Source organism: Prochlorococcus sp. MIT2304 (assembly GCF_059772405.1).
The window spans coordinates 343479-398462 of sequence record NZ_CM186286.1 but is presented as its reverse complement, the minus strand read 5'-3'; the positions used below and the strand labels follow the sequence as shown (position 1 = coordinate 398462).

The window sequence follows — 54984 nt, the reverse complement described above, 5'->3', positions numbered from 1 at the left end:
AAAAGAAGGTTATGAACAAATTAAAAATAATTTAGACAAAGTTGAACTACAAAAAGAGTTGTCAGAAAAATCTATAAAAATGAAATATGAGATTCAGCTAAAAGAACGTGATGATGTGATTCAGAGACTTCGAGATTTGAAAATTAAATTGTCTACAAAAATGGTCGGGGAGTCATTGGAAAAACATTGTGAAAATGAGTTTAATAGATTACGGTCAACAGCCTTCCCTAATTCTTATTTTGAAAAAGATAATGATACTAGTTTCGGTAGTAAAGGTGATTATATTTTTCGAGATTTTGATAATGAAGGAAACGAAATAGTCTCTATTATGTTTGAAATGAAAAATGAATCTGATAATACTTCTTACAAGAAGAAAAATGAGGACTTCCTTAAAGAGCTAAATAAAGATCGCCTTGAAAAAAATTGTGAATACGCTGTATTAGTTTCTCTATTAGAGTCAGATAATGACTTGTTTAATTCTGGAATTGTTGATTTTTCATATCGATTTCCCAAGATGTATGTTGTCAGACCTCAATGCTTTTTATCTATTATTTCGTTATTAAGAAACGCTTCCCTTAAGGCACTTCAGTACAAATCCGAATTAGCAGCTATAAAAGAACAGAATATTGATATTACCAATTTTGAAAATAGCCTTGAGACATTCAAGGCTGCTTTTGGTAAAAACTATGCACTAGCTTCAAAACGTTTTGAGTCTGCAATTATGGAGATTGATAAATCTATTAATCATTTGCAAAAAACCAAAGATGCCTTACTTGGTGCTGATAGAAATCTGAGGTTGGCTAACGATAAAGCGCAAGAAGTTTCTGTTAAAAGGTTGACTAGAAATAATCCCACAATGCGTGATAAATTTCACTTAATAAGAAACTCTAAGGCAGCATAAAATGTTTAAAAACAATAATATTAGAAATTAATGAGTGGATGGCTATATTTAATTAGAAATAAAGATATTTATAAGATTGGAATAACTAAAAATTTTAGCAATAGGATGCGACAACTTAAGCCTGATAATGTAATTGTTAAATTGTATACAAGTGATTATATAAAATTAGAAAAAGAGTTACACAATCGCTATAAGGAGTACAGGATTCCTCAAACGGAATATTTTCGTTTGGAAAAATCACATCTTAGAGAGATAAAAAAAAGAATTTCTAAACTTGATTACAGAATGATTGTTAATGTAATGATTTTCATAAGATCATTGTTAATTTTATCTATTATATTTTTTCTCAATTTCTTACTTCTATCTTTAAATATTAATGATCCAAAAATAATAATCATAAATTCATTTTTATTTAGCGAGAAAATTACATTACTCTTTTCAATTTTTTCATTGATCATTCCTTCAGGTAAAAATTTTATATTTTTAAATGAATTAAAATACAGATCTATAAGATCTATTGTATATTTATTTTTTGCAATCTTTATTCGAATAACTTATCTACAGTTAACTTGAAAGATTAATATATTATAATGTTAAGTATTTACTTAAAAAATTAAACATTATATTTAATCTTCCCACATGTCATTACTTGGTTTCTCATCCTGCTGTTGTTTTAACAGACCAAGTCTTCTTTTGAATTCGATCTCTTCTTGACTTTGTAATTCTATCGGACGATTTTTACTGAATTTATGTTTTACTTCCAGAATCTTTGTACTTAAGTCCTCTGAAAAATGATCTTTAATTTCATCCCAAACCTCTTTTTCTTCTGCATTACCTACAGTTCCTTTTACTTGATCGATGATGATTTCCGTCACAAATTTCCTTAAATCGCTTTCAGTCATTGAATCAACCTTGCTTGATATATAAATATCTTTGAGATTATCTAACTCAGTTTTACTTAGATCCTTATAAGTTAATTCTTCCATTGTTAGTTGTTATTAGAGGAAACTATTTTTATACCAAATTATTTTCTATAAACTTGAACAAGTATAAATTAATTTTGCATTCCTTTTTGCTTCGCTTTCAATATTAGCAATAACTGTCTCTTCGTGTAAGTTGCCAAGATCATTAATCATGAAATCTATTAATCTCTTTTTATTTATACTATACTCTATCTTATTTGTGTTCAATGTTTAACATTTTATTTATCTAAAATCTTGAAAGCTTAACTTTGAATGATTTTACTTATTATCTCTATCAATTAGATTATTCAAAATTGCTTCAATCAATATTGCAGTAAAGAAGAGACTTAAAGAGGGAATAAATACTGGGTACCATAGCTTTTGAAATAAACTATATAAATATGGGTTACCATTAACACTTATCAAAAAACTTATCGCCAGGAATATAGAACCTATTATCAATACATAAAGATTGTAGATTAATATATTATCTAAAGCTTTCTTCCATTTGCTTTCATTTTCTTTTTCCATATTATTCTTTATTATATGATATGTTAAGTTCTTTTTAAAAAATTAAGAGGCACCTCTGAATGAGTATAAATCAATTCCATTTGACTTAAGGTAAAAAGCCCCTCCGATAGCAACAATATTAAGACACAAAACAATAATCCATAACTTCATGGTTAAATTTAAGAATCAATAATTTTAATTTATATTTATGTATAAGGGCTTTTGATATCTATTCATAAATTTTATCTTTTGATAAATAAAATTTGTTTCAACTCAATGCGTCAAGATCTCTCCTGTAATGTTTTGAGCAACTGAAGTCTACGTTATTTGACTTCCAGTCTGTGTCTTCTAACAGATCCGAATAATTATTATTGTTTGAAGGAAATTTCTTTTCTAATCTCCAACCAGCTTCGTTTAAGAAATCTACGTAGTCTTTAGTGAAAATGCTCCCATTAATATTTGTTGGAACAAATTTATGTCTTTTGTCTTCAACGTTGCTTTCCTTTGTTTGTAATTTCATCCGTTAAAATCGAATATAAAAGTTCTAATGTAAAATTTACGAAGCTGTAGTGTACCCCTTGTAGTGTTTCCCCCTCGCATCCACAAATATATTAGTACCGTTTATGTTGTTTTTACTAGAACGTCCTTCAATTGAACTCTAACTCTGTCCAATTGCTCTTTACTTCCAAGAAATATCATAATCATACCTGCTGTGATTGAAAACTTGTCTATCGGATTACCAGTTAATTTTCCAGATACTTTAGTTGCTAGAAGTAAAGCCTCTCCTTGTTTTGAGAAATTAAAAAGTTTATTTGTTTTGCTTGTAAAATTGTTAATTACATCTATATTTTCTGTAACTTTGAATTCTTCTATTTCGCAATCTGAACCTGCTAGTAAATCTATAAAGTCTACAGCGATAGGTCTTAATGCAGAGGCGGCCATGGTCCTTCCTGCTGCTACATATGGACTTACTACTGCATTAGCACCTGCTAGTTTTAATTTATTTGCTGCTTCTTCGTTGGCAGCTCTCGCGATTAATCGACAGTTATCATTAAGTGCTTTTGCACTTAGTACAACATATAAATTAGCTGCATCACTTGGAAGAGTAACAACTAAACTTCGACAATTTTTGATTCCAGCAAGTAAAAGTGATTCGTCCATAGTAGCGTCAGCTAATAAGACATTGAAACCTTTATCCTCCGCCTGGCTCTTGCTTGTAGGGTCGACTTCTATTATTAAAGTTGATATTTTTTCAGCCTCTAATTGATCAGCGATTTCTTTGCCTGTTCGCCCATACCCGCAAATGATTACATGATTCTTCATCCTTCTAATAAACCTCTTTAGTCTAATCTCCTTTAACTTTATAAAATAGCCTATTTCAGACAATTGTATAAACCTTTGCAGTGTTAATTGAATTACAAATAGTCCTCCTCCGATTATTAAAAAAGTTATTATCCGGCCAGCAGAACTTAAAACTTCAACCTCACCAAAACCTATTGTAGTAACTGTTATCAGTACCATCCATAGACAATCCCCCCAATCCCATCCTTCTGTAATTCGATAACCCAATGCTCCAAATAAAAATAAAAATGTGAGTAATATTATTGGCCCCGCCCATAACTTAAAATAGTTTTTAAATTTATTTGAGTTGATAAGATTCAAATTAATCCATAAGTCTTATTTTTAATTCTATAGTGACGAATGAATAAAATATTTATTCGTTTTTATTTCTATACGTTAAGTCGACTTTCTTGATTAATCATTAGTTTCTATATTTATCGATTGTATGATTAAACTAGTACAGATTGTAATTATCAAATATGGATGATCTTACATCGGAAGACAAAAAAGAATTATGTAAGGATGCTTTCCAAGACATATCAGCAATTTTAGCCAACTTGCGCGATCAAGGTTTATCTGATATGGAAATTTTTGAATTTGGTAAGTCATTAATAGATCATTTTGATCCGATCAAGATGGAAAATTTAAAAAAAGATTCCGATTATCAAGACGCATTGTTCAGAGAAGCTAATGATTTGTAGTTTACTTCTAAATTATTCTTTATGAATAAATAATATATTTATAATTTATTCATTCTTTTTCTTTTTTTCCTCTATGGGAGTTTGGCTTTTATATTTTAGATATTTTCACACTTAATTATCACTCATCAAAAATTCAATTCTTGTATTTTTCAATATGATTAATTATTTTTTTGCATTGCTCAATTGAAAGTGATGATAGAGGTGAGGATGCTGGGATTTCTAGAAGAGCACAGGATGCAATTATCTCAGAAGAATCAATGCTTAAGGCCTCTGCGAGTTCCTTTACTCTCAACTTAGCCACATTAAAATTTACGTTTTTATGATCCTATAACGATTTATGTTTTTATTTCTTTTTTTTATTGCTAAGTCTATGGGAATTAGATTTGTAATTGATTAAATGAATGTTGATAAGGATTTGAAATCAACCCTCCATAATGTTGTTTCATATGTTGTGCGGCGAATAGAGTCTGAATCTGATACCAATATCAGAAAATGTCTATTTCAAGAATACAGAGAGTGGCTAGGAACTTCCATTGATGTTTGGGTTTTGGCTTTGCCTAATGATTGGGGAAAGTCTGACTAGGGTTTTATTAGTTTTCTTTAAAAAAAGGAGGAAGTCGATATTTTTTATTTTTATCTGGATTCATTAAAGTTTTTTAGTGCACACGAATAGCCTGACTCTTTAATGTCTTTATTTTCATCAATGATTGCTTTAAGTGCACAATCGCAATAATTTGTTATTGCGAGTTTTGATATGTTTTTAGTTGCTGGATTACTTAAAGCGCTTGAAATACAGTCATCCATTTGACTCTCCGGATATGAGTATGCTGGATTAATGTTAAAAAGAACTATAATTGATATTATTATGAAACCTTTCATATTTATATAACATTTTTTTAACTATACATCTTGCAGTGATTTATTTTGAACTCGGTATTAAATATTTAATTTTTGTAGTTATTTTTTTTCATACTGTCCAGAATTGATCTATGTTAAAATAATAATATCAAATGCATTCTATTTTCTTAAATGTCATTAGAACAAATAAGAAAATTCTTGAAGGAAATGCAGAATGACGACTCACTAAAAGAGGAAGTCCTGTCTTCCTCTACCGCAGATGATGTTGCCATTATTGCATTAAGAAAGGGTTATGAATTTTCTGGTGATGAATTGCTAAGATTTTCTGGTAAAAAGGTTGGAAGAATTACAGTACAAAAAAATGATGTGCCAGGAGAATATAACTAAAAATCTATTTTCTTTTTCTTAGCTCTTTAACTATACCATCCCATTTTTTACCAGCTCTAATATAATAATCTCTTCTTTGCCTGTTAATTAAATAATTAAAAATACTGATAATTAATAAAAGTATAATTAATATTAAAATAATAAAATACATTTTTACTTAATTGTTCTTTCTCATTTATTATATAGATTTTTATATATTGTGTATAGCTTTCAGCTAACTTTTATTATGAATTAAGTTACGATACTCATTTTAGCAATAATATCTTCCATTTTTAATCATTTTCATCTATTATGTAATCTACTTCTTACTAAATTCATGGATATTACATTTATAGCTATAGCTATTTTTTTATTTGCTGCAATCGCATTTCTTACCCTTTTTTTGTTTAAAAGTATTAATAAAAAATCTTTTAGAGCGAAAGATGGTTCTGTTTTTGATAACCAGTCAGATTTAGATCTCTATCAGAGGTTATATGAAAAGACAAATTCTTTATTTAACCTTGATGCCGAAAATGGATCTACTCAGCAAATATTAGGCTTTGAGAAATCATTCATATCTAAACTAACAAAAGAAGGTTTTCCAGATTTACAAACCCTAATTAAATATCGTAAACAAATCAAGTCATTATCCGATTTAGTTAATACTTAGACTGTTTTTTTTATAAGGTTTTAGTATACTATTATCAAAAAAGTATTTTATAAGTCACAATGAGTAAAGCTGAGTACACTGAAGAACAGTTATCAGAAATGAGAGAAGACGCTTTTGTAAACATCAAAGAAGCCTGCATGAGACTTCAAGAAAGAACAAAGTGTGGAAACGATGTTGTTATAAAGATGTTAAACGAAGTATCACAATTTTATATTATGCAGGATGATAAAATTGACTAATACAATACTAAACTCTTTATGGCTGTTCTCTTATTTCGTATTCTTTTAAAGGTTTAGGATTAATAAAGATAGTACTTGTATCTTTAGATAAACTTATGTCCTCAACTGATCCATCGACTTTTATTAGATTATTTAATATTCCCGTAAAAGTGATATCTCCACCTGTTGTGCTAGCTAAAATTAATTTTGGGTTAAATAGCTTTAGTAATTGAGGTAATACAGTTTTACCTTTAATGAATTTACCTGCAATAGGTAAAGAAAAATCTAATACTGGTGTTATTACTAAATCTATATTTCTTGGTTTTATTTTTTTATCAAGAAAGCCATGTGGCTCAATGTAAATTGAATCTTCGCCTGAATCAATGATGTAACCATTCTCAATATTTGGCACTGAGGCTCCAGAAGTGGCAAGTATATTTAATTGTCCATCTTTAAAGTTTTCTCCGGGCCTTAGAGTATTTATTTTGGTAAAACCCACTTGGCGAACAACATTGCTTGCAGCCTGAGAGGCAACTACTGGAATACTTTTGTTTATTTTATGAAGTGTTGGAGGATGTGCGTGATCTGGTTGGCCTTGTGTTAGTAATAAATAATCAATATCTTTGGGAATATCAATTTGTTTCGATAATTTACCTTTTATTAGCCAGTCTCCAGGGGGGAAAGTCAGATCTCCATTCAACCAAGGATCTATCAAAATTCTTGTTTGATCCAATTCAATAACCCAACCATTCGCTCCGTAATAAGTTGCTGATATAGCCATTTTTTTTTATTATTAATATAACCATTTTTATTGAATATTGTGATTTTAATGTATTTATTTAATTTTTAAAATTAAAATAAATATATTAAAATTATTATGATTAGAAAAACTAGGATAATTAAAATTGCAAATTTTTTAATGTATTGCTGAAATTCGTACAACCAATCATTTTCCATTTTGTCACTACATTTATTTTATTGTATACCTTATCCATCAAATAGTGATTTAATCTAGGTACATTGAAGATTATTTATCCCGATTGACGTAATTCCTCTCTATCATTGATCTAAATTTCTTAATTAGATGAAGGTTAGAGATTGGGAGGGAGTTGCACTAATTATTGGTGCAGGTGACATTGGTAGATCTGTTTTTGATTATTTGTCGACAGTAGCTCCAAAGCTTGATGTTTTTATATGTGGTCGAAATCTAAATAATAATAAAAATGCTATTTATTTAGATTTGGAGAATGACAGTTCATTCAATTCTTTTCAAAAACAAGTTGAGATTTTTAATAAGCCCCTTCGACTTGTTATTAATACAAGTGGTTTTCTTCACTCAAACTATATAAAACCTGAAAAAAGACTATCACATATAAATCGCTCTAATATTATTAAGAATTTTTCAGTTAATGCAATTGCTCCTATCTTAATTGCCAAAAGTATTGAAAAATTTATAAGAAAAGACTGTCCTTTCTCTTTTGCAAGTTTAAGCGCAAGAGTTGGTAGTATTGGAGATAATAGGCTAGGTGGTTGGTATTCGTACAGAGCTTCTAAGGCTGCTCAAAATCAATTTTTGAAAACCCTGAGTATTGAATGGCGTCGAAAATATCCACTTGCAATTGTATCAATATTGCATCCAGGTACTTGTGATACTAAATTATCAAAACCATTTCAAACTGGTGTACCAAAGGAAAAGCTTTTTACTCCCTCTCAATCTTGTGAATATTTGATTAATGTTATTGCTGATCAAGAACCATCAGATTCTGGTAAGTTTCTGGCGTGGGACGGGAGTATTATTTCTTGGTAGAGATTAGTTTAATTTAATTAATATTCTAGTTAAATACAATTTATATGTTTTTGTCATAATTATTTTTTATAGTCTTATTATGTTAAAAGGTATACTCTAGATCATGAACAAACATATTGTCTCAATAGGTGGTGGGGGTTTTGGGAGAGGTAATTCATCTTACTTAATTGAAAAATATATCCTTAATCTTTCAGAAAAAAATTGCCCAAAAATCTGTTTTTTACCAACTGCAACTGGAGACGATGATTCATATATTGTCCGCTTTTATTCGATTTTTACACAATTAAACTGTATACCATCTCATCTTGAATTTTTTAAAAGAACTATTGATATACGTAATCATATTTTAAATCAGGATGTCGTCTTTGTTGGTGGTGGAAATACAAAAAGTATGCTTGCTGTCTGGAATGATTGGGGTATGAGTTCATTACTTAACTATGCATACAATGAAGGGGTAATAATGAGCGGAGTAAGTGCAGGTGCAATATGTTGGTTTACTAATGGAATTACAGATTCATGGGATAATGAATTAAAGACTTTGCCTTGTTTAGATTTTGTTAAAGGCACATGCTGTCCTCATTACGATGAAGAACCTGAACGCATTCCCTATGTAAAAAAAATATTACATGATGAAAAAATAAGTAATTGTATTGCTATAGAAGGTGGTTCCGCAATACATTTTATTGATGGAAAGCCTTTTAAAAATATAAGTTTTAAAAATGATAAAAATACATACAATGTATTCCTTAAAAATAAAGAGATAGTTGAGACTCCTTTCGAGAAAATTCAATTGTAAATAATTTTGTAATCATTTACAATCGTTTTTGTCATTAAGAAATCGTCTAAAATCTAAAAGTCGTTTATTTAGTATTATCAAAAATGTTTTTATTCTTATTATCATTCTCTGAAATGGGCCTTACCTTACCACTCATAATTCTATTAATAATATTTGGTGGTTTCTTTCTTATTAGCTTTTTCATAACAAGTCCTAATATGGATACCAAAGGTTTATTAAGAGTTCTATATTCAAAACCTATTAGGAAGGAGGATGGATCAGTTGAGTATCCAGAAAGCAGAAATAATATATTTTAAATATATCAGTATTTTTTATCAATCTTATAGTTATTTTTTTCTAAAGGTTTAGATTAAATAAAGACTCTTTAATAACAATTTGTTGTACTTTCAGGAACTATTTTTGTGAATATCAGAAATTGCTATAGCCTCATAGGACTAAGAAGAGTAACGTCGTATAAGAACTATTCATGTGATTAAAAAAATTGGAAAAAAGTCTGCTTACTAAATGCGAGATGAACCCAAAAAAATATAACAAAATTTCTTTCCTTCCCTCTGGGCTTAATGGGAAAGCATTAGAAATTTCACTTGAAGATATTCCATCGAGAAAAGATGTTAGAGGGGCCATCCCCAAGCATTGCTTTACTCGTCAGACGAATAGATCTCTTTTTTATCTTTCAAGGACGATAGGGATTCAGATATTTGTAGTTTTGCTTGGACTTTCAATTCCTCTTACTAAAGAAATGACTCCTATTTGGATTTTATATGCAATCCTGTCTGGAACAACATCTATGGGCCTGTGGGTCTTAGCTCATGAATGTGGACATGGTGCTTTTTCAGATAATCGTAGATTAGAAACACTTGTCGGATATTGCCTTCATTCTTTTTTACTTGTCCCTTACTTTTCATGGCAAAGATCACACGCAGTTCACCATGCGTTTACTAATCACATAACAGATGGGGAGACGCATGTTCCTGTTGTCATCTCCGGGGATGGTAAATCTGAAAAAAAGGGTGGTGAAAATGAAATGGAATCATCATTATTCCTTGGGAAAATTCTGTATGGCTTTAATCAACTATTCCTTCACTTGATTCTTGGATGGCCAGCGTACTTACTTTTTGGCAAAACAGGTGGACCTAAATATGGTACGAGCAATCATTTCTGGCCAGCTGCCCCGTTCTCTAAAAAACTATGGCCATCCATCTGGGCCAAAAAGGTATGGATCTCAGATTGGGGAATTGTTTTTATGTTGCTGTTATTAACTTCTTGGACTCTTTATTTTGGAATAAATTCAATGATTGTTCTTTACCTAGGGCCTCTAATCGTTGTTAATATTTGGCTGGTTATTTATACATGGCTTCACCACACAGACACCGATGTTCCACATCTGGGTTCAAGTCAATTTTCGTACATGAGAGGAGCATTCTTATCTATAGATAGACCATATGGACGAATTTTAGATTTTCTGCATCACTCAATAGGTTCTACTCATGCTATTCATCATATTGAACCAACCATACCTCACTATCATGCAAGACTTGCAACGAGAATTTTGAAAGAGAAATTTCCAAAAGTATATCTCTACAATCCGACCCCCATTCATAAGTCTCTTTGGCATATAGCAACAAACTGTGTTGCCGTAAAGAAGGAAACAGCAATCGATAGATATGTTTGGAAACAGCCCAATCACTCAGAATCCTAATTTTCAAATTTATAATATTATTTTTAATTTAATTACCTTCTCTTATTTAATTTATATATATTTGGATAAAATAACTATTTATTAGCTACATATAAACTTAAAAAAATGTCAAAAAAAGATTATGAAGGTTTCCTATACAAAATTGATCAACTAAATCAGTTTGTTAAAATAATTAAAAATTCTCCAGATAAATATGAATTAATTATTAGATGTCAAACACATGAAGATGTCGTGGAACTTGCCAAACAATTGGGATATGAAATTGGAAAAAGATGGGGGGAATAATAAGCTTCACATCGAATCCATGAAAGTGCACCTATAGGCCACCACCATTACAGCTCCATACCTTTGAAGGTTTTCCTTGTGTATTCTTTCCGTCGATTCGAAATGTCTTTGTTATGCATTCATTTTGTGACTCAGCCCACGTTGAAAGCGGTTCCAAATCAATAGAAATTTCGTTAACTGATTTTGATAGAGAAAAAACTGAGATTGAAGTGAATAAAAGAGATAAGGTGCTTAGACCTCCACAAATCAAGTATTTGTTATTTTCGATTAATTCTTTTAGCATTTCTAGAGGTGATTAATTACTTTAAATATTAGTTATGATTTATAGATTTATCAGAATAAGTTAACCTTTGAGAATATTAGAACTTATTCAATTTTTATTTTTTTGTAAAAGGTTAGCTTCTATAATTTCTTATTAAGGAAATTAATTCTTTTTTTCAATAAAATCTAAAATCTTTTTTAATCTGTCTGTGTTTTCAAAGTTAGGACTTGCTGTAAGAAAAATCACTAAAACTATCATTAGTAACCCTACGCTGGATACACCTAGTAATAGTTGTTGAAAAGGATCTAAGGATTCTAGCATCTATCTTGTTTTAAACTTATGGAACTTTTATCAATGATAATCTATCAAATGACTTAATATCATTTAGGAAAACTAATGTTTGAGTTCTTAGATAATTTTTTACTTTTTTTTAGTATCATTAGGCCATCTTGCCTTTAGATTAAGTGGATTTTTTAGATTTATTTCTATAGGTTTTCCTTGAGCTAATGATATCAAAGCTTTAAAAGCCCACCCACCCATAATTAATACTGCTGAGATTAAAAATAAATAACTTATATTAGTAAGCATAAATCAAAAAAATTTTGTCTATATTATAATTTTATTTGCTAGTTTAACAGAATGTTAATCTAAATTATAAACATGCGCTTATCTTTTTAATACATTCTAATTTCTATGATATATTTCAAATTTAATTTATTTATTACCTTATATACTAGAAAGAATGAGATCCTTTGCCTAGAGAACATTCTGACTAGTTATAAATACTTATCGCATGTGTCTTGAATAATGTTCTATTTTTCTATAGCCTTTATATTATTTTTTTTATAACTTTTATTGATTTTTGTACGTTTTGGTATGAATATATATATGCAATAGATTTTTTTGATGATCAACAGTACCTATTTATATTCTATTTTAACCTTATCAGTATTTATCATTATATTTTATTTTATTTTTAATTATAGACCTGGTAAAAGCGAAATAAACAATAAAATCCTTTTAAAGAAATTGTTAGAAGGTTTAGATATGGAATTGCCTGAGGAATTAAAATCATTAGACAACTCACCTAATGATGCTCAAAAATATCGTAATTTCTAATCACACATAACAAATGCCAGATTTAAACTTTGATGACACTGAAACCTCAGGTATATGGTGGTCTACTAATGTTTCTATTAGAGATTTATGCTTAGAGCTTAAGGATGATACAAGTTGTGATGATAATGAGATAGTAGAGTTACTGAGAACGATTGCAAATTCGATTGAGATTGATGGTTTATAGTTTTACTTTAACCAAAAAATCTTACGAAATTATTTATCCCATTGCAACTTCCATTGAGAAGATTTCCATTGCCTTGTCCATGAATTTCGTGCTTTATTCTGTTCTTCAAGTTTTCTTTTAAGCCAGTCCTTTAGAGAAGTTGGCATAATATTTAAATCAGTCTGAATCAGCTTAAGTTTTTTCATATCAGCTCCATAACCAGTTCTTTCAATCCAATCAGCCATAACACCTATGTCGTTTTCAAGTAACTTCATAGCTTGTCTGGGAATCATTACATAATTCGTTTGAAGTCCTTCTGCAGCAACAAGCTTTTGGAGAGTCATTGCCATTTCTAGTCCTGTTAGCTCCTCTCCTGCAATATTGATAGATTGATTCTTGTATTTCTCAGGCTTTGATAATACACCTCTTACCCATTTACCTACATCTTCAACAGCAATTGTCTGCCACTTAAAATCCTTTTTAACGATTCCTGGGAATATCTTTTTAGAAATAGTGTATCCAGGCAATTTGTTTTCAAAATTTTCAAAATAACTAACTGGCCTTAAGACTGTAGTAATTTCATTAAGATCGCATTTTTCTATATATTCTTCGATATCCCATTTACTCGTAAAATGTCCTGGCGCAGGATCATTTTTTAAAGGATCTTTTGCCTTGCTAATTGAGCTGAATATGAAATGATTTAGTTGTCCTTTTTTATAAGCAACTTTAACTTGATTAATCAAGTTAAAGCCTTGTTCCATTTCATAAGACCTTACAATACTTCCCCTGAATACTTTCCATCCTTTTGTAGGAGTCGTATTTCCAAAAATTGCGTCAACTCCATCAAAAGCTCTACTCAAGCTTTCAGGATCCATTAAATCCCCTTTGACTAGTTCTACGTTTGGAAGTCTCCCTAGCTCTAAAGCATTCTCACTTTTTATATTTCTTGTTATGGCACGAATTTGATATTTATTTGATTTGCTTAATTCTTTTACAACTCCAATACCTTGCCTACTTGTTGCCATAGTTACTGCTATGACTGGTGATCTTCTTGCACTTACATCAACATTTGACTCTTGTTCAAGCACGGTCTAAAAGTTATTAATAAGGAATGTAAAGCATAGGTGAATTTATGTAAAGTTGTAGATTCTTCTGGGTTTGATAATCTTCTGTCCTAGTCGATGAGTCCTCTTTAACTCGATTAGAAGTTTCTTCATTTTAACTGTTTGAACTTTTCGTGAAGGAATGTTTTATTTACTTTTTTAGTTTTAAAGTATTGGCTATGAATTTGTTAGTACTTAGTTTGATCACTATGGCAAATGAGGTTCTTCAGGAAATTGATCGACAAAAAATCATCTTTGATGTTGTCGACGGCATCCCCCTATCAGGCGATGAATCCGATGAAATCAGATGCTTCTATTCTCAAATTGAATCTGATAATATAATGCTTGAATATTCAGCCGAGGAGCTAGGTTTTAATAATGTTTTGTTTGAGTACCAAAGTCAAGGCTAAGATTTTATTATAGTTATAAACAAAATAATTTTAATCTAGGCCTTGGAATAATTCTTTATGGACGGCAAAAGTATGGTAAAGACAAGTACCGTTTTCTGGTGATAATCTTTCTCCGTCTTTGTCCCATGCAAGTGAACAGATAAGATCTCCATCCCATTTTACTTTATGCTCATTAATTGCTTTAGACCAAACTCTCACCTCACTAAAGTGTTCAGGCATAAATTTACCAATCTTTCTACAGATTTCGCACAGCACTGATAATATGGGAGGCTTGGAATCTAATTTAAGTTCTTTTGTTAGCGACGGTTGTGTAAATACTCCAACATACCTTATATGATCAATGATTCTTTGTTCATTATTATTTAATCTAGCTTTTCTACAAGCTTCTTCAAATTCTTCCACAGGCGTTATTGGACGTTTATGTTTAATCACTTAGACATTTTGAAATTATATTTATTATCTTATATTATGAATGTATGTTTTTGTTATTAATATTATATTCAATAATTTATAGATCATTATTAATATTTTAGTCTTTGTTATTCCATTTTTATCCTCAAATATTCCAATTATTCCTGTTGCGATGGTTTAATTACATAGAAAATTTTTAATTTACAGATCTACTTCATGATTCTCTTCATAAAGCCAGTCATAGCTTACTTTAGTTAGAGCTAAATGTTACAAAGTAAAATATCAATGGTCATATCCCCTGATGACTGGTATTTATATTGGGTCTTACTAAAGAACATGCTTCCTTTAACCTTTGCTGGACTACTAAGTACACCAGCTCCTACCGCACCAATCATAGGTATCGCTTTTATGGCCTTGTTTGGAATCATGGCTGTCGTAGTTGGCCCTAATTACGAGGGTTTTAACGATCCAAACACATCTAAATAACTAGATTATCTAGTCTGAATCAAGTGGGTTGATATGCTTTGCGTGTTTACCCACTATTTTTGTGCTCATCTAGATATAAATAATTATTGAATGTGGCTTTCAACAATTATTTTTATTCTTGTGTTGTCGATTAATTAATGATTTTGTATAGAATATTTTAAGCACTTTAAACAATCGTTTCTAATTAATGTATAAAATTTTCTATTTTATATTATTTAATTCAAAACCAGTAACTAATTAATTTATTTATTGCATTTTCTGCTATTTATAACTTGCTTTATTTAACTTACATGGGTAATTTATTGATTGCTGGTCTTACTAGTACACCAGCGCCAACAGCAGTTTTAGTTGGAGTCGCATCAATTGCATTATTTGCTATTGTTGGTCTAATGGTTGGACCTGACTATGATGGAATGAATGCTCCTGAGGTAAAAAAATAAATACTTAAATATATCTTTGAAAATTAATATTAACTAAGAAAAATATCAAATTATTTTTCTTAGTTATATATTAAATTGATGTTTTATTTTATAAATTAAATTTTTATAGTTAATTTTATCTGATGTATTTATTTTTATAACTTGATTATAATGAATATAGCTTTTTAAATTTAAATAAAACAAATTCCAAGCTCTACAAAATCTTTTCATAATTTCATCTTGAGATCTACCTCTATTTGATTTATCTCTTCTCAATCTTCTTTTTAAACAGATTGCTTTGTCTTCTTTACAAAGAATATTTACAGTATGACTATAATTTAAATCAAGTCTGTGAGCAAATATTCCCTCCAATATTAAAATTTGATTATCACCTTTATTACTAATTTTTTTTATTGAATGACTTGATTGTTTTTTAATAAAGTCATATTGGAAGCATTTAATTTCACTACTTCTCATATAAATAGCTTCTATAGTTTTTTTTAATTCATTTTTCTTGATACTCAAAGGTCTATCATAAATATCAAATAGAAATTTAGACAAAAAACGGATTAATATATTATCTCTATAATAAGAGTCTGTTTTTATTAGTATTGAATTATCAAATAGTTTTGATAATTTATTGCTTAAAAAAGACTTTCCAGAGCCTGAAGGACCTGTTATTACAATTGTTTTCACTATTTATTCAATTCGTCATTTTTTAAAGTCTAACAATAAATCTTAATTTCATATAATGTATTATAAAATTTTATTGTAATTAAGTTCTTCTTTAGTCCAGCTTCTATTATTAAATCTATTTTCAATAAATCTTAAAACTAGTATTATCAAAGGTATATGAATTAGTCCACCAATTACAACTGTAACTTGGTTATACGGCATAATCTTTTTATCTATCTTCTATTAATATACATTATTAATCTTTTGTTATCCTGATATGTATCTTTTAGTCATACAAATCTTTATTACACTAGGTATAAACTACATCAATACTGATAACTCCTTTTCGAAAAACCAATTTATTTGACCATTTTTAAGTTTAACCACTAGGCCAAATTGATTCCCATCTACCATTTTATAACCAACTAATTCTACTGTAGGCTCCTTTTTAATTAATGCTAAAATGTTCTGCGGTAAACGATCCTTGACTTCGTTTATTTCAATTCTTAGTATTTGACCTTTTTGAAGAGTTGAGGAATCTTTTATCATAATTAATCATTTATACCTAATTAATCAAGAGAATAATGCAATTATCCAATAATTGACAGCGATAACTGTTTATCTATTCCACTATATTTTATGTACTCCTGAAATTCAGATGAATTAAAGGCTTTTTGTGCAGCGGCCTTAGATTCAAATTCGACAATCACTCCTAATTGTCCACCATCCCATTCATTTAGATCTGAATTTTGGTTTACATCTTTAGCAATTATTGTTCCACCAACTGATCTAAGCCATGGAACTACGGTTTTAACGTATTCGATAAACTGTGCAGTGCTTTCAATTTTGGCCTGTTTTAACCAGTAACCTTTAGCGCCCATCTCTTACTTCCTTTATATTTTATTTAGATTCTCTCACAATTTTCTCCATTTTTGAAGGCATTTGAAAATTATTTATTGTTTTTAGTTAAAGAAAATATTTACTAAAGTTAAATGTTTTAATTATAAATTTCAGGCTTTAGCAAATTAGATATCTTTTGATAACTTAATTACTAATTAATAAATCACTTATTTAATAGTTATTGGTTCAATTGATTCTAGTTTAGACTTTAATTGCATTGCTAGATGTTGGCGTCCAACTGCTAATACTTTAAGTGTGTCTTCGTGCATTCTTAGTTGTGCATCAGCCACCTGCATTCCTTTGACAAGCTCTTGTACATCTTTAGGTAGGTTATTTAGATCATACTTTTTATCCTCAAAGGTAAGTATTGCTTCTTTTTCATTTGAGGGTAGATTTGTCATTTATTTAGTATTAGTTATTAATAATATAACATTAAATATATTATTAATAAGTCTCTATAAACTGTTTATCGCAAAATTCTTTATATCTTCCTTGTTTCTTGATTAAATCAAAATGATTACCTACTTCACAAACTCTACCCTTTTCAATTACTACTATTTTATTTGCTTTTTGTATCGTGGATAATCTATGCGCAATCACAAGTACAGTTCGATTACTCATAGCTTGTTGAAGTCCTTTTTGAACTGATTCCTCTGCTTCTGCATCTAGTGCACTTGTTGCTTCGTCAAGCAATAAAATTGTGGGATCGCCCAGTAATGCTCTTGCTATTGATATTCTCTGCAATTGACCTCCTGATAGATTGCTACCTCTTTCCTCAATATGTGTTTCGTAGCCATTGGGAAGTCTTTCAATAAAGTTATGTGCATTGGCAATTTTTGCAGCATTAATAATATCTTTTCTGGTAGTTGTTCTCCCAAATCTTATAGCTTCAGCTATTGTACCTGAAAAAATAAATGTTTTTTGTGGGACTATAGCAATCAATTTTCTCAAGTAGTCAGTGTTGATTTCATTTAATTTATAGTCATCAATAAATATTGAACCATTGCTTGGCTCAATGAATTTTAATATCAAAGAAAAAATTGTGCTTTTCCCTGCACCTGAAGGGCCAACCAAAGCCGTTATTTGACCGCAATCTAACTCTAAATTTATATCGTTTAATACATTATTTTTATCAATATATGAGAAGAATACATTTTTAAATGATAATTTACCAGTTATATCGTTTGGTCTAATACCCTTATCTGATGAAGATAATTCTAATGGGTTGGTCGTTATTTCATTTAATCTTCTTAGTGAGGCTTGACCTTGCTTTAACTCATTGTAGTTGACTGTTATGTGACTTATTGGATCTATTAGCATTATTAATGCTGTAAAATAGCTTCCAAATTCTTCATTAGAAATTTCTCCACTTTGTATTCTATAAGTTCCGATTGTAAGTATGCTCAAAATACCAATTATTTCAATTAAACCAACTATTGGGTGCTGAAGTGCAACGAGAGTAAGCATTTTATATTTAGCCTCTTTGTGTAAATTAACTTGTTTATCAAAATCTTTTTGCAACCATTCTTCAACTGCAAAAGCTTTAACCATTGGCAGACCTTGAATTGCTTCTGACAGCAAAGCAGCTAAAGAACTTATTTTCTTTTGGCTTTTCTCAGAAGCTTTTAATACTCTTCCTCCAAAATCGCTTACCAATAATGCAATCAAGGGAGCTAAAATAATAGTTGAAAGTGATAAATTCCAATCAATAAATATCATATAACCAAATACTGCTAATAATTGAAATGCAGATGGTGTAGTATCTTGAATTGTTTTGTAAATAACCTCACCAACACGATCAACATCCTCAGTAAGTCTGTAGGCGATATCTCCAGATGAGAGTTTTTCTATAAAAAGAATATTTGTTCTCTGAAGTTTTTTAAAAAGTGTCGTTCTTAGATCTTGACTTAGTGATAATGCTGGTTTAGCGAGAAGACTATCTTGGAGATATTGAGCTGTTTTTTGAATGATAAAAATAATTAATGCTTGTATTATTACAATTAAAACTTGCTTTGTATTCCCTTGACCGATAGCCGGTATTAACTTACCTGATAGCCATGCAAGAATAGGCCAGCAAAGAACATATACAAGCATGCTAATACCACCAAGTATTAATACCTGAATATGTTCTTTAAGTCTCCTTAAGAGGTAGTTAAGATCTATTTTGATTTTTTGGTTCATTACATCAAAATATCAATATTTAATTTAAAAGCACGTAAATGAAACTGGATCAATACCTAAAATTTATTGGGATCGTTCAGACTGGAGGAGAAGCGAAAATGGTTATTAGATCAGGGAGAATAAGCGTTAATGGCATAGTAGAGAATAGAAGAGGACGAAAATTGATTGATGGTGATCAAATTATTTTTGCTAATGAAACATACATAGTTCCAAATTCTGATCCTCTAGGCCGTAAGTTGGCAAGAAGCGAAAAATGAGGAGCTTGCAGAGTGCGTAAACCGGTCATTGCAGGGAATTGGAAGATGAACATGACATGTGCTGAGGCTATTGAGTACATGCGTGTGTTTATTCCATTACTGAAAGACATACCAAAGAAAGATAGGGAAGTTGTTATCGCACCTCCTTTTACAGCTCTCTACCCCTTGTCTGAGCTTATTAAAGACAAAAGCGAATATGTTTCATTATCTAGTCAAAATGTTCACTGGGAGGACAGTGGAGCCTACACAGCTGAGGTCTCCCCTCTAATGCTTAATGAACTTTCTGTTAAATGTGCAATTGTTGGACATAGTGAGCCTAGAAAATATTTTAGTGAAAGTGATGAACAGATAAATAAGAGAGCTCAATCAGCACAAGATCATCAATTAATTCCCATTGTTTGTGTTGGAGAAACTTTTCAACAAAGAGAGCTTGGTGAAGCTGAAAGGGTCATTAAAAGACAAATTGATCAGGGCCTTGAAGGGATAGATGTAAAAAGGTTAATAGTTGCTTATGAGCCAATATGGGCAATTGGAACTGGTAAAACTTGTGAATCCCAAGAAGCTAATAGGATTTGTTCACTCATTCGTAAATGGATTGGTTTCGAAGATGTCATTATTCAATATGGGGGATCAGTTAAATCAAATAACATTGATGAAATAATGTCTATGTCAGACATTGATGGTGTATTAGTTGGTGGTGCTTCTTTAGATCCTTCAAATTTTGCAAGAATTGCTAACTACGAATCAATTTAATAAATTCATGCCTAAACATGGGGAAAGAGAAACCCATTTAATGGCAATAGTAAATATCACTGAAGATTCATTTAGTGATGGAGGTCTTTATATCGATTTACCAGCTGCAATAAATCATTCATCTTTATGTGTTAAACAAGGTGCACAAATTTTAGATATTGGGGCACAGAGCACGCGACCTGGTGCATCTGAGGTTGGAGCCGAAATTGAGATTAAAAGATTGGTTCCATTAATAAAAGAATTAAAATTATTACATCCGCAATTTCCTATTTCTGTCGATACATTTCACCATTCAGTTGCAAAAAAAGTATTAGAAGCTGGAGCCGATTGGATTAATGATATCAGTGGTGGACGTCATGATCCTGAAATATTTAACGTTATTGCTGATAAAGGTTGCCCATATGTATTGACTCATAGTCGTGGTAATAGCAAGACAATGGATTCATTAGCTACATATTCAAACGTTGTTGATGATGTGAAAAATGAATTATTAAATCAAATCGATTTAGCAGTATCAAAAGGTATAAAAAATAAACAAATTATTATTGATCCCGGATTAGGTTTTGCGAAGAATGTAGATCAAAACTTAACTTTGCTTAAAAATATAGATCAATTTGTTTCTATGAAATATCCAGTATTAATAGGAGCTTCCAGAAAAAGATTTATTGGGTCAGTTATTAATGAACCTGAGGCTACTAAAAGAATATTTGGAACCTCTGCAGTTGCTTCTCGATGCGTGATTGCTGGAGTTGATATTTTAAGAGTTCATGATATTAAAGAAATTTCTCAGGTTATAAAAATGACAAAATCAATAATTTAATACTAAATTAATCCTCTGCTGTAACTCCTTCTATACGATCTTCTACTTCTTGATAAAGTTCTTTTAATTGTTCAATATTTTCATCTGATGTTTCCCAATATCCTCGACCATTAACCTCTAATAATGTACCAACTATTCTTCTGAAACTATGTGGATTCAATTCCATTAATCTTTTTCTCATCTCTGGATCGTTTATAAAAGTTTCGTTTGACTCTTCATATACGAAATTATCAACTTGGCCACTAGTTGCACTCCAACCTAATGTGTAGTTAAGTCTATTAGATACCTCTCTCACCCCTTCATATCCAGACTTGAGCATACCTTCGTACCATTTTGGGTTAAGTAATTTTGTTCTAGAGTCTAGTCTAATTGTTTCACTTAATGATCTAACCTGAGCATTTGCAGTAGTTGTGTCAGCTATATAACTACTTGGTGCTTTACCGTCATCTCTTAGGTTTTTGATTAAATTTGTTGGATCAGAATCAAAGTAATGACTTACATCAGTTAGTGATATTTCTGACGAATCAAGATTTTGGAATGTGACATCTGCAGTTTTCATAACAGATTCAAAAACATCTCTGTTCTGATTCATTTCACCTGGATTATCTGCATTGAAAGCATAAGTCTTCCTTGAAAGGTACATTTCTTGTAACTCATTTTCTTCTTCCCAAGTCGAATTCTCTACTGCCAAATTGACATTGGAGCTGTAACTTCCACTCGCATTTGAAAAAACTCTGCTTGCTGATTCTCTAATGCTTTTCCCTTCCTTTTCTGCTTGCTCGATTGTATGTTTCCTTACAAAATTTTGATCAAGTGGTTCATCTGCCTCTGCAGCCATTTTTACTGCTTGATCAATTAATGCCATTTGATTAATAAACAAATCCCTAAATACACCAGAACAGTTAACAACTACATCGATTCTTGGTCTTCCTAATTCCTCTAGAGAGAGAAGCTCTAATTTATTCACTCTACCCACTGAGTCTGGCTTTGGCTTTACACCTACAAACCAAAGTATCTGAGCTAATGATTCTCCATAAGTTTTAATGTTATCAGTACCCCAAAGAACGCAGGCAATAGTTTCAGGCCATGCGCCTTGCTCCTCTTTTTGCCTTTCTATAAGCTTGTCAACGACTCCTTTAGCTGATGCAACTGCGGCAACAGTTGGAATAGACTGTGGATCTAATGCATGAATATTTTTACCACTTGGTAATACTCCAGGATTTCTAATAGGATCTCCTCCTGGGCCAGGAATCACATAATCTCCGTCGAGAGCTTTTAAAAGGCTCTCCATTTCTTTATCAGCACATATTTGTTCTAAACAAAATCTCAGATAGTCAAATAATTTATCAAGTGAACTTGCATTTACATTCTCAAAACCTGCTTTCTTTGCTGAAGCTTGCCATGGTGATGGGATTGAGAAACCAATACCTCTTAAGAACTCAACAATTAGTGTCCAAATACTCTTCTTCATATTTACTCTCCCATCTCTTCCAGTCAGAGACTTAACCATTGAACCAACTGCCTCTCTTGATGTTTCTGTAATTAATTTATTAAGTTCAACATCCTCTAATTTGCCCTTGTTATTACCCTCATAGACCTCTTCAATTGTTTTTCCTTTTGATTCAGCTAACAAACCTGGTAAGGATCTGATTCCATCATCTTCTCTTTCTATGGATGCAATACTTACTAGGGTTGCAATCGCTTCCTCAGCAGTGGCAGGTTTTCCAATAGTGTGTAAGCCGCAAGGTAACAATCGACTTTCTATTTCCATTAATTGCTTGTAAACATTTCCAACTACCAAATCTCTTTCATCAATTTCTAATTCAGAAGCATCTTTTTCAGGTAGTTTTACATCTTCATCAAGATTACATTTTTTTGATGTTTCAACGATTGCGTTAACTATTTGAATTCCTCTTCCACTTTCTCGTAATTGCTGATAAGAACCAACTAACTCTCCAAGTTCTTTTAGACCTTTGTACAGTCCAGCATTTTCAGCTGGGGGAGTTAAATAACTAATTGTTGAAGCGTAACCTCTTCTTTTTGCGATTGTTGCTTCCGAGGGGTTATTTGCTGCGTAGTAGTAAAGATTAGGCAGACCTCCAATTAATGAATCTGGGTAACAAGTCTCACTCATCCCCATTTGTTTACCGGGCATGAATTCCAGAGATCCATGAGTTCCAAAATGAAGGACAGCATCAGCTTTCCAGACTTTTTCTAAATAAGTGTAATAGGCTGCAAAACCATGATGAGGACTCGCACTTCTGGAATAGAGCAATCTCATAGGATCACCTTCATATCCAAAAGTAGGCTGTACTCCAACAAAAACATTCCCAAATTCTTTTCCGTAGATAAGAAGATTTTGTCCATCACTATTTAAATTTCCTGGCGGTTTTCCCCAGTTATCTTCAAGGCGCTCAGAATATGGAGTTAATTTTTCATATTCTTTTACGCTCATTCGATGAGCTATTGATAGCTCAGGGGATCCTTGTAATGCCTCAGGATCATTTATCAATGACTCCATTAGTTCTTTTGGATTCTTGGGTAAATCTTTTATGTAATAGCCTTTTTCCTTCATCTCTTCTAAAACTCTATGAATAGAGCCAAAGACATCTAAATAAGCAGCGGTTCCAACATTTCCTTTATCAGGTGGAAAACTAAAGACAGTAATAGCTAATTTCTTCTGATCTCGTTTTTTAATTCTTAATGATGACCATCTAATAGCCCTTTCAGCTATTGCGTCTACTCTGTCCTGAAGTGTATGAGCTTTGCCAGTTGCATCATCTCTACCAGATAAGACTATTGGCTCGATAGCACCATCCAATTCAGGAATAGCAATCTGAAGTGCAACTTGAACTGGATGAAGACCTAAATCACTACCTTCCCACTCCTGCGTCGTTTGGAAAACGAGTGGAAGTGCAACCATATAAGGTCTGTTGAGTTTCTTTAATGCTTCTACTGCTTTTGGATGATCCTGTCTTGCAGGCCCCCCTACAAGTGCAAAACCGGTAAGAGAAACAACACCATCTACTATTGGTTGGTCTGGTTTTATTGGGTCGTAATAAAATTCGTTAACCGGCTTTGAAAAATCTAAACCACCACAAAAAATAGGTATGACTGTTGCTCCTCGATACTCCAGTTCTTGTATTACTGCAACGTAGTGCGCGTCATCTCCAGTAACAATATGACTTCTTTGTAGCACAAGACCAATTACTGGGCCTTCTTTTGCCTTATTTGATAAATCATCTCTTGATGCTATCCAATTTAAATATTCTTTTTTATCTTCAAACATGCTTGGAGCTAAAGGATGCCAAATTCCCAAATCTGGAAAAACCTCTGGTTCTGCAACTTTAATTTGTTCTTGTTCTATAGTTAATTCTGGAAATACATATTTATCTCCAAGCATTAGGAGGAAGTTCCTTAGATTGTCTGGGGTACCTCCTAACCAGTATTGAAAACTAAGCATAAAACTTCGAGCATCTTGAGCTTTGTCAACCGGTAGATACTTCAGAATTGATGGAAGAGTATTTAGAAGCTTTAACATTGAATCTTGAAAACCAGCCCCGCCTGCTTCTTTCCTCTTCTTCATAAAATCCCCAATGATGCTTTTGCTTTGACCTAACTGAGCCATTGAGAAAGTGCCCAATTTATTCAATCGCATAACCTCTGGCATGGATGGAAATACCACCGCTGCTTTTAGATTTTCCTTATGAGGTTCAACTGCTTCAACAACTTTTTGAGCCAAATCTTCAATAAAAATCAATGAAGCTACGAATAAATCTGCTTTTTCAATATCTTTTTTAAAGCTTTCATAATTATCTGTATTTCTAAGTTCTTCAATTAAATACCCATTTAGTTCTATTCCAATAGGACCATTTTGCTCGTTTAATGAGTTCGCAGCCTGTGTAAGGGCATTTTGATATTGAGGCTCAAGAACCACATAAACAGCCTTCATCACTGCTTTATGGCTGTGATTCTCAACAGGTGAAACTCTGCGATTGGCTGAGCGAACCTGTGTAAACATCTTTTCTGCTATCGGAATTCGACCAAGCCTAGTGTTCAGTGGCCCTTTAGTGTGTTATTTAGTTAATGCGTGTTACAAGCGATATCAAATATGATTGTAAAAAAAAAATCCAATGAGTTCTGCTAATCAATCAATACCAGTTTTAGTCGCAGGAGCTTTAGGTCGAATGGGATCTGAAGTTATTAAGGCAATTAATTCATCCAATGATTATCAACTTGTTGGAGCAATTGATACTCAAAAGGATAAAGAAGGTCAAGACATAGGCTCATTAATAGGTTTGGGCCCATTAGATGTTTTCCTTTCATGCGATTTAGAAGGCTCTTTATGTGCTGCAAGTCAAAACTTTCCAAACGATAATTCACATAAAGCCCCTGTTTTAGTTGATTTCACTCATCCAAAAGTTGCTTATAAGCACACCCGTACATCCATTGCTTACGGAGTCCATCCTGTAATTGGTACTACAGGAATAACACCAGATCAATTAGATGATCTTTCCAGATTTGCAGAAAAAGCATCTCTTGGTTCAGCAATTGTTCCAAACTTCTCAGTTGGTATGGTTTTACTTCAACAAGCAGCAGCAGCGGCTGCTCGTTTTTATGAGTTCGCTGAACTTACCGAAATGCATCACAACAAAAAAGCTGATGCTCCAAGCGGTACCTGTATTAAAACAGCTGAATTGATGGAGGAGCAAAGATCAACATTTAACAAATCCTTTGTAAATGAAGAAGAATCTCTCGAAGGTTCTCGAGGCGGATCCCGACCTAGTGGTTTGAGACTTCACTCGGTTCGATTACCTGGACTCGTTGCACATCAACAAGTCATGTTTGGTTCCAATGGGGAGACTTATGAGTTGGCTCACAATACTATTGATCGATCTGCATACATGCCTGGAGTGCTTTTAGTAGTTAAAAAAATCAGATCATTCAATAAATTAGTTTATGGACTTGAGAAAATCCTTTAGTTATTAATACAAATGTTATTTCCAATTAAGCAAAATGAAATAAATAAATTGATACCCTCCGTAGCAACGGGTAAACAATTTAATTCAGCCTTGGGTAATCCCCAGAAAATTTTTCAACGGATTATGGTTTCCTCCATTGGAGGTGTAATTACTTTGCTCATAAGCCAAAGTCAAGTAACTAGTCAGTTTTACTCTTTATGGTTGGTCCTTGGTGTTGTCTTTCTTTTGTATATATTGTGGGGACCAATACTTGAAGCTAGTAGAAAAAATTCTAAGTTTAAAAGTTTCTCATTCTCAGCATTAGTTGATGGTTACATTTCTGATGTTTTTGTAGAAGATAGGGTCGAAATTGAACAAGAACAAGCAAATAAGGATGGTAGGTTAGAAGTGTTAAAGAAAAAAAGAAAATGGGTTGTTTTGGATATAGAGGATGAAGATGGATTTATAGGAAACATAAGTTTTCCATTACAAAATAAGTTCAATGTACTTACTAAAGGAATGAGAATTAACTGCGTAGTTTTTAGTAATAGAAAAGATTTCGATAGGATTCAAGCAATAAGCGATGCCTGGTGCCCAGATGTTAATTTATGGGTTGGTACTTATCCATATCTTCTCAGACCTGCATTTGAGGAATTTGTTAATTTGAGAATTTTCAACTAATTATAAATTCTAATAACTGATATAATAAAGTCTATGAATATAGCAATTGTAGGTTCCGGATTAACTGGATCATTAGCAGCAATATCTTTAGCAAATGCTGGCTGTAGAGTTGATCTTTATGAAAGATTGTCTGATGATGAACTTATAAACAGAGACAGAACATACGCAATCACACATTCTTCTAGAAAAATACTATTAAGTCTTGGACTATGGAGTCATATGAAATCTCATCTAGTCCCTTTTCAATATCTAAATGTTATAGATTATGAATTAAATAAAACAGTCCAATTTCTAGTTAATGATTTAGATATATGTAATCAAAAATATTCAGCTGTAGGCTGGATTGCAGAACACAAACATTTAATGTTATCGATATTAGAATTTATATCAAAAATTGATAATATTAATAAAATTCCTACATCTGTTATACCTAACACAAATAATTACGACTTAATTGTTGCAGCAGATGGATCAAATTCAGCAATTAAAAAAAAGTTGAAAACTCCATCATTTAATCTTAATTATGATCAAATTTGTATTACTTCAAAAGTTTTATTAAGAGGTGCTAAATCTAATGAAGCTTTTGAAATATTAAACTCTGAGGGCCCCTTTGCTATTCTACCACTTGGAGGAGATTTATTTCAAATCATATGCAGTCAATCAATAGCTAAAGGTAGACTTAATAAGAGTTTATCAAAATCATTATTTTTAGATTACATATCTACAATTCTTCCATATGGTATAGAGCCTGACACAATAATTGACGAACCAAGTTATTTTCCCATTAAATTTGTTTTTAACTACTCATTTTTCTCGGGTAAATATATTTATGTTGGAGAATCTGCTCACAAAGTTCACCCTGTAGGGGGTCAAGGGTTAAATCTATGTTGGAGAGATGTTAAGTGCCTTTCAGATATTGTTTCGATACCATTTTTAAAAAATAATTATACTATTATTCCCTTTTTATACTCTATCTCTAGGTTTCTTGATGTATTCTTAATTTCTATTTTGACAGATAGTTTATTGAGATATTCAAGAAGTAATGTTAATATTTTTTTTACGGCAAGGAAAATTATTTTCTTGATTTTAAGAAAATCTAGTTTAATCAGAAAGCAAGTACTTAATTTAATGACAAATGGATTATAATTGACTTCTTATAAAATGATTAATATTAATAATGAGATAAATCCAGCTTCTGAGGAGCTTTGCAACTTTATAATTGAAAAACTTGGGATAAGCAAGAGTGCATTAGAACTAGGACTGAAAAGATCCTCTATTAATAATGCTCCACTACCTATTGTTATGTGGAGTTATGGTTTGATAACGAAATCACAACTTAAATTGATACTTTTGTGGATAAACAGTAATTAGTACCTGATTATATTTTCAACAAGCAATTAAGAATCAAAGTTACTCCTACCTGTAAGTGCGCTATGTTCAATAAGAAAGTCATATCTAATCAAATCATATACTACTTTTCTAATCAATTTACATGTTGCATTTGCAGTTGCTTCTGTCGAAACTAAATTATTAAATTACAATAGTTAAAATATCTTTTTCAAATGAATTCATCCGGATCTTTAATCTACCTTAACCATACTCAAACTGATTCTTAGCACTCTAAACCTTAACTGTTAGATTATCAGCTGTTCTTATAGGAATAACTCCAACCTTTTATTGAAAAGCTAAAGCAGCTGCTGAAATAAATCATCTAGATTCTATGCCAGCTATAAAATCTGTTTTAATAGAAGATATTAGTTTTTGTAAAGGCAACATTAATTTATACCATATGTTTGGATGTTTAATATGGGGTTTATATCTATGAATACTATTCATTCTTTTAGAAAATCTTTTATTTCTTTTATCTATACTTTCAATTCGTCCAATATTTGGAATTATTGGTGTGCGATTTTTTAAACCTAACAACAAAGCTAGCCAATCAACAATCTCCTGTCATTATTTAAAGTATGAAGAAATCCAATTTAAATTCTACACACATCAATAATGCCTCAAAGCCAAAAGATAAAACTATCAGTGACCCTTTTTTTAATTGCGTGTTATCAAGCGATGCTTCAAGAAAAGTTGATTTTTTGATTTTGGCTATTGAGACACTTCAAATCAATGCAACTGATTCCCTTTTACTTAAGGCAAAAAATATTGGCTTGTCAGATGATTTCTCAAATAGAGTTGGGTTTTGGAAAATCAGATGCTCCAATCCTCTGAGGAATACATATACATATTCTTCTCTATCTTCTGAGCAAATTGATTCACTTGTTGAACTTATTTCTTCTATGGCAGAAAATCTCTACCCTCTTATTAGGCAATTACTTTCTTCAAAAGAGCCAATAACACTTAATCAAGAGCGTTGGTCTTTATTTAATTCACGTCTTAAGTCACTTATTCGTGAAAGGATGAATGTTAAACGTAGCTATATTGCTTCATTGTTAAGTGAAGATAAAAACGACCTTTTCCGAGAGTTATTAGTCATACTCTCATTGTCCTGTGGAAAAGGAGGAGCTACTCGTTTGAAAGCCTCTTTGTATTATCAATCATAGAACTTATTAATGATTAATTTATCTTATAGATTTGATCAAAACTCTTCATCTCTTAAAATTTCGGGTATGCCCGATGTATCAAATGGTGATTCAGAAAATACAATCGGAATTTTATCTTCATGGTCATTAAAAATCATAGGATCACCTTTACTTGAGGGAGAGAAGGAACATCTTGATAACTTAATGCAAGTAATATTTCTATATTCAAGATCCTATATCTCTGGTATTAGAAAAACATTTGTATCTAACAAAAAACTTATCACAATATCTCCCTTCGGTATAAGTCATAAATTACTACTTAAAAGTACAAAAGAAGGAGTGAATCCATTAGAGATTATTTTAGATGACTCTGAATTATCTGACCTAACAAGATGCTTGGATCTTTTAAGATATGATTCTAGATTTAGTATTCAATGGAATATTGATCAAGAATTGCCCTTTAGTAAAAAATATATACTTAATAATTTATCAAATTCCAATAAAAATTTTAACTTCTTATTTTCAATCCTTATATTTTTATTTTCTTGTTCTATACTAATATTTGTCCCAACAAATGATAAGTATGAGATAATTGAAGCAACTAAAAACTCTCAATCCTTATCCAATCAAAATGAGTAATACATTTACATTTTATTTCTAATTAACCTTTATTTTTCTTTATTTTCTTTCAAGAATAAATAAATTAAAGTTCTTATTTTAAATAATCATTACATTAATATTTTTGTTAATTCTAACTGATAAATATTCCATTGCATACAAATTTCACCGATATAATAAAAGTTAGCTAGAATAATAAAAAATTTGGATTAATGCAACTTTCTTTTAATGATAGAGAGAAAATTGATAATAGTGATGATCAAATCTTTTACCAACAACCTAGATACGTACATCACCTTAGCCAATCTTTTAGAACTAGACTTACAACCATTTACTCAGAATATCTTCTTAGTCACTACGTAATTTTAGATTTAATGAGTAGTTGGGTTAGTCATTTACCATTAAAAATGAGATATAAAAAAGTTATTGGTCATGGAATGAATGAAGATGAATTGCGTTCTAATAACCGACTTGATAAGTTCTGGGTACAAAATTTTAATAAAATACAAAATATGCCAATCGAAGATTCATCTATTGATGCTGGATTAATAGTTGCGGGTTGGCAATATCTTCAATATCCTGAAAAAGTTTCATTAGAACTATCAAGAATAATTAAATCTGATTCATTATTAATAATATCATTCACCAATCGTGCTTTCTGGTCCAAAGCTCCAAATATCTGGACATATTCATCTGAGGAAAATAGGATTGGATACATAAAGAGTGTTCTTACTGATAACGGTTGGAGAATAGATAAAATATTCAATGAAAAAACCCATGAAGATAAGCTATTTGGGTTTTATTCAGCAGAAGGTGATCCTTTCTTTTCTATTATTGCAAGAAACAATAAGACTAATAACTGAAGTAGTTGTTATTAATATGTATATTTAGTATTAGATTACAATAAAATTTTGTTATGTCCTATTCTCTAATTAAATTTAGCTCTGAAGATTGTGGAACATGTCACAGAATGAGTTTCTTTGACGCTAAAGTTGCAAATGAATTAGGTCTTGAATTTATTAGTGTGAAACTACAAGATACTGTGGTTTACAGAAAATATAGGCCAATATTATTAAAGCAATATCCTACAAAAGAAGGTATGGGATGGCCAACTTATTTGCTAGTTAATGATCCTGAAGGGGAATTCGAAATCATTGGTGAGCTCAAGGGTGGAATTCCTAAGGGTGATTTTAGAGAAAAACTTTCAAACCTAATATCTAAATAAATTTTCACTAATTCACTGGTTGCATTAATCCACCCCCTCCTGAGTCGGAATCATCGTCATCATTACCTGTATCTACAGTTAAAAGCGTATATATCCCAATAGCAATGAGACTAATCATTCCGCTAAAAAAACTTAGTCCGTATTGGTTAGTACTAATATCTATTACTTCACCCAAATTAAAAATGCCCAAATTTTGGTGACTATAGCAATATTTTCTTTTTAAAGCGTTTTTATCAACCAATTGAAAGATTGACATGCCAAATAATTTAGAATTTATTAACTATTTATTTGGGAGTTCATTAATTCTAGCCATTCAATCAATTGATCTAGAAGTTTGTCACCATCCAATATACCTAGACCTCTTATAGTCACAGTCGAGCACCTATCGCCTTTTTTATAGATAAATCTTCCGTGAAGATGACTAGCTAAACCATTCCTAAGCACCTTAAAAGCTGGTTCATCCATCATTGTTTCAAGCTCAAGATTTGGTTTAGACAACTTAATTCTCGAAAAACCACACTTTTTGGCAATTATTTTTAACTTCATAACTTCAATTAATGATTCAACAGCCTTTGGTAATGCACCATATCTATCAATCAAATTGCTAGCAAATTGAAGTAAGTCCTTATTGCTTTCACACTGTGTAGCTAACCTATAAGAGTTTATCTTTTCATCTGGATCTGTTATCCAATCACCAGGGATAAAGGCCGTAACAGGTAAATCAATTTGTGTATCGTCAACTGTAGGGATATCTTGTCCTTGTATTTCGGCAATTGTTTCCTGCAATAATTCCATATACAAATCAAAACCTATTGTTTCCATTTGCCCGCTTTGCTCAATACCTAAAATATTTCCAACGCCTCTAATTTCCATATCCCTCATTGCTAACTGATAACCACTTCCTAAATCACTAAATTCTTTTATGGCCTTTAAGCGTTGTCTTGATGTTTCATTTAATTTTTCATTGCTTGGGTAAAACAACCATGCGTGTGCTTGTATACCACTACGGCCTACTCTTCCTCTTAATTGATAAAGTTGTGATAGGCCAAATTTATGTGAATCCTCAATTAAAATAGTATTGACCCTAGGAATATCCAATCCACTTTCAACAATTGTTGTACAAAGCAAAATATCAGCCTCTCCAGCATTAAAAGCTAGCATTGAATTTTCTAATGCTCCTTCCTCCATTTGACCGTGAGCTATCAATAATTTCACATTTGGAATCATATCTTTTAATTTTTCTGCTACATCATTTATCCCTTTTATTCGAGGAACTATATAAAATATCTGACCACCTCTATCAATCTCTTGTGAAATTGCGCTTCTAATTATTTCATTATCTAGTGGTGCTAAATGAGTTTTAATTGGTCTCCGTAATGGTGGCGGTGTGGTAATTAAACTCATTTCACGTACACCAGAAAGACTCATATAGAGCGTTCGTGGTATTGGAGTTGCCGATAGAGTTAATACATCAACACTTTTTTTTAACTCCTTAATTTTTTCCTTATGATTAACACCGAATCTTTGTTCTTCATCGATAACTAGAAGACCAAGGTCCTTATAAACTAATTTTTTATTTAAGAGCTGATGTGTCCCGACAACAGCATCAATTTGTCCATTTTTTAATCCATTTATTATTTGCTTTCTTTCACTGATAGTTTTAAATCTATTTAATAATGAAACTCTTATTGGATAAGGTGCAAATCTATCAGAGATAGTTCTCCAATGTTGTTGAGACAATACAGTTGTAGGTGCTAACAAAGCTATTTGTTTACCTGATGTAATAGCTTTAAATATTGCTCTTATTGCTACCTCTGTCTTTCCAAATCCAACATCTCCACAGACTAATCTATCCATTGGCTTATCAGTTTCCATGTCAGCTTTTACTTGAGCAGTTGCTTTTGCCTGATCTGGCGTTAAAGCGTATGGAAATGAATCCTCTAATTCACTTTGCCAAGGGCCATCATCTGGAAACTTGAACCCTTTTTCTTTACTCCTTTCTGCATATAACTTAATTAAATCAAGGGCAACTTTTTTTACAGATCTCTTTGCTTTTTCCTTGATTTTATTCCAATTTGCACCACCTAGTTTACTGATAGTGGGAGTCTTTGAATTAGAATTTCTATATCTACCTAAACTGCCTAGTTGATCTGCTGCTACACTTAATTTTCCATCCATATATTTTATTACTAAGTAATCTCTAGACTCACCATTAATGCTTAACTTCTGAATTTTTTGAAATAAGCCTATACCATGGTTTCTATGAACTACATAATCTCCAGGCTTCATCTTATTCGGATCGATTTTTTTACTTTGAGATTGTTTCCTTCTTCGTACATATCCTGTACTTGAAAAATTATTCTGACCAAAAAATTCCTTATCGGTTAATAAAGCGATTTTCCATGCTGGGAGATAAAAACCCTCTATTTCACCTTCATTATTATTTTTAATCGCTATGGGTATATTGTCCTTTAAAACGCTTTTAATCCCATTAATATCATTGTTATTAGCTATAAATTTTGAGATACATTCATGTTCCTCTAGAAGAGAAACTGCACGACTTGGCTGTGCTGAAATTATCCAAACTGAATATTTATTTTTGATGAAATCATTTAATGATAAACTTATTTTCCCATATTGATTTGGCAACCATTGATGGGTTTTGCTTGAAATATTAAAAACATTTGTTTTAGATTTGGTATCTTCTAAGTCTGTAATATCAATTCCTTTATAATTATTCAGAGATTCAAAGATTTGATTAAGATCATTATGAAGGTTTGGTTTAAATATATTATTTATTTGTTTTAAACTTTTTAAACCATTAACTTCTTCATTATAACTATCTTCAACTATTTTAATCCAGGCATTTCCATGAGATAAACATTGCGACCTTTCTTCAACAATAATAAATGGATTTTCATCTAAGTAATCTAGTAATGAAGATGGATTATCAAATGCTACACCTAGATATTTTCTTGCAGAAAGTAATTTATTTGAATTGACTAACTCAGAATACTCATCATCTTTAAAAAGTATTGATATGTCCTTATCTTTTATGGAAATAAGTTTTTTAATAATTAGTGGATCAAAACCTCTTGGTGTAATACAAATATTGTCAATTTTATCTAATGATCTTTGTGATATTGGGTCAAATTCTTTGATCTTATCTAATTGATCACCAAACAACTCCAATCTAATTGGTAATTCACTACTAACTGGATAAATATCAATTATATCTCCACGTCTTGTCCAAGTTCCTTCTTGATCAATATTATTAGTCTTAATATATCCAGATTCACTTAGTCTAGCAGATAAATTACTTAGATTTATTTCATCTCCTATCTTTAATTTAATACACATAGATTTAAGATAGTCATATGGAGGAAGATGTGGTTGTAACGATCTTTCTGTTGCGATTATTGCTATCTTCTCATTTTCTTTTAACTCAAATATATCGCTGATAACCTGTAATTGACCCCATATTATTTCTGATGTTACATGTATGGAATCATATGGCGAAGCTTCACTCGTCGGATATAAGCATGTTTTAGTCCAGCCACAATCTTTGACTAATGGGTACCATCTAGTTGCATCTTCTAAAGTTGGTACAATTACTAATAATACTTTTGCATTTTTTTTAGCTAGAGAACTAGTGATTAAGGCTTTTGCTGTTCTCGAGGCTCCTGTTAATATTAATCTTTCTATTCTATTTGTTCGTTCAATTAACTCATTTGTTAATGGATGACTTTCTAAAAAATTAGTAATTGACTCTAAAGACACTATTTCTCTTTTACATATCTCTTCAAGATCACCTTAACATTTTATCTGTCTTGTTGAGAAGGTCTAATGATTTTGATATTGATTTCTAATTATTTTTAGATTTTCGACAAAAGATAATAATTGTTCTTCATTTAGTTCTTTTCTAGTAGAAACATTAAATTCCCTTAGTAAATATTCTCTTCCCTGCATATGATCCCATGACAAATCACTAAGTATTTTGTCAGATTCTCTTATTAAAGTATTAATATTAGTTGCAACAAATTTTGTATGAGTGGGTTTATCTAACTTTTTTAATAGATTGAGATACTTTACAATATCATTATAATTAGTTATTTTGCTGCGATTGTTATAACCAAAGGTTTTCTCTAGAAAATTAATTTCATCATCTCTTGACCATTTTAATCGTACAATTTCTGCATCAATTGCTGTTAGTTCATCACTCCAATCACTTGGTTCTTTTGAGATATTAGTTTTTTCAATTTTATTACTTTTAGGCAATTCTACTCTCGATTGAGTGATAATTTGATCTTCATTGATACTCTTTAATCCCTGCTCATTAATTCTCTTTGTATTTAACCTCTTATGTAACCGAGAGATTGCTTTGTCTTCTGCATCCTCTACTGATAAGCCCTCAGCCAGTGCACTTCCTAGATTATGGTCGTTGAGCCAACCAGATACTTTAACAATGGCTTTATTTTCAGATACGTGACATAGTTTTGATTCAATTCTCATGTCCTTTTTGAAATAGCACTAATTAGAAACATTACAGCTAACATATATGAAAAAGACAGTGCAATAGCTCTTTTTTCGTAATTTATATGGATTCAGCATCTCTTAGATCCTTAACGCCCTTACTAGATGGTATCGATAGATGGGTTGAACTAGCTCCCCTTTTACCAATTATAATTTCTTTAGAGCTTGTGCTTTCTGCTGATAATGCAGTGGCTCTAGCCTCCATAACTAAGAATTTAAATAATATTGAACTTCAAAAAAAAGCATTGAATATCGGTATCTTTATTGCCTTATTATTAAGAATACTTGTAATCCTAACTGCACAATTCTTTTTAAATTTTTGGCCAGTTAAGTTACTAGGTGGTATATATTTAATATCACTATCATTTTCGAAATTCAGAACTATAAATAATAATTCCTCAATTAGTAATGAAATAGATAATAATCACAAATCTATAAGTTCATTATTTAGGGTTATACTTTTATTAGCAGCAACAGATTTGGCCTTTTCTATAGACAGTATTACGGCAGCTGTAGCAATAAGTGATCAATTTCTTTTGGTTATTACCGGAGCGATTATTGGGGTTATAGCACTACGATTTACTTCAGGATTGTTCATTAGGTGGCTAGAGATATATATTAATTTAGAAAAAGCTGGTTATATTGCAGTTGGCATTATTGGATTAAAGTTAATTATTCAATTGATTTTATACAAATTAGTAATTCCTGAATATTTATTCTTTTTAGTTATGTTATGCCTTTTTCTTTGGGGGTTTTCAAATAAAGAAATTAAAATCGATAATGTTTAGCTTCCTAATATATTTTTTACTCTTAGATCAGCCTGTATTGACAAAGTGCAGCTATCTGTCGCCCTCTTCCCTTCCAGTTGACCATAATTAACTTGAATTGCATAATCATTAGACATTATCTTTAAACCATTTTGTTTATTTATCGTAAGAATTTCTCCAGGTATATTATTTTCCATTGATTCATTATCTGTATTGTTATAATAAAGTTTTTTTTCATTATGTAAAACAATTTCTGCCTTTAATATTTTAATTCTTTTACCATTGTGCAGTGTATAAGCGTTAGGATATAAACCATTAATTTTCTTTATGATGGTTCTAGCTTTTTGATTCCAATCAATTATGTAATCTTCTTTCTCAATTTGTCTTGCATAAGTAGGATTTACATTTAATTTTGATTGATCAATAGGTTTTAATTCTTCTATAATTGTTGATTTCTTTAAACAATTTAAAAAAGTAAGCCTACCTAGAAATTTTACTAATAACTTTGATGAGATATCGGATAGTTTATTAGTTAGTATTTCTAGATTATCTAAATCATTTATAACCGTGTGCTGTTGTTCAACAACCGGACCTGTGTCTAACCCCTCTTCCATCAACATAATGCATATACCAGTCTTTTTATCGTCATTTAGAATACTCCACTGAATTGGAGCTGCCCCTCTCCATAAAGGTAATAAGGAGGCGTGACTATTCCAACATCCAAGTTTAGGAATATCTAAAATTTCTTTTGGAAGAATCTGACCAAAAGCTACAACAATATAAATATCAGCTTTCAAACCTATAAGTATGTCCTTCGTATTTTGATCTTTTCTTATTGATGGTGTTGCCAGGACACGTATACCTAAATCTATTGCTGTTTGTTTTACTGGAGATGGTGTTAATTTTTTCCCGCGACCTCGCTTTCTATCTGGTTGTGTAACTACAGCAATTACTTCGTATCCAGCATTTACTATTTTTACTAGATTTTCTGCAGCATATTTAGGTGTTCCCCAAAAAACTATCTTCACGCTTCGCCGGTTATTGACATGTTTTCAACCCAAACATGGGGGCTGATACCTTGATGAGTGACGATTTGTTCATTTTCAATTTTCACAATGCTCTTTAGAACTTTTAAGATATCACCTGCAATAGTTGCAGCTTCAATGGATGTCTTCATACCATCTTTAACAATCCAACCATCAAATGGTAAAGAGAATGAACCTTGACTTGATTTTACTCCAGAATGTATCGCTGATAGTTCATCAATTAATACATATTCTTTGAGTGTATTTTTAACACTTAGACTTTCATCTTTATCGATTGAATATTGACTTTTGCTTACAACTAGCCAATCGGGAGAAACCGATACCTTAGCTCCTAATCCTGCATGACCTGTGGGTTTAACACCAAATCTTCTTGCTGTTGCTTCTGAATGAAGTAAATTAGTTAGTACCCCATCAGTTACTAAGTTAATGTTTTGTGTAGGAGTTCCTTCTCCATCAAAGTTAAATGCTCCTACATTTTCAGGATGAAGGCCCTCGTCGCTTATATTTAAATTAGAAACGGAAATTTTATTACCTATTGAATCTTCACGCATTAAACTAAGTCCATCAATAATTGATCTTGCGTTAAACATTGAACTGAATGCACTGATTAATTGAAGAAATGCATCAGGGGTGAAACAAATAAGATACTTATTTGTCTCTATGGGTTTATATTTTAAATGACTTATTAACTTTTCTGATGTTTCAATAATACAAGAATCTATATCAAGCTCTTCTAAATTAGAATTAATTCTAATGCCACCAGCACTTCTTGGCTTTTTGTTTTTCTCTTGGGCCTTTGCATATAAGTATATAGAAGATTGTGTTAGTTTCATATGCCTTCTAGCACCCTCACTATTTATATATATTCTTTCCATATAAGTTTCATTTAATCCGTTATATGGAACAGAATCTATTGATTTATGAGTATCAATTAATTGTTTTTCTGCATTTTTAAGGATATTAAGTAAGTGGTCAATTGAATGAGAATTCGATACTTTTTGTTCAATTACATTTAATTCTGTTTTTGCTAGTGAAGAGAATTCTGGAGATTCTTTTTCGTTACCGAAATGGCTAGCTTCAATGGCACCTTTCATGGCTTTTTTTATGCCTTCACTCGTCAAGTCAGAAGTGCTTGTAATACCAACCTGATTATTTTTATTCCACACTCTTAATGTCATTGAGTTTCTTTGAGAGCCTTTTAGCTGTTTTGCATTACCTTGCTGAACTTGTACCGATATATCTCTACTTAATGATGCTCCCAAATCCCATTTTTTTATTACTGAGTGTTGAATATATTCTTTTAAAATATTATTTAGTAGTTGAGGGTCTAATTCAGATCCTTGTTGATTAGTAAATGTTTCAGTCATTTTAACGCCCTCCAACTGTTATTGAATCAACTTTTATGTGAGGTTGGCCTACAGTAACGTTGACACTTCCGCTTACTGATCCACAAAAACCTGCTGCCAGATCAAGATCATTAGCGCACATTGATATTCTTGGAAGTATCTCTTTTGCCTCACCAATTAAAGTGGCGCCCTTAACAGGTTGCTCAAGCTTTCCATCCTTTATTAAATAACCTTCCTCAACTGAGAAGTTGAATTGACCAGTTGGACCAACACTACCTCCACCCATAGACTTACAGTAAAGGCCATTATCAACACTTTTAATTAGTTCTTCAGGAGAATAATTACCTTCTTTAATGTAAGTATTTCTCATACGACTTGCAGCAGCAAACGAAAAATTTTGTCTCCGGCCACTACCAGTTCTAGGATGACCAGTTCGTAGACAACCTGCTCTATCAGAGAGGAATTGTTTTAATATCCCATTTTCAATTAGTAATGTATTTTGAGGTTCCATGCCTTCATCATCCATCGATAGTGAACCAAAGGCATGATTTGAAAGTCCTTCATCTACTGCACTCACAGCCTCATGAGCAATTGGTTTATTTATTGAGTCATGAAAAGGCGAGGTCCCTCTCTCAAGCTGTGTAGTTTCAAGAAGATGACCACAAGCTTCATGGAATATGACACCGCCAAATTTATTTGCAAGAACAACAGGCATTTGACCTGCTTCTACATATCCAGCATAGAGCATTTTCTGTGCACTCTCGTTTAGTTCGTAGGCACTTTGATCGATATTCCAATTTCTTAGATCATCAGGGTTACCAGAGCTTCCATACCTTCTGGCAGAGGTCGACCTATTTTTGTCTTGTTCTGCAATTACGTTCATACCAACTGTTTGATGAAGCCGAATATCCCTGGCAAAAACACCATCAGAGGCAGCAACGAGAACTTCTTGCCAATTTCTTGAATAGCTAGCTCTTCTTACCTCAAGATTTTTGTTTTTGAAAGAGAGAATTTTAGTAGCATTCAAAAGTTTGTGAGTTGATTCCTTGAGACCTGGTGAATGAGTTAACCAATCATTCTTTTTTGCCCCAAAATCCTTAAAATCTGCTAAGCCATCAAAATTACTGTTATTAATTGATCCAGAGACTAGGCCTAGCATCCCCAGAGCTTGATTTAAAGCAAAGAGAAGCCCAGCTTTGGATAAATCATTAGTGCTAACAAAACCATCTTTTTTTCCTAGAAAGACCCTAATTCCGGCTCCAATTCCAAATGATGGGCTTACATTGGAAATGTTTTCTTGTTCGGCTAGAAGCGAAAGGTTGTCTGATTTTTCAAGAAATATTTCTATCAGATCAGCTCCAGCTGATTTTCCAAGAGATAATAAATCTTCTATTTGTGGCTTTAATGTTTCGTCAAATGTATGAAATAACAAATTTGCATCTTGTTTAGTTAGTAATGAGTTAGTCAATTTTTTTTTTTCATATTATGGCATTTGATTGGCTTAACTGTGTATTTGAAGATTACTTAGAAATATTTTTTTTTATTTATTGATCGAAGCTATAAAATGGATTAAGAGTAAATAAGAATAATAAGCAAAGATTCAGTTCGCACCAATCCATTTTTGACCATTTAATCTTTGTAGTACTCTAGAAATTAATAATGCTAAAGTAGTCTTCTTTTCATCAATCAGAAAGGATTCAACAACGCTTGGAGCTGAATTAGATTCTGCTAATAATATAGTCTTATCTGAGGTTAAAATTTCTTTATTAAAACAAAGCCAGAATCTTCTTTGTTCCGATATTTCACAAAAAACCATCCAACAATTACCTCCTACGACTGGTCGGTTACCTTGTATTAGTTTAATGTCTATAACTGATACACCTTTGTTTTCAATGGATGACTTTAAATCAGGAATTAAATGACTATTTATAAACTCATCAAAGGGTTTATCTTCAAGCTTAGGAGGTTTAACTGGTTTTTTCGGAATTGATGATTCTTCTACTTTCGGTGACGATGGTGATACCGTATTAGCTACTTCTTTGATGGATTCAATTTTTTTGATTTGTTTTTTATTTTCCATAAACTCATATTAGCAAAAATCTTAAGATCATTGTTGAGTTATTATTGATTAAAAATATTTGTGTTTTTACTACCAGCTTGAAAATGAATCATCATTCCAGTCAGAAAAGTTTTGTGTTTCTGGTTTAAAAGATTCACTTTTCCTATCACTATCAAAGTTCGAATCTTCATAGTCATTACCAGTATCATATTTTTCTCGATAATCTTTATCCTCAGGATCATATCTTTCTGTTTTACCAATCACTCTGAATTGTGCATTTACAGTAGGTGATGGATCATTAATATCTCTTTCGATTAAGGTTTTTTCTTCAGAATCTCTGAAATATGAATCATTATATTGCCTTGTATCTTCATTATAATTTTTATACTTATATTCTAATGAGTTATTCTTAATAGATTTATTAATATTTGCAAGACTCGTTGTTAAGATATATGAGATTATGAATCCAATTCCTGTCGAGGCTGCGAGATATGTTCCTAAAGAGTATGATGGAGTATTCCAAATAAGTATTCTTAATTTTGTGTTTTCTTTCTGATTACTATTGTATAAAAAAAATATTAATACTAAGGTTGATATAAAGGGTATAGTTTTAGTTAAAAAGTTTAATTTCATTTGTTAGGACCATTCCATCTTTTTATGTGATTTAAATCTTCACCAAGGGAATCAAACAATCTAACTACAATAAAATCTATTAAATCATCAATAGTTTTTGGATTTGTATACCATGCTGGAATTGGTGGCACAATTAATGCACCTGCAATGGCTAAACGTTTTATGTTTTCAATATGAATTAAATTTAATGGAGATTCTCTTGGAGAAATAACTAAAGGTCTGTTTTCTTTTAAATGAACATCGGCACATCTCTCGATTAAATCTAGAGAAAAACCAGATGCAATTCTTCCCAATGTTCCCATTGAACATGGAACGATTACCATTCCCTTTGTTTTGTGGCTTCCGCTTGCAATTGGGGATGAATGATCATTCCATCTATAACATCTCAACTTTCCTGATTTAACTCTAAATAGATTTCTCCAATAATCAGTTTGAGCATTTGGTTCTACTGGGATATTAATATTACGTTCACTTTTAGCAACTTCATATGCACCTTTACTCAGTATTAAATCTACAGAGCGATTATTTTCTAACAATAATTGAATTGCCCGCTCCCCTATTTGCATAGCAGAGGCTCCTGTGATGGCAATTACAATACTATTCATTTATTTTAATTTTCAGAGTCAGAATCAATACTAATGTCATTTTTACTAATTGATTCGTTATCTTTGTCCTTCACAAGCTCTAAATCAATTTGATTTTTTAGTATATCTACTTTTAAGACCCTGATATTTACTTTTTGGCCAAGTTGATATGTCTTTTTGCTCTTCCTTCCGATTAAAAGGTTTTGTCTAGACCTATATTCATACCAATCGTCACCGAGAGTACTAACGTGAACTAAACCTTCTGCTGTTAAATCATCTATTTCAGCAAAAAAACCATAACTTTGCACACCGGTTATTATCGCTTCTACCTCATTACCAACAATTTTCTGGGCTGCTCTACCTTGGGCAATTGAAATAAGATTATTTCTAAATGTTTTAGATTTTTTTCTGGTTTCATTTAAATCATGAACCAAACGTAAATTCGAATAATTATTAATATTTTCATTAATTTTAGGTGACAAGACATCCCATTTTAAATCTTTCCAACTATCTTTTTTCCCTAATTCAATGATATCCTTACTTCTACTTGATGCTTTATTTTTACCATCATTTAAAAGTGCGGTTAATATAAATTGATTAAATATATTCCAATAATTTAAGGTTGGACAGCACCAAGGAGATTCAATATTAACTGCTGTTATCTCAGAATCTAAACCAATAGTTTCTTTATGACAATCTGGTTTATAAAGTTTTAAATGAATTCCTGGAATTATATGTTTAAGAAGCTTATGAAGAATATTCTTCTCAGAACTCTGTTCGAATGATTTTATCAATTCTGATGTTGTAACAGACCCATCAATATTAACGTTTATATTATTATCTAATGCTAGTGCAGATTTGGTTAGCTCGTTAATTGCCGATGAATCAATTTCCTCATGCTCTTTAAAAATAAATGGTAATTTATATCCTAATAGATGCTTGGCCAGAATATTGTTAGAGAGCCTAATATATACATCAATAATTGATTGGGGGTCAATGCAATTATATGTTCTAGACCATCCATGAAAGTCCCTTCCAGGAAATGCTTTATGTAATTCATTTAACCTTTCTAAATGAGGAATTTTTTCGTCTAATTTGATGGATGATTGGTTATTTGAATTAATTTGTTTTGATGTATGTAAAATTGTATAAATAACTTCTAGATTATCTTTAATATTTTTAAGTGCAATTGGAATTGACTTGGATTTCGATTTTCTATTGACAATAGTTTGTAGGTGCTTTGTCGTAATAATTTTTATTGGCTTAATAACACTGGTGCTAAATTTCCAGTCAATTACATGCCCATCACTATTAATATCCACCATTAAAGAAATAGCTTCATTTACCTCATTAATTTTGAATTTTGAAGCTAAGCTTAAAGACTCATTTAAAAAATCAAGCCAATTATTTCCTAAACAAATAATTTCCCCTTTATCTTTAAGAAATTGGTCTAATTTTCCACCTAAATTAATCCTTTCAGAAACTGTAGGAGAATGAATCCAAATTCTATTTCCCCCTTCATTTGGTTGCGCAAATATAGCTGGTAGTGATGGAGAGTTCTCAGATTCCCAACTTTTAAATAATAATGAGGGTTGAGTAGTTAAGTCTTCTCTTCCTTTTATAAGAATTTTCTTTGGAGCAACTTTTGGTGGACTTATGTTTCTAGATATGTTGTTTTTTGAAAGTAATAATTCTATGTCACCTTCTACTCCGGCATTTATCGGTAATTCTCTACTTATATATCCTTTAGCATTAAATTGAGCAATTGGATATTTAATTATATTTATTTCATAAATATAATCTTTACTTGATTCCCTTTTATCTTCTTCATTTTCTAACTCAATAATAACTGGAATCCTATCGTCCAAAGGGAATGCCCTCAAGTTCCCAGTAGATTTATCTACTTCTATCTTTGCAAGCAAAGTATCATTATATCTGTTTAATATACATTGGATAGTTCCCTCAGGTGCTCTTCTTTTTACACCTTGTTTTGTAATTGATACAATAACAGAATCACCATGCCAGGCATTATTCAAATTAGCCTCTCTGATGTAAATATCTTCACCTTGATCTTCTCTAACAACAAAACAATAGCCCTTACTGCTACAGCGGACTCTGCCTTTTATCAAACCAATATCACTATTAACCTTTAATTTATCATCACTAATAAATTGGACTATACCTAGCTTTGCAAGAGCCTTGATTGCTATTTGTAATTTATCTCTATCAATTTTTTTTGTAAGCTTTAAAGACTTTTCTAACTTAGATACTTCTAATCCACCCTCTCTATCAAGACTTTCTAATATTTGTAAAACTGATGTCATAATAGGATGGCTAATTAATAAATTTCATTTTTTTAAATCTTTAAAGTAAAAGACTTGCTTATTAAAGAAAAATGGTTTACTGGCTATCACAAGTAAACTCTTTTTTGCTTTTTGCTACAAGCTTAATACCTATAATTAAGAATACTATTCCAGATAGCAGTTTGAGAATGAATGCAGGAACGAGGTTTGCAATAGAACCTCCTGCTAAGGCTCCTAAAAGTGTAGCCAATATGAGGGCTAATGAGGATCCTATAAATACTGCTAATGGCTTATTAGTCGTACTACTTAATGTTATTGTTGTTAATTGCGTTTTGTCACCCATCTCAGCTAGAAATACAGTAATAAAAGTTGTAAAAAGAAGCGTTAGAATCATAAAAAATTTTGAACAAATCCTATTTTTGCATAAAGTCAATAAAACCTTGTGTGACCAAGTATATGCCCAAACTTAACATAATTACCCCTGAAAGAACTGTAAACCTTTGCCTAGGAAGGTTATTTGCGATCCATCTACCGATAAGAACTCCAAGAAGACTTGTTGTGATAAGTGCAAGTGCTGCACCTATGAAAATAATTAATGGTCTGCCAGACTGAGCAGATAGCATTAATGTGGCAAGTTGAGTTTTATCTGCTAACTCAGCCAGAAATATTGTACTAAAAGTGGTTATTAATATACTTAAAAAGGAAGTTGAAGCATTTGTGTCGGTCTTTTCAGGTTCTGAATTTGAATTACCCATTACTTCCAATTAAGTGATGTTATCTTTTTTTTTGCTTATCATTAATTCTATATTAGATAAATATTGAAAATGATCAAGCTAATACTAATCTCACTATGATTAATGTTTTTTTTCAGAATCATAGATTACTTTACTAAATTTATGAATACATCACTATCAATGTTTTTAGTACCTATACTTATTGTAGTCGCTGAAGAATCTCAATATCAGAAAAATACAACCTAATACTGAGTTAAGATCAATATTTTTTAATTATTGTGAAGTAAAGCCAGATAGTTTAGTAAAATATCTTCAGTTTTTAAATCATCATGGGAAACCTCTTGCCCCTAGTAGCAGTATTTCTTGCAGGACCAGCAATCATAGCATTGATCTTTTATAGAAGAGGTGTATAAAGCCCTAGGAAGCTTTACCAAGTGCAATTTCAGCAAAAGCAAGAATCTTTTTAGCAAACGCTAACTGATTTTTATCAATATTCTTAGAGTTCATAGTAAAGTCTGAACTGATGACTTCGCCTTTGGTATTAGTTATTAAGACGTCGCTATTATCGTTTAGTTGACACTTATAAATACTTTTATGTATTTTTAATTCTATAACGTTAGTGTGAGTTTTTATATCAATTATATTTAATTGTAGATTGCTAGCTTGCTTCCATTTGTTCAATTCAATATAAAAAGCTATATCTATTAAGTCATTGTTTTTTTGTATACTAGTTTCATTCCATTTAATTGCATTAATTGAACTGGTACCATCATTTAAAGTCATCTTAATATGTCCACCTTTAATTTTAGTAATATTTGTAATTTTACATTTTCTTGCCCAAAAAATCGGGGCTGGATTCATAATTCCAAAGGGACCCATCAAAGATAACTGTCTATAAAAATCATAGTTTATATCAACAAGACGTATGTAAGCGTCTGGCTTTATAGCCTTATTTATATCAATATTTTTAAATTCATTTTTAGCTATATTGTCTAGCCTTACCATCAATTTATGTATATTTTCTTCTTTTATTGAAAATCCTGCTGCATCAGAATGTCCACCATGAGCTATTAGAAGATCATTACAATCTTCTAATGCCAGATTTACTTTTAACCTGGCATTAGATCTTATAGATCCTCTATATTTTCCATCATTTGCTAATGCAAGTATTGCAGTAGGTAAATTAAACTTTTCTACAATTCGAGCAGCAACAATTCCAATAATACCTGGGTGCCATTCTTTTTTAGTGAGTACAAGAAACTTTTTACCATTAAAATATTGAGTCTTTGCAATTTCAAGAGCCTCTTCTTCTATTAGGGCAGTAAGTCTTTTTCGTTCTTTATTAATTTCAAAACACTTATTAGCAATTCTATCTATTGATTCTTTAGATTTATTTGTTAGAAGATCTATTATTATCTTTGGATCACTTATTCTACCAACGGAATTAATTAATGGAGCAATTTTATAACCTATATCCTCTGATGTTATGTCATTTTCATTAATTGAAAGTTTTTTTATAATAGATTTGACTGCTTTATTATTTGTGCTAGATATTTTGGGCAAAAAATCTTTAAGCCATTTTCTATTTGCTCCTTTGAGGGGAGCCATATCAGCAACAGTTCCAATACTGAAAAGAACATTTGCGGTTGTGTTTTTGATATCATAATTTAATTTTTTACATATGTTTTTACCTAAAAGGTATGCAATTCCAACACCCGCTAGATATTTATAGGGAGAATCATTAGGAGTATTTTCTGGGTGAATTAAAGAGTGAATATCTAATTTTTTATCAGGAATTTTATGATGATCTGTAATAATTAGATCAATACCAAACTCTTTTGCCATTTTAATTGCCTCAAAGGCTGAAACTCCATTATCTACAGTAATAACCAATTTTATTTGTTTACTATTAATATCAGAGATCATATTCACATTTAAGCCATAACCCTCTTCCTGTCTTGAAGGTATATATGGGGTTACCTTAGCGCCATGTAGAGTTAATAATTCAACTAACAGGACAGTACTTGTCATACCATCAGCATCATAATCTCCGCATATGGCGATTTGATCATTTCTAGAACAAGCATCTATTATTCTGTCTGTTGCTTTCTTTAAGTCATTGAAGTGATCTTCTGGATTAGGAAGTTCTTTAGGTGTTATGTAGTCATCCAGTTCCTTATTTAAATCAAAACCTCGTCTAATTAATACTTTCTGCAAAATGTAGTTTAAAGAGCAATTATCTTTTTCTGCTTCTTTTACTGGTTTTGGTAATATCCATGTTTTAACTTGGTTATTATCTGTTTTCAAAAGCTTAACCTAGTTTGATTCTTTGTTAGTAAGAATTATATTTGTATTATGCAAAAATAACATGCAAGAGTTAAAAGCTGTCTTTTGGGATGTAGATGGAACAATAGCCGATACTGAGTTGTGTGGGCATAGAGTTGCTTTTAATTTAGCCTTTAAAGATTATGAGTTGGATTGGAACTGGAGCGAGAAAGAATATTTGGAGCTTCTAGGAATATCAGGAGGCTTAAACAGAATAATCCACTATCGAAACAAAATACACAGCAATCTTACTGATAGCCAATGTGCAAAAATTCAATCAAGAAAGCGCATACATTACGAGAAATTAATTCGATTTGGAAAGATTAAAGTAAGAGAGGGCGTAATAAGACTAATTGATGAATTGGCAAACTTTGATGTAGAACAATTCATTGTTACGACCAGCAGTAGAAAGTCCTTGCAACCTTTTTTAGAGGCTTCGTTGAGCTCGCATTTTAAATTTTTTTCCGGAATAATTACTTACGAAGATGTTAGTAAACACAAACCCTTTCCTGATGCATATAATTTAGCAGTTCAATTGAGCAAGAAATCTGAGGTAAATTGCCTAGCGATAGAAGATTCTACAATTGGTGTAAAGGCTGCAAAGGCTGCAAATCTTTCTTGCCTATTGACACTGCCACCATGGGCAAACTCTAAACAGAAAATATCTGATAAAGCTAATGCTTGTGTCGATAGCCTTGGAAATATAGATAATCCTTCTAAATTAATTTACGGAGAAAGTTTAATTAGTAATAATGTAGATTATAAATATTTGACCGCTATTATTAATAAAAATGCAGAAAACAAAATTTAGAAAACTGATTAATTTTATTTTTACATTTGTTAATCCTCTAATATCTGATTCATGGAGTAAGAGAAGTGTTCTTCTTCTATCTTTACTCCTTGGTTTTTATTTTACTAACAGTATACTTTCTTATTTATTAGATAAATCTGTTAATACAATATTTCTTGCAATTCTAATATTAATAATTATGGAGTTATTTATAAGATCATCACTATTGTCAAAATATGGTAAATTATCCATAATTATAAATTCAATTAATAATTTCAGAATTGGCTCAACCTATGCCCTTCTTCTTGAAGCGTTTAAACTTGGTTCTTAATTAAATCAATCAGAATCCTCCTCTGATGTCTCATCCATTGGATAAACAAAGCCTTGTGCTCTTCCAGTAAGAACTGATTTTCCTATAGATAAAGCCTTTTCTGCAGCCACAGCGGCTTTTCCTTTCCAGGTTGCATGTCTTTGATTTCTCTTTCCTTTAGAGGTTTTTTTCTTTGGTACCGCCATTTCCACTCAACATTAACAATATAATATCTTATAACGTCAAGCACCAGTTTAACAAAATACCTTTAAAATAAAACTAAAGTCTTGTCTATTTTTCTTTAGAAACTCTGGTTAGTTTAAAATTTGACTATAGTTTATATAAATACTTTGGAATCTATAAATTTAATAATCAAATGAATAATAGTTATAGTAAATTATTAAAGGATATAGAAGATGGTGAGATAGTATCTATTATTTTAATCCCAAACAGAAGAGAGGTTATAGTTGAATTTAGAAATTCAGAGAAGAAGGTAATACCAATATTTTACAATGATCAGAAAATTCTCCGATTATCTGAGGAATATAGTGTTCCACTTACGGTAAAAGATATTAGATCAGAACAGCGGTTAGCTACTTTTATTACTGGGTTTGGTCTAACATTAATATTTATTTTATCGCTTTCATTTCTAATTAAAAGATCCTCCAAGTTGTTAAATAACATGCAGAGTTTTTCTCGCCGGTCTTCTCAGGTAAGTGAAGATGATATTGGAAATATCACGTTTGATGATGTAGCTGGGTTAAATGAAGAATCTGATGAGTTAAAAGAAATAGTAACCTTTTTAAAAAATCCAAATAAACTCATTGACCTTGGAGCGAAAGCTCCCAAAGGAGTCTTGTTGGTAGGACCACCCGGTAATGGTAAAACTTTATTAGCTCGCGCAATTGCAGGAGAAGCAAATGTTCCATTCTTCTCCATTTCTGCATCAGAATTTGTTGAAATGTTTGTTGGTGTTGGAGCTGGGAGAGTCAGAGATCTTTTTAAAAGTGCAAAATCAAAATCACCATGCATAATTTTCATTGATGAAATTGATTCAATTGGTCGTCAGAGAGGAGCTGGAATCGGAGGGGGAAATGATGAAAGAGAACAAACACTTAACCAATTACTTACAGAGTTGGATGGTTTCAAAACTAATAATGGTGTTATTGTCATTGCAGCAACAAATAGGCCGGATATTCTTGATCAAGCTTTAACAAGGCCTGGAAGATTTGACCGTCGTATCGACATTTCACTACCTGATAGGAAAGCTAGGCATAAAATCTTGGCTGTACATGCAAGATCAAAACCTCTATGTGATTCTGTTAATCTCATGGAATGGGCAACTAGGACTCCGGGTTTTTCAGGAGCTGACCTACAAAATCTTCTAAATGAGGCTGCAATATATGCCGCCAGAAATAATAAATTAAAAATAAGTTCTATTGATATAGACAAAGCTCTTGAAAAAGCGCGTTTCGGCTTATTAGCAAAACCACTTTCAAATAGCACGAAGAAAAGACAGATTGCATATCAAATTATTGGTAAAACATTAGTAGCTTTATTAGTTCCATCTCAGGATAAATTAGAAAAAATATCATTATTTAAGTCACTTGGTGATATGTATGGAATGACTTATTTCACACCCGATGAGGAGACTATAGATAGTGGACTTCTAACAAGGCGTTACATTTATAATAAGATTGTAACTTTACTCGGATCGAGAGCTGCCGAAATTGTTGTTTTTGGATCTAAGGAAGTTACGCAAGGTTCGCAAAAAGATCTAGAGAATGTTTACTATTGGGCTAACCAAATGGTTACGAGATTTGGTTTCTCAGACCTTGGTCCAATTGCTTATGATTCAGATAAAGATTCAATATTCTTAGGAAAAGATATCATGAAAAATATAAAAGAATATTCTCAACATACAAGTAAAGCTATTGACAGAGAAATAATATCCATATCCAAAAAAGCTCTGGAACATGCTATTGATCTATTATCAGATAAGGTAACTTTAATGGATACACTAGTTGATGAACTAATAGTTAATGAAACACTTGAATCGGAATATGTTATTAATTCACTCAACTCCTATCTTTCTGCAAAATAATCAACTACAAAATATTTATTTTAGAGTGCGGAAAAGTATTCTTTGCTTCCTTTAGGGTCTTCTTTCATAGTCTTGTCACCAGGCGTCCAGCCTGCAGGACAAACCTCGTCTGGGTGAGATTCAACATATTGGTATGCTTGTAAAATTCTTAGAGTCTCATCAATATTTCTACCAACAGGTGCTTTGTTAATGGTTGAGTGCATGATGATTCCATTTGGGTTAATTATGAATAAACCCCTGTCAGCCTCTCCATCCTCATTTAATACATTATAAGATTGGCAGATTTCACGCTTTAAGTCTGATACGAGAGGATAGTTAATATCGCCAATACCTCCTTCATTTCGTGGTGTTTGAATCCAAGCTAGATGAGTAAATTTACTATCAACAGATACACCCAAAACTTCTGTGTTCTTACTACTAAAGTCGCTGTATCTGTCGCTAAATGCTGTGATCTCAGTGGGACAGACAAAAGTGAAATCCAAAGGATAGAAAAATAAAACCACATACTTTCCTCTGTACTGAGAAAGAGTAATATCCTTAAATTCTTGATCAACGACTGCAGTAGCAGCAAAATCTGGAGCTTGCATACCTACCCTTAGGCACTCATTTGTCGTCATGGAACTTGTTGCGTATTTTGATTGGTTTGGAAGGTAGAGAACTTCCCCTTTTCCTTTTTATAATTTATCATGTTAAGACCAAAGAAACTTTGTCTCTCTAACTAAAGGAGAATATTCTATAAAAATGAATGAACCAATAAGTTGGGATCCATCCCTTGTTAAAAAATTTAGTTCATCAAATCATTTTAAGTTGTTAAATCAATTAAGAAGTGAAGTAAAAAAGTATCCCTTAAATAATAAAAAGAATTTAAAAGCGGATCAAACTAGGAAGAGTATTCAAGATCTCAAAAATAAAACAAATGTTGAGCTCTATAAAAATACATCAATGGCTAATTATTCTAATAATAACGTTGAAAACAATATCAATAACTCTAATGTTAGTTTTAATAATTCAAAGAATTTTTCTATATATAATCAAACTAATGATCAAACTAAGATTCGACAAATCGATAGCACATCAAGTGATAAATCAAATTCAAATGACGGATCCTCATCTATATCTTTTAAAGAACGTCTTAATCAGATAGACATGAAATAGTGGCTATTTTTTTAATAACTCATTGTAAAATTAATCTTAATAATAAAAACTAAAATAAGATTGTTAGACTAAAAAGAATACGTAACATCATTATTTGATATTTTCCTTAATCTAAAAATCAAATGTCAGTGGAGAGACTTGAACTCTCGACCTCAGCGTTATGAATGCTGTGCTCTAACCGGCTGAGCTACACTGACTTGATGATACACCCACAACAAATATAAGATTTACCCTAGCTTTTACAAAGAAAAAAGTCCTTGAACCAGAGTAATCAATTCTGAATGGATAAGGTATCATTCAGTATAATAATTCAGGATGGTCATCTACGGAAGAAATCTTTAGATCAAAATTTTTTTGAGGTCTATGAATAAAGAAAATCTAATGAAGCTGGCGTTATTGAATTTATTGATAATCAACGATCACTTAAGTTTTTTCCCAGTATAGTTCATTAAAAAGAGCAAACAGCCTGATAAAACTACAAATAAATTATATATAAAAAAGTTACATATAAATAAGTAATATCTTACAATATTGTATTAGGCAAAATACATCATATTACTTGTTAAGTTTGTAAAGGAAAGATATTGGAGATATTAAAAAGTTTATTCTAAGACTAGCGTGGCAACCTAAGAAAAATACATTATTCTAAGAAGAATACAAACCTGAACTTCTTAAGAATACTTTAAATAATAAACAAGAACAATTAAATTATATAATGTAAAAAATTCAAAAATTCATTTCTTATTATTACTTTCCATTTTTATTCTCTTAGTGATCTGTTAGATGTTGCAATTACTAAATAATATTGCTATGTATAAATTAAGGGTGATCGGAATTTAAAGAAGCTTCCCCAACAGCAAGCTTCGTCATCCTCAACAATTTATGGGTTTATGCGCTCCTCTATCCATTCATTCTTTCTTATCCATCTTTTCCTTATATGGACAGGTTTACGAAGAAGCAATTGATCAACTTGAATTATTTCAATTTTTAAAATTGCAAAATTATATGATATTTCTTGCTTTGCATTAAATGATATGTCATTTAATTGGTCACGGACAAATTGATCCCCAGGACATGGCCAGCTCCACATTGCCTTCGATTTGTCACTTAGTTGATCCCAATGACGCAGATTTTTACTGCTTATCTCTATTGTTGATTTTCCTCGAAACCTAAATTGAGATTGTGATTTAAAAAAAAGCCAGCATATTTCAACATTATTATTCAAAGCCAATTCATCAAATTTTTGACTTCTTTTGTCACTATATATTAACATTTCAAAGGATTTACTCCATCCTCTAAACACTACTGTTCTAACTCTTGGTGTATTATCTGTTCCTATTGTCGCTAATTGAATCCAATTTGAGGAATCAAATTTTGATTCTTTCTTCTGCGCAGAGCTTAGCAGTGATAACCATGGAGGCATAATAGAGACGTTCAACACTATATATAAATAACATTAAAATTATAGATTCAGATTAATTTTTTGATTGATACTATTTAGTTGCTTTAAATAATAATAGCGAACTATTAATTATTTATTTTTTGATAATTTATTTATTAGGAATCTTCATCTTCATTTTCAACCCTAATCTCGACACCAACAAAAGTTGCAAATAAAACTATGAATAAGCCAATAATCGATTTCCATAAAACAGTATGGCTTACTGGATCAGGAGGTTGAAAGAAATCTGGAATCATAACTCAATGATACAACTATTTCTCTTCTTCCCAATCTTCTTCAGCCTTATCGAGAAAATCTTCAACAGTATTATCAAAGGTTTCAGCTACAGACCTCAAAATTTTTGAAATAGTTACGTCTGGGCAAGCAAGATCTTTTTGGATAGCTTCAGCACAGTCTTTGATATCTTCCCATGCATCAACGAGAATTTGAGAATCTTCTGGTTTCCAATCATCTTTCATAGATTAACTCCCCATCAATTGTTGATAGTAAAATATTTCATCACAAATAAAATTTTACCTTTATGAAAGCTATTAAATGTCTTGGTTTCTACATTTAAATCCAAGATACAAGCTCAACTGTTAGCTTTTTAGCGATATGAAAAACAAATCAAGTCAGATTCTTAAGCTTCGTTCAAATGGTGACGCTTCATTTACTAATACTGCTCAAGTCCAACAAGCGTTAGCTCAACTAGAGGCGAACCTCTCCAGAGAAGAGAATCAAAAGGTTACAGACAAATCTCAAAAAAAATAGTTTCCCTTGTGTCAAGAAGTTTCAAACTTATAATTCTTATTTACGAATTTTGAAAACCACCTATAAATAAAATAGACACTAGATTTCTATCATGCTATTGCCTAAGCCAGTTAGACCAGTTGATTCCGAGAAGAAAGGGAAAGACAGTTAGACTTTATTGAATCTGTTTACTTAATTTTTTTAATTAAAGAACACAGGGATGTAAACATACTTGTGTTCTTTTTATATGTCAGAAAAAATATAATTATAAGTAATATATTATTTGAGCAAGGAGCCCAAGGATATATGAATCTACAAACATAAATCAAAGATCATGATTCCAACTATTGACATCTAGAAAATCTTTGGCAAGTTTGTTCTTGTATTCTTTCATTAATTCATTAGTTACTTAGCTAATGCTTATTAGAAAAAATTCATATTCTTACTTTGTCTATGAAAACTGCGTATATAGAAGTTCAGAAACTTAGAACCATGGCTGAGAAATCATTGAATAAAACAGCTGAACTCCAGCAGGTTTTAGCCCAAATAGAGGCTAACCTATCATTGGCTGAATGCCAAAAAGTTAAAGAAAAGAGCAATCAAACATTAAAAAGCAAAAAATTATAAAATCAATATTTAAAACATAATAATTTATATATATATAAATTCAGTTATAAATTGACTTATAAGTGTACATTGAATTGTTCTAATAATCTCAATAAACTATGGGTAAAGTTTAGATATTTTTTTTAGTTGACTGTCCCTTTGACGATTTTTGAACTTACGATTAGTTGCTGAAGTAAAAAGTATTCCAGGTATAATCCAAAAACCTGCAATTACAAAGGTCATTAGGACTTGATTTTCAAATACAGCTTTTATCATTTATTGCCAATCTAACAACATAAAAAATTATTGATAATTTTATAAGGTAGGGTTTTATCTACTTTATAGTATTTTTCTAGCAAGATAGTATACCTTAAGCATATTTTTTTTTTCGTATATTGAAATAATA

Annotated in this window: 69 protein-coding genes and 1 tRNA gene (1 of these 70 cut by a window edge); 34 read left to right on the top strand and 36 right to left on the bottom strand. The window is 31.4% G+C overall.

Features of this window, described 5'->3' with window-relative positions:
• Together AC6EIY_RS02145 and AC6EIY_RS02140 are read left to right on the top strand one after the other, a co-directional pair.
• Positions 1-901, top strand: partial view of a DUF2130 domain-containing protein gene (locus AC6EIY_RS02145; protein WP_498507336.1) — the 3' portion only. The gene continues 392 nt to the left of window position 1, outside the view; 901 of the gene's 1293 nt are visible here — the last part of the coding sequence; the start codon falls outside the window, past its left edge; it ends in the stop codon at positions 899-901.
• A gap of 30 nt (positions 902-931) precedes the next feature.
• Complete coding sequence (locus AC6EIY_RS02140; protein WP_498507335.1) at positions 932-1474, top strand: GIY-YIG nuclease family protein; 543 nt, start codon at positions 932-934, stop codon at positions 1472-1474.
• Positions 1475-1527: 53 nt separating this feature from the next.
• Here AC6EIY_RS02140 and AC6EIY_RS02135 read toward each other — a convergent pair whose 3' ends face one another.
• The 4 genes from AC6EIY_RS02135 to AC6EIY_RS02120 form a co-directional block, all read right to left on the bottom strand.
• Positions 1528-1887, bottom strand: coding sequence for a DUF7326 family protein (locus AC6EIY_RS02135; protein ID WP_498507334.1), 360 nt, complete (start codon positions 1885-1887; stop codon positions 1528-1530).
• 255 nt (positions 1888-2142) lie between these two features.
• The gene (locus AC6EIY_RS02130; RefSeq protein WP_498507332.1) at positions 2143-2394 is read right to left on the bottom strand and encodes a DUF8620 family protein; all 252 of its coding nucleotides are present in this window, start codon (positions 2392-2394) and stop codon (positions 2143-2145) included.
• Positions 2395-2641: 247 nt separating this feature from the next.
• On the bottom strand, positions 2642-2893 hold the full coding sequence (locus AC6EIY_RS02125; RefSeq protein ID WP_498507331.1) for a hypothetical protein: 252 nt from the start codon (positions 2891-2893) through the stop codon (positions 2642-2644).
• A gap of 101 nt (positions 2894-2994) precedes the next feature.
• Entirely contained in the window at positions 2995-4035 is a 1041-nt protein-coding gene (locus AC6EIY_RS02120; RefSeq protein ID WP_498507330.1) for a potassium channel family protein, read from the bottom strand.
• 158 nt (positions 4036-4193) lie between these two features.
• On the opposite strand from AC6EIY_RS02120, the gene AC6EIY_RS02115 reads away from it, so the two are divergent.
• Positions 4194-4415: a hypothetical protein gene (locus AC6EIY_RS02115; RefSeq protein WP_498507328.1), complete on the top strand. Its 222-nt coding sequence runs from the start codon at positions 4194-4196 to the stop codon at positions 4413-4415.
• A 133-nt stretch (positions 4416-4548) separates the two neighbouring features.
• Here AC6EIY_RS02115 and AC6EIY_RS02110 read toward each other — a convergent pair whose 3' ends face one another.
• Positions 4549-4716 carry a translation initiation factor IF-2 N-terminal domain-containing protein gene (locus tag AC6EIY_RS02110; protein ID WP_498507327.1) on the bottom strand — a complete coding sequence of 56 codons (168 nt, stop codon included), beginning with the start codon at positions 4714-4716 and terminating at the stop codon, positions 4549-4551.
• A 96-nt stretch (positions 4717-4812) separates the two neighbouring features.
• Here AC6EIY_RS02110 and AC6EIY_RS02105 point away from each other — a divergent pair, with 96 nt between their 5' ends.
• The gene (locus AC6EIY_RS02105; RefSeq protein ID WP_498507326.1) at positions 4813-4998 is read left to right on the top strand and encodes a hypothetical protein; all 186 of its coding nucleotides are present in this window, start codon (positions 4813-4815) and stop codon (positions 4996-4998) included.
• Between the two features lie 50 nt (positions 4999-5048).
• On the opposite strand, the gene AC6EIY_RS02100 is transcribed toward AC6EIY_RS02105, so the two are convergent.
• The gene (locus tag AC6EIY_RS02100; protein ID WP_498507324.1) at positions 5049-5294 is read right to left on the bottom strand and encodes a hypothetical protein; all 246 of its coding nucleotides are present in this window, start codon (positions 5292-5294) and stop codon (positions 5049-5051) included.
• 150 nt (positions 5295-5444) lie between these two features.
• Between AC6EIY_RS02100 and AC6EIY_RS02095 the strand changes: the two genes are divergently transcribed.
• The 3 genes from AC6EIY_RS02095 (at position 5445) to AC6EIY_RS02085 (ending at position 6548) form a co-directional block, all read left to right on the top strand.
• Entirely contained in the window at positions 5445-5660 is a 216-nt protein-coding gene (locus tag AC6EIY_RS02095) for a Nif11-like leader peptide family natural product precursor (RefSeq protein ID WP_498507323.1), read from the top strand.
• A gap of 316 nt (positions 5661-5976) precedes the next feature.
• The gene (locus AC6EIY_RS02090; protein WP_498507322.1) at positions 5977-6309 is read left to right on the top strand and encodes a hypothetical protein; all 333 of its coding nucleotides are present in this window, start codon (positions 5977-5979) and stop codon (positions 6307-6309) included.
• 59 nt (positions 6310-6368) lie between these two features.
• Positions 6369-6548 carry a hypothetical protein gene (locus tag AC6EIY_RS02085; RefSeq protein WP_498507321.1) on the top strand — a complete coding sequence of 60 codons (180 nt, stop codon included), beginning with the start codon at positions 6369-6371 and terminating at the stop codon, positions 6546-6548.
• A 16-nt stretch (positions 6549-6564) separates the two neighbouring features.
• Here AC6EIY_RS02085 and AC6EIY_RS02080 read toward each other — a convergent pair whose 3' ends face one another.
• Entirely contained in the window at positions 6565-7308 is a 744-nt protein-coding gene (locus AC6EIY_RS02080; protein ID WP_498507320.1) for an MBL fold metallo-hydrolase, read from the bottom strand.
• Between the two features lie 303 nt (positions 7309-7611).
• Between AC6EIY_RS02080 and AC6EIY_RS02075 the strand changes: the two genes are divergently transcribed.
• The 4 genes from AC6EIY_RS02075 (at position 7612) to AC6EIY_RS02060 (ending at position 11114) form a co-directional block, all read left to right on the top strand.
• Positions 7612-8334, top strand: coding sequence for an SDR family NAD(P)-dependent oxidoreductase (locus AC6EIY_RS02075; protein WP_498507319.1), 723 nt, complete (start codon positions 7612-7614; stop codon positions 8332-8334).
• A 103-nt stretch (positions 8335-8437) separates the two neighbouring features.
• A complete protein-coding gene (locus AC6EIY_RS02070) occupies positions 8438-9130 on the top strand; it encodes a Type 1 glutamine amidotransferase-like domain-containing protein (RefSeq protein ID WP_498507318.1) in 693 nt (230 codons plus the stop codon).
• Positions 9131-9641: 511 nt separating this feature from the next.
• Positions 9642-10829 carry a fatty acid desaturase gene (locus AC6EIY_RS02065; RefSeq protein ID WP_498507317.1) on the top strand — a complete coding sequence of 396 codons (1188 nt, stop codon included), beginning with the start codon at positions 9642-9644 and terminating at the stop codon, positions 10827-10829.
• A 105-nt stretch (positions 10830-10934) separates the two neighbouring features.
• Positions 10935-11114: a Nif11-like leader peptide family natural product precursor gene (locus tag AC6EIY_RS02060; protein WP_498507316.1), complete on the top strand. Its 180-nt coding sequence runs from the start codon at positions 10935-10937 to the stop codon at positions 11112-11114.
• A 31-nt stretch (positions 11115-11145) separates the two neighbouring features.
• Here the strand turns inward: AC6EIY_RS02060 and AC6EIY_RS02055 are convergent, their stop codons facing one another.
• The gene (locus AC6EIY_RS02055; RefSeq protein ID WP_498507315.1) at positions 11146-11397 is read right to left on the bottom strand and encodes a hypothetical protein; all 252 of its coding nucleotides are present in this window, start codon (positions 11395-11397) and stop codon (positions 11146-11148) included.
• Positions 11398-11796: 399 nt separating this feature from the next.
• Positions 11797-11964, bottom strand: a complete 168-nt coding sequence (locus AC6EIY_RS02050) for a hypothetical protein (RefSeq protein ID WP_498507314.1) — start codon at positions 11962-11964, stop codon at positions 11797-11799.
• Positions 11965-12508: 544 nt separating this feature from the next.
• Here AC6EIY_RS02050 and AC6EIY_RS02045 point away from each other — a divergent pair.
• Positions 12509-12679, top strand: coding sequence for a hypothetical protein (locus AC6EIY_RS02045; RefSeq protein WP_498507313.1), 171 nt, complete (start codon positions 12509-12511; stop codon positions 12677-12679).
• 29 nt (positions 12680-12708) lie between these two features.
• Here AC6EIY_RS02045 and AC6EIY_RS02040 read toward each other — a convergent pair whose 3' ends face one another.
• Positions 12709-13746, bottom strand: a complete 1038-nt coding sequence (locus AC6EIY_RS02040; protein ID WP_498507312.1) for an NmrA/HSCARG family protein — start codon at positions 13744-13746, stop codon at positions 12709-12711.
• A gap of 224 nt (positions 13747-13970) precedes the next feature.
• On the opposite strand from AC6EIY_RS02040, the gene AC6EIY_RS02035 reads away from it, so the two are divergent.
• The gene (locus tag AC6EIY_RS02035) at positions 13971-14171 is read left to right on the top strand and encodes a hypothetical protein (RefSeq protein ID WP_498507311.1); all 201 of its coding nucleotides are present in this window, start codon (positions 13971-13973) and stop codon (positions 14169-14171) included.
• Between the two features lie 30 nt (positions 14172-14201).
• On the opposite strand, the gene AC6EIY_RS02030 is transcribed toward AC6EIY_RS02035, so the two are convergent.
• The gene (locus AC6EIY_RS02030; protein WP_498507310.1) at positions 14202-14603 is read right to left on the bottom strand and encodes a hypothetical protein; all 402 of its coding nucleotides are present in this window, start codon (positions 14601-14603) and stop codon (positions 14202-14204) included.
• A gap of 243 nt (positions 14604-14846) precedes the next feature.
• On the opposite strand from AC6EIY_RS02030, the gene AC6EIY_RS02025 reads away from it, so the two are divergent.
• A complete protein-coding gene (locus tag AC6EIY_RS02025; RefSeq protein WP_498507309.1) occupies positions 14847-15068 on the top strand; it encodes a hypothetical protein in 222 nt (73 codons plus the stop codon).
• 290 nt (positions 15069-15358) lie between these two features.
• Positions 15359-15508 carry a hypothetical protein gene (locus tag AC6EIY_RS02020; RefSeq protein ID WP_269612944.1) on the top strand — a complete coding sequence of 50 codons (150 nt, stop codon included), beginning with the start codon at positions 15359-15361 and terminating at the stop codon, positions 15506-15508.
• Positions 15509-15571: 63 nt separating this feature from the next.
• Here AC6EIY_RS02020 and AC6EIY_RS02015 read toward each other — a convergent pair whose 3' ends face one another.
• The 5 genes from AC6EIY_RS02015 to AC6EIY_RS01995 all read right to left on the bottom strand — a co-directional run bounded on the left by AC6EIY_RS02015 (position 15572) and on the right by AC6EIY_RS01995 (position 19243).
• Positions 15572-16183: a uridine kinase family protein gene (locus AC6EIY_RS02015; RefSeq protein ID WP_498507308.1), complete on the bottom strand. Its 612-nt coding sequence runs from the start codon at positions 16181-16183 to the stop codon at positions 15572-15574.
• Positions 16184-16483: 300 nt separating this feature from the next.
• Positions 16484-16711, bottom strand: coding sequence for a DUF2862 domain-containing protein (locus AC6EIY_RS02010; protein WP_498507307.1), 228 nt, complete (start codon positions 16709-16711; stop codon positions 16484-16486).
• Between the two features lie 41 nt (positions 16712-16752).
• Positions 16753-17043, bottom strand: a complete 291-nt coding sequence (locus AC6EIY_RS02005; RefSeq protein WP_498507306.1) for a DUF1330 domain-containing protein — start codon at positions 17041-17043, stop codon at positions 16753-16755.
• A gap of 186 nt (positions 17044-17229) precedes the next feature.
• Positions 17230-17463: a DUF6447 family protein gene (locus tag AC6EIY_RS02000; protein ID WP_498507305.1), complete on the bottom strand. Its 234-nt coding sequence runs from the start codon at positions 17461-17463 to the stop codon at positions 17230-17232.
• Positions 17464-17506: 43 nt separating this feature from the next.
• Positions 17507-19243, bottom strand: a complete 1737-nt coding sequence (locus tag AC6EIY_RS01995) for an ABC transporter ATP-binding protein (RefSeq protein ID WP_498507304.1) — start codon at positions 19241-19243, stop codon at positions 17507-17509.
• A 38-nt stretch (positions 19244-19281) separates the two neighbouring features.
• Here AC6EIY_RS01995 and AC6EIY_RS01990 point away from each other — a divergent pair, with 38 nt between their 5' ends.
• The 3 genes from AC6EIY_RS01990 to folP are packed head-to-tail and all read left to right on the top strand — an operon-like array spanning position 19282 to position 21073.
• Entirely contained in the window at positions 19282-19500 is a 219-nt protein-coding gene (locus tag AC6EIY_RS01990; protein WP_498507303.1) for an RNA-binding S4 domain-containing protein, read from the top strand.
• Positions 19501-19512: 12 nt separating this feature from the next.
• A complete protein-coding gene (gene tpiA / locus AC6EIY_RS01985; protein WP_498507302.1) occupies positions 19513-20253 on the top strand; it encodes a triose-phosphate isomerase in 741 nt (246 codons plus the stop codon).
• Positions 20254-20293: 40 nt separating this feature from the next.
• The gene (folP, locus tag AC6EIY_RS01980) at positions 20294-21073 is read left to right on the top strand and encodes a dihydropteroate synthase (protein ID WP_498508140.1); all 780 of its coding nucleotides are present in this window, start codon (positions 20294-20296) and stop codon (positions 21071-21073) included.
• Positions 21074-21080: 7 nt separating this feature from the next.
• Here folP and AC6EIY_RS01975 read toward each other — a convergent pair whose 3' ends face one another.
• The gene (locus tag AC6EIY_RS01975; RefSeq protein ID WP_498507301.1) at positions 21081-25094 is read right to left on the bottom strand and encodes a magnesium chelatase subunit H; all 4014 of its coding nucleotides are present in this window, start codon (positions 25092-25094) and stop codon (positions 21081-21083) included.
• 112 nt (positions 25095-25206) lie between these two features.
• Between AC6EIY_RS01975 and dapB the strand changes: the two genes are divergently transcribed.
• The 8 genes from dapB (at position 25207) to AC6EIY_RS01935 (ending at position 31092) form a co-directional block, all read left to right on the top strand.
• Positions 25207-26055 carry a 4-hydroxy-tetrahydrodipicolinate reductase gene (dapB, locus tag AC6EIY_RS01970; RefSeq protein ID WP_498507300.1) on the top strand — a complete coding sequence of 283 codons (849 nt, stop codon included), beginning with the start codon at positions 25207-25209 and terminating at the stop codon, positions 26053-26055.
• Between the two features lie 12 nt (positions 26056-26067).
• Positions 26068-26715 (top strand): DUF8619 family protein, encoded by a 648-nt coding sequence (locus AC6EIY_RS01965; RefSeq protein WP_498507298.1) that lies wholly within the window; start codon positions 26068-26070, stop codon positions 26713-26715.
• 33 nt (positions 26716-26748) lie between these two features.
• Complete coding sequence (locus AC6EIY_RS01960; RefSeq protein ID WP_498507297.1) at positions 26749-27861, top strand: FAD-dependent monooxygenase; 1113 nt, start codon at positions 26749-26751, stop codon at positions 27859-27861.
• A 15-nt stretch (positions 27862-27876) separates the two neighbouring features.
• The gene (locus AC6EIY_RS01955; RefSeq protein ID WP_498507296.1) at positions 27877-28086 is read left to right on the top strand and encodes a DUF2949 domain-containing protein; all 210 of its coding nucleotides are present in this window, start codon (positions 27877-27879) and stop codon (positions 28084-28086) included.
• Between the two features lie 596 nt (positions 28087-28682).
• Positions 28683-29270, top strand: a complete 588-nt coding sequence (locus tag AC6EIY_RS01950) for a DUF3038 domain-containing protein (protein ID WP_498507295.1) — start codon at positions 28683-28685, stop codon at positions 29268-29270.
• A 9-nt stretch (positions 29271-29279) separates the two neighbouring features.
• A complete protein-coding gene (locus AC6EIY_RS01945) occupies positions 29280-29888 on the top strand; it encodes a DUF4335 domain-containing protein (RefSeq protein ID WP_498507294.1) in 609 nt (202 codons plus the stop codon).
• 191 nt (positions 29889-30079) lie between these two features.
• The gene (locus tag AC6EIY_RS01940; protein WP_498507293.1) at positions 30080-30730 is read left to right on the top strand and encodes an SAM-dependent methyltransferase; all 651 of its coding nucleotides are present in this window, start codon (positions 30080-30082) and stop codon (positions 30728-30730) included.
• A gap of 53 nt (positions 30731-30783) precedes the next feature.
• Positions 30784-31092 carry a TlpA family protein disulfide reductase gene (locus AC6EIY_RS01935; protein WP_498507292.1) on the top strand — a complete coding sequence of 103 codons (309 nt, stop codon included), beginning with the start codon at positions 30784-30786 and terminating at the stop codon, positions 31090-31092.
• A 7-nt stretch (positions 31093-31099) separates the two neighbouring features.
• Here the strand turns inward: AC6EIY_RS01935 and AC6EIY_RS01930 are convergent, their stop codons facing one another.
• The 3 genes from AC6EIY_RS01930 to AC6EIY_RS01920 form a co-directional block, all read right to left on the bottom strand.
• The gene (locus AC6EIY_RS01930) at positions 31100-31348 is read right to left on the bottom strand and encodes a hypothetical protein (protein ID WP_498507291.1); all 249 of its coding nucleotides are present in this window, start codon (positions 31346-31348) and stop codon (positions 31100-31102) included.
• A gap of 20 nt (positions 31349-31368) precedes the next feature.
• The gene (gene mfd, locus AC6EIY_RS01925; RefSeq protein ID WP_498507290.1) at positions 31369-34872 is read right to left on the bottom strand and encodes a transcription-repair coupling factor; all 3504 of its coding nucleotides are present in this window, start codon (positions 34870-34872) and stop codon (positions 31369-31371) included.
• Between the two features lie 63 nt (positions 34873-34935).
• The gene (locus AC6EIY_RS01920; protein WP_498507289.1) at positions 34936-35604 is read right to left on the bottom strand and encodes a hypothetical protein; all 669 of its coding nucleotides are present in this window, start codon (positions 35602-35604) and stop codon (positions 34936-34938) included.
• A gap of 86 nt (positions 35605-35690) precedes the next feature.
• Here AC6EIY_RS01920 and AC6EIY_RS01915 point away from each other — a divergent pair, with 86 nt between their 5' ends.
• Positions 35691-36413, top strand: coding sequence for a TerC family protein (locus tag AC6EIY_RS01915; RefSeq protein WP_498507288.1), 723 nt, complete (start codon positions 35691-35693; stop codon positions 36411-36413).
• On the opposite strand, the gene fmt is transcribed toward AC6EIY_RS01915, so the two are convergent.
• From fmt to AC6EIY_RS01870, 9 genes are all read right to left on the bottom strand, one after another.
• Positions 36410-37420, bottom strand: coding sequence for a methionyl-tRNA formyltransferase (fmt, locus tag AC6EIY_RS01910; RefSeq protein ID WP_498507287.1), 1011 nt, complete (start codon positions 37418-37420; stop codon positions 36410-36412). The genes AC6EIY_RS01915 and fmt overlap by 4 nt on opposite strands.
• Positions 37417-38805, bottom strand: a complete 1389-nt coding sequence (locus AC6EIY_RS01905; protein WP_498507285.1) for a TldD/PmbA family protein — start codon at positions 38803-38805, stop codon at positions 37417-37419. Before AC6EIY_RS01905 ends, fmt begins: the two co-directional genes overlap by 4 nt.
• A 1-nt stretch (position 38806) precedes the next feature.
• The gene (locus AC6EIY_RS01900) at positions 38807-40216 is read right to left on the bottom strand and encodes a TldD/PmbA family protein (protein ID WP_498508138.1); all 1410 of its coding nucleotides are present in this window, start codon (positions 40214-40216) and stop codon (positions 38807-38809) included.
• Between the two features lie 168 nt (positions 40217-40384).
• Complete coding sequence (locus AC6EIY_RS01895; protein WP_498507284.1) at positions 40385-40864, bottom strand: DUF2996 domain-containing protein; 480 nt, start codon at positions 40862-40864, stop codon at positions 40385-40387.
• Positions 40865-40933: 69 nt separating this feature from the next.
• Positions 40934-41476 (bottom strand): hypothetical protein, encoded by a 543-nt coding sequence (locus tag AC6EIY_RS01890; protein ID WP_498507283.1) that lies wholly within the window; start codon positions 41474-41476, stop codon positions 40934-40936.
• Complete coding sequence (locus tag AC6EIY_RS01885; RefSeq protein ID WP_498507282.1) at positions 41473-42081, bottom strand: flavin prenyltransferase UbiX; 609 nt, start codon at positions 42079-42081, stop codon at positions 41473-41475. The genes AC6EIY_RS01890 and AC6EIY_RS01885 overlap by 4 nt, the downstream gene beginning before the upstream one ends.
• Positions 42082-42086: 5 nt before the next feature.
• Positions 42087-44384, bottom strand: coding sequence for an RNB domain-containing ribonuclease (locus tag AC6EIY_RS01880; RefSeq protein ID WP_498507281.1), 2298 nt, complete (start codon positions 44382-44384; stop codon positions 42087-42089).
• Between the two features lie 76 nt (positions 44385-44460).
• A complete protein-coding gene (locus tag AC6EIY_RS01875; protein WP_498507280.1) occupies positions 44461-44757 on the bottom strand; it encodes a TMEM165/GDT1 family protein in 297 nt (98 codons plus the stop codon).
• Between the two features lie 19 nt (positions 44758-44776).
• Positions 44777-45118, bottom strand: coding sequence for a TMEM165/GDT1 family protein (locus AC6EIY_RS01870; RefSeq protein ID WP_498507279.1), 342 nt, complete (start codon positions 45116-45118; stop codon positions 44777-44779).
• 308 nt (positions 45119-45426) lie between these two features.
• Here AC6EIY_RS01870 and psb30 point away from each other — a divergent pair, with 308 nt between their 5' ends.
• Positions 45427-45510, top strand: a complete 84-nt coding sequence (gene psb30 / locus AC6EIY_RS01865; RefSeq protein ID WP_071813363.1) for a photosystem II reaction center protein Ycf12/Psb30 — start codon at positions 45427-45429, stop codon at positions 45508-45510.
• A 4-nt stretch (positions 45511-45514) separates the two neighbouring features.
• Here the strand turns inward: psb30 and recJ are convergent, their stop codons facing one another.
• Positions 45515-47404, bottom strand: coding sequence for a single-stranded-DNA-specific exonuclease RecJ (gene recJ / locus AC6EIY_RS01860; protein WP_498507276.1), 1890 nt, complete (start codon positions 47402-47404; stop codon positions 45515-45517).
• A 61-nt stretch (positions 47405-47465) separates the two neighbouring features.
• Here recJ and AC6EIY_RS01855 point away from each other — a divergent pair, with 61 nt between their 5' ends.
• Together AC6EIY_RS01855 and AC6EIY_RS01850 are read left to right on the top strand one after the other, a co-directional pair.
• Positions 47466-48233, top strand: coding sequence for an HAD-IA family hydrolase (locus tag AC6EIY_RS01855; protein ID WP_498507275.1), 768 nt, complete (start codon positions 47466-47468; stop codon positions 48231-48233).
• Positions 48214-48543, top strand: a complete 330-nt coding sequence (locus tag AC6EIY_RS01850; RefSeq protein ID WP_498507273.1) for a DUF565 domain-containing protein — start codon at positions 48214-48216, stop codon at positions 48541-48543. The genes AC6EIY_RS01855 and AC6EIY_RS01850 overlap by 20 nt, the downstream gene beginning before the upstream one ends.
• Before the next feature lie 5 nt (positions 48544-48548).
• On the opposite strand, the gene rpmF is transcribed toward AC6EIY_RS01850, so the two are convergent.
• Positions 48549-48728, bottom strand: a complete 180-nt coding sequence (rpmF, locus tag AC6EIY_RS01845) for a 50S ribosomal protein L32 (protein WP_498507272.1) — start codon at positions 48726-48728, stop codon at positions 48549-48551.
• Between the two features lie 170 nt (positions 48729-48898).
• Between rpmF and ftsH the strand changes: the two genes are divergently transcribed.
• Positions 48899-50626 carry an ATP-dependent zinc metalloprotease FtsH gene (ftsH, locus tag AC6EIY_RS01840; RefSeq protein ID WP_498507271.1) on the top strand — a complete coding sequence of 576 codons (1728 nt, stop codon included), beginning with the start codon at positions 48899-48901 and terminating at the stop codon, positions 50624-50626.
• Positions 50627-50646: 20 nt separating this feature from the next.
• On the opposite strand, the gene AC6EIY_RS01835 is transcribed toward ftsH, so the two are convergent.
• Complete coding sequence (locus tag AC6EIY_RS01835) at positions 50647-51243, bottom strand: peroxiredoxin (protein WP_498507270.1); 597 nt, start codon at positions 51241-51243, stop codon at positions 50647-50649.
• A gap of 124 nt (positions 51244-51367) precedes the next feature.
• Here AC6EIY_RS01835 and AC6EIY_RS01830 point away from each other — a divergent pair, with 124 nt between their 5' ends.
• Positions 51368-51781 (top strand): hypothetical protein, encoded by a 414-nt coding sequence (locus AC6EIY_RS01830; RefSeq protein ID WP_498507269.1) that lies wholly within the window; start codon positions 51368-51370, stop codon positions 51779-51781.
• 123 nt (positions 51782-51904) lie between these two features.
• Here AC6EIY_RS01830 and AC6EIY_RS01825 read toward each other — a convergent pair.
• The 4 genes from AC6EIY_RS01825 to AC6EIY_RS01810 all read right to left on the bottom strand — a co-directional run bounded on the left by AC6EIY_RS01825 (position 51905) and on the right by AC6EIY_RS01810 (position 53701).
• Positions 51905-51978, bottom strand: a tRNA-Met gene (locus tag AC6EIY_RS01825).
• 683 nt (positions 51979-52661) lie between these two features.
• A complete protein-coding gene (locus AC6EIY_RS01820; RefSeq protein WP_498507267.1) occupies positions 52662-53219 on the bottom strand; it encodes a pyridoxamine 5'-phosphate oxidase family protein in 558 nt (185 codons plus the stop codon).
• A gap of 119 nt (positions 53220-53338) precedes the next feature.
• On the bottom strand, positions 53339-53479 hold the full coding sequence (locus AC6EIY_RS01815) for a hypothetical protein (protein WP_498507265.1): 141 nt from the start codon (positions 53477-53479) through the stop codon (positions 53339-53341).
• 15 nt (positions 53480-53494) lie between these two features.
• Entirely contained in the window at positions 53495-53701 is a 207-nt protein-coding gene (locus AC6EIY_RS01810) for a hypothetical protein (RefSeq protein ID WP_498507264.1), read from the bottom strand.
• A 136-nt stretch (positions 53702-53837) separates the two neighbouring features.
• Between AC6EIY_RS01810 and AC6EIY_RS01805 the strand changes: the two genes are divergently transcribed.
• Together AC6EIY_RS01805 and AC6EIY_RS01800 are read left to right on the top strand one after the other, a co-directional pair.
• The gene (locus tag AC6EIY_RS01805; RefSeq protein WP_498507263.1) at positions 53838-53993 is read left to right on the top strand and encodes a hypothetical protein; all 156 of its coding nucleotides are present in this window, start codon (positions 53838-53840) and stop codon (positions 53991-53993) included.
• 432 nt (positions 53994-54425) lie between these two features.
• The gene (locus tag AC6EIY_RS01800; RefSeq protein WP_498507261.1) at positions 54426-54599 is read left to right on the top strand and encodes a hypothetical protein; all 174 of its coding nucleotides are present in this window, start codon (positions 54426-54428) and stop codon (positions 54597-54599) included.
• The last annotated feature ends 385 nt before the right edge of the window (positions 54600-54984 follow it).

What these genes read in the sequence shown, in the direction of transcription:
- AC6EIY_RS01805 (WP_498507263.1), top strand. Translation starts at nt 53,838, where the DNA reads ATGAAAAACAAATCAAGTCAGATTCTTAAGCTTCGTTCAAATGGTGAC.
- AC6EIY_RS01940 (WP_498507293.1), top strand. Translation starts at nt 30,080, where the DNA reads ATGCAACTTTCTTTTAATGATAGAGAGAAAATTGATAATAGTGATGAT.
- ftsH (WP_498507271.1), top strand. Translation starts at nt 48,899, where the DNA reads ATGAATAATAGTTATAGTAAATTATTAAAGGATATAGAAGATGGTGAG.
- AC6EIY_RS01905 (WP_498507285.1), bottom strand. Translation starts at nt 38,805, where the DNA reads ATGACTGAAACATTTACTAATCAACAAGGATCTGAATTAGACCCTCAA.
- AC6EIY_RS01920 (WP_498507289.1), bottom strand. Translation starts at nt 35,604, where the DNA reads ATGAGAATTGAATCAAAACTATGTCACGTATCTGAAAATAAAGCCATT.
- AC6EIY_RS01965 (WP_498507298.1), top strand. Translation starts at nt 26,068, where the DNA reads ATGTTATTTCCAATTAAGCAAAATGAAATAAATAAATTGATACCCTCC.
- AC6EIY_RS01955 (WP_498507296.1), top strand. Translation starts at nt 27,877, where the DNA reads ATGATTAATATTAATAATGAGATAAATCCAGCTTCTGAGGAGCTTTGC.
- AC6EIY_RS01880 (WP_498507281.1), bottom strand. Translation starts at nt 44,384, where the DNA reads ATGACATCAGTTTTACAAATATTAGAAAGTCTTGATAGAGAGGGTGGA.
- AC6EIY_RS02060 (WP_498507316.1), top strand. Translation starts at nt 10,935, where the DNA reads ATGTCAAAAAAAGATTATGAAGGTTTCCTATACAAAATTGATCAACTA.
- AC6EIY_RS02025 (WP_498507309.1), top strand. Translation starts at nt 14,847, where the DNA reads ATGTTACAAAGTAAAATATCAATGGTCATATCCCCTGATGACTGGTAT.
- AC6EIY_RS01830 (WP_498507269.1), top strand. Translation starts at nt 51,368, where the DNA reads ATGAATGAACCAATAAGTTGGGATCCATCCCTTGTTAAAAAATTTAGT.
- AC6EIY_RS02020 (WP_269612944.1), top strand. Translation starts at nt 15,359, where the DNA reads ATGGGTAATTTATTGATTGCTGGTCTTACTAGTACACCAGCGCCAACA.
- dapB (WP_498507300.1), top strand. Translation starts at nt 25,207, where the DNA reads ATGAGTTCTGCTAATCAATCAATACCAGTTTTAGTCGCAGGAGCTTTA.
- AC6EIY_RS01850 (WP_498507273.1), top strand. Translation starts at nt 48,214, where the DNA reads ATGCAGAAAACAAAATTTAGAAAACTGATTAATTTTATTTTTACATTT.
- AC6EIY_RS01930 (WP_498507291.1), bottom strand. Translation starts at nt 31,348, where the DNA reads ATGTCAATCTTTCAATTGGTTGATAAAAACGCTTTAAAAAGAAAATAT.
- AC6EIY_RS01810 (WP_498507264.1), bottom strand. Translation starts at nt 53,701, where the DNA reads ATGAAAGATGATTGGAAACCAGAAGATTCTCAAATTCTCGTTGATGCA.
- AC6EIY_RS02095 (WP_498507323.1), top strand. Translation starts at nt 5,445, where the DNA reads ATGTCATTAGAACAAATAAGAAAATTCTTGAAGGAAATGCAGAATGAC.
- AC6EIY_RS02135 (WP_498507334.1), bottom strand. Translation starts at nt 1,887, where the DNA reads ATGGAAGAATTAACTTATAAGGATCTAAGTAAAACTGAGTTAGATAAT.
- AC6EIY_RS01935 (WP_498507292.1), top strand. Translation starts at nt 30,784, where the DNA reads ATGTCCTATTCTCTAATTAAATTTAGCTCTGAAGATTGTGGAACATGT.
- AC6EIY_RS02140 (WP_498507335.1), top strand. Translation starts at nt 932, where the DNA reads ATGAGTGGATGGCTATATTTAATTAGAAATAAAGATATTTATAAGATT.
- AC6EIY_RS02090 (WP_498507322.1), top strand. Translation starts at nt 5,977, where the DNA reads ATGGATATTACATTTATAGCTATAGCTATTTTTTTATTTGCTGCAATC.
- AC6EIY_RS02045 (WP_498507313.1), top strand. Translation starts at nt 12,509, where the DNA reads ATGCCAGATTTAAACTTTGATGACACTGAAACCTCAGGTATATGGTGG.
- AC6EIY_RS01895 (WP_498507284.1), bottom strand. Translation starts at nt 40,864, where the DNA reads ATGGAAAATAAAAAACAAATCAAAAAAATTGAATCCATCAAAGAAGTA.
- AC6EIY_RS02080 (WP_498507320.1), bottom strand. Translation starts at nt 7,308, where the DNA reads ATGGCTATATCAGCAACTTATTACGGAGCGAATGGTTGGGTTATTGAA.
- AC6EIY_RS01835 (WP_498507270.1), bottom strand. Translation starts at nt 51,243, where the DNA reads ATGACGACAAATGAGTGCCTAAGGGTAGGTATGCAAGCTCCAGATTTT.
- AC6EIY_RS02105 (WP_498507326.1), top strand. Translation starts at nt 4,813, where the DNA reads ATGAATGTTGATAAGGATTTGAAATCAACCCTCCATAATGTTGTTTCA.
- AC6EIY_RS02010 (WP_498507307.1), bottom strand. Translation starts at nt 16,711, where the DNA reads ATGATAAAAGATTCCTCAACTCTTCAAAAAGGTCAAATACTAAGAATT.
- AC6EIY_RS02085 (WP_498507321.1), top strand. Translation starts at nt 6,369, where the DNA reads ATGAGTAAAGCTGAGTACACTGAAGAACAGTTATCAGAAATGAGAGAA.
- AC6EIY_RS02065 (WP_498507317.1), top strand. Translation starts at nt 9,642, where the DNA reads ATGAACCCAAAAAAATATAACAAAATTTCTTTCCTTCCCTCTGGGCTT.
- AC6EIY_RS01875 (WP_498507280.1), bottom strand. Translation starts at nt 44,757, where the DNA reads ATGATTCTAACGCTTCTTTTTACAACTTTTATTACTGTATTTCTAGCT.
- AC6EIY_RS02075 (WP_498507319.1), top strand. Translation starts at nt 7,612, where the DNA reads ATGAAGGTTAGAGATTGGGAGGGAGTTGCACTAATTATTGGTGCAGGT.
- AC6EIY_RS01945 (WP_498507294.1), top strand. Translation starts at nt 29,280, where the DNA reads ATGATTAATTTATCTTATAGATTTGATCAAAACTCTTCATCTCTTAAA.
- AC6EIY_RS02115 (WP_498507328.1), top strand. Translation starts at nt 4,194, where the DNA reads ATGGATGATCTTACATCGGAAGACAAAAAAGAATTATGTAAGGATGCT.
- AC6EIY_RS02050 (WP_498507314.1), bottom strand. Translation starts at nt 11,964, where the DNA reads ATGCTTACTAATATAAGTTATTTATTTTTAATCTCAGCAGTATTAATT.
- rpmF (WP_498507272.1), bottom strand. Translation starts at nt 48,728, where the DNA reads ATGGCGGTACCAAAGAAAAAAACCTCTAAAGGAAAGAGAAATCAAAGA.
- AC6EIY_RS01800 (WP_498507261.1), top strand. Translation starts at nt 54,426, where the DNA reads ATGAAAACTGCGTATATAGAAGTTCAGAAACTTAGAACCATGGCTGAG.
- AC6EIY_RS01915 (WP_498507288.1), top strand. Translation starts at nt 35,691, where the DNA reads ATGGATTCAGCATCTCTTAGATCCTTAACGCCCTTACTAGATGGTATC.
- AC6EIY_RS01890 (WP_498507283.1), bottom strand. Translation starts at nt 41,476, where the DNA reads ATGAAATTAAACTTTTTAACTAAAACTATACCCTTTATATCAACCTTA.
- AC6EIY_RS01855 (WP_498507275.1), top strand. Translation starts at nt 47,466, where the DNA reads ATGCAAGAGTTAAAAGCTGTCTTTTGGGATGTAGATGGAACAATAGCC.
- AC6EIY_RS02125 (WP_498507331.1), bottom strand. Translation starts at nt 2,893, where the DNA reads ATGAAATTACAAACAAAGGAAAGCAACGTTGAAGACAAAAGACATAAA.
- folP (WP_498508140.1), top strand. Translation starts at nt 20,294, where the DNA reads ATGGCAATAGTAAATATCACTGAAGATTCATTTAGTGATGGAGGTCTT.
- AC6EIY_RS02000 (WP_498507305.1), bottom strand. Translation starts at nt 17,463, where the DNA reads ATGACAAATCTACCCTCAAATGAAAAAGAAGCAATACTTACCTTTGAG.
- AC6EIY_RS01950 (WP_498507295.1), top strand. Translation starts at nt 28,683, where the DNA reads ATGAAGAAATCCAATTTAAATTCTACACACATCAATAATGCCTCAAAG.
- AC6EIY_RS01870 (WP_498507279.1), bottom strand. Translation starts at nt 45,118, where the DNA reads ATGGGTAATTCAAATTCAGAACCTGAAAAGACCGACACAAATGCTTCA.
- AC6EIY_RS01975 (WP_498507301.1), bottom strand. Translation starts at nt 25,094, where the DNA reads ATGTTTACACAGGTTCGCTCAGCCAATCGCAGAGTTTCACCTGTTGAG.
- AC6EIY_RS01815 (WP_498507265.1), bottom strand. Translation starts at nt 53,479, where the DNA reads ATGATTCCAGATTTCTTTCAACCTCCTGATCCAGTAAGCCATACTGTT.
- psb30 (WP_071813363.1), top strand. Translation starts at nt 45,427, where the DNA reads ATGGGAAACCTCTTGCCCCTAGTAGCAGTATTTCTTGCAGGACCAGCA.
- AC6EIY_RS02055 (WP_498507315.1), bottom strand. Translation starts at nt 11,397, where the DNA reads ATGCTAAAAGAATTAATCGAAAATAACAAATACTTGATTTGTGGAGGT.
- AC6EIY_RS01995 (WP_498507304.1), bottom strand. Translation starts at nt 19,243, where the DNA reads ATGAACCAAAAAATCAAAATAGATCTTAACTACCTCTTAAGGAGACTT.
- AC6EIY_RS02035 (WP_498507311.1), top strand. Translation starts at nt 13,971, where the DNA reads ATGGCAAATGAGGTTCTTCAGGAAATTGATCGACAAAAAATCATCTTT.
- AC6EIY_RS01960 (WP_498507297.1), top strand. Translation starts at nt 26,749, where the DNA reads ATGAATATAGCAATTGTAGGTTCCGGATTAACTGGATCATTAGCAGCA.
- AC6EIY_RS01990 (WP_498507303.1), top strand. Translation starts at nt 19,282, where the DNA reads ATGAAACTGGATCAATACCTAAAATTTATTGGGATCGTTCAGACTGGA.
- AC6EIY_RS01885 (WP_498507282.1), bottom strand. Translation starts at nt 42,081, where the DNA reads ATGAATAGTATTGTAATTGCCATCACAGGAGCCTCTGCTATGCAAATA.
- AC6EIY_RS02100 (WP_498507324.1), bottom strand. Translation starts at nt 5,294, where the DNA reads ATGAAAGGTTTCATAATAATATCAATTATAGTTCTTTTTAACATTAAT.
- AC6EIY_RS02130 (WP_498507332.1), bottom strand. Translation starts at nt 2,394, where the DNA reads ATGGAAAAAGAAAATGAAAGCAAATGGAAGAAAGCTTTAGATAATATA.
- AC6EIY_RS02005 (WP_498507306.1), bottom strand. Translation starts at nt 17,043, where the DNA reads ATGGGCGCTAAAGGTTACTGGTTAAAACAGGCCAAAATTGAAAGCACT.
- AC6EIY_RS02070 (WP_498507318.1), top strand. Translation starts at nt 8,438, where the DNA reads ATGAACAAACATATTGTCTCAATAGGTGGTGGGGGTTTTGGGAGAGGT.